Source organism: Amazonocrinis nigriterrae CENA67 (genome assembly GCF_016056305.1).
In the GTDB taxonomy this organism is placed as follows: domain Bacteria; phylum Cyanobacteriota; class Cyanobacteriia; order Cyanobacteriales; family Nostocaceae; genus Amazonocrinis; species Amazonocrinis nigriterrae.
This window is the reverse complement of record NZ_JAECZC010000055.1, coordinates 186,371-244,041: the sequence shown is the minus strand read 5'-3', so window position 1 is coordinate 244,041 and position 57,671 is coordinate 186,371. Positions and strand designations below refer to the sequence as shown.

General features: G+C 40.4%; 58 protein-coding genes, 2 tRNA genes and 1 pseudogene (1 of these 61 cut by a window edge). 25 read left to right on the top strand and 36 right to left on the bottom strand.

The genetic code is table 11. From position 1 onward, the window contains the following. The 4 genes from I8748_RS23430 to I8748_RS23410 all read left to right on the top strand — a co-directional run. Window positions 1–583, top strand: the 3' end of a protein-coding gene (locus I8748_RS23430; RefSeq protein ID WP_198126934.1) for a peptidase domain-containing ABC transporter. It extends 2,513 nt beyond the left edge of the window; the window shows 583 of its 3,096 coding nt (coding positions 2,514–3,096); the start codon falls outside the window, past its left edge; its stop codon occupies window positions 581–583. A 155-nt stretch (window positions 584–738) separates the two neighbouring features. Beyond that, a complete protein-coding gene (locus I8748_RS23425; protein ID WP_198126933.1) occupies window positions 739–2,286 on the top strand; it encodes an HlyD family efflux transporter periplasmic adaptor subunit in 1,548 nt (515 codons plus the stop codon). Between the two features lie 1,054 nt (window positions 2,287–3,340). Further along, window positions 3,341–3,598 carry a hypothetical protein gene (locus tag I8748_RS23415; RefSeq protein WP_198126931.1) on the top strand — a complete coding sequence of 86 codons (258 nt, stop codon included), beginning with the start codon at window positions 3,341–3,343 and terminating at the stop codon, window positions 3,596–3,598. Between the two features lie 521 nt (window positions 3,599–4,119). Then, entirely contained in the window at window positions 4,120–4,902 is a 783-nt protein-coding gene (locus I8748_RS23410) for a peptidylprolyl isomerase (protein ID WP_198126930.1), read from the top strand. A 369-nt stretch (window positions 4,903–5,271) separates the two neighbouring features. On the opposite strand, the gene I8748_RS23405 is transcribed toward I8748_RS23410, so the two are convergent. The 12 genes from I8748_RS23405 to I8748_RS23350 all read right to left on the bottom strand — a co-directional run bounded on the left by I8748_RS23405 (window position 5,272) and on the right by I8748_RS23350 (window position 15,786). Further along, the gene (locus tag I8748_RS23405) at window positions 5,272–6,372 is read right to left on the bottom strand and encodes a T3SS effector HopA1 family protein (protein WP_198126929.1); all 1,101 of its coding nucleotides are present in this window, start codon (window positions 6,370–6,372) and stop codon (window positions 5,272–5,274) included. Window positions 6,373–6,493: 121 nt separating this feature from the next. Further along, window positions 6,494–7,672 carry a phosphotransferase gene (locus I8748_RS23400; protein WP_198126928.1) on the bottom strand — a complete coding sequence of 393 codons (1,179 nt, stop codon included), beginning with the start codon at window positions 7,670–7,672 and terminating at the stop codon, window positions 6,494–6,496. A 124-nt stretch (window positions 7,673–7,796) separates the two neighbouring features. After that, window positions 7,797–8,057 carry a hypothetical protein gene (locus I8748_RS23395; RefSeq protein ID WP_198126927.1) on the bottom strand — a complete coding sequence of 87 codons (261 nt, stop codon included), beginning with the start codon at window positions 8,055–8,057 and terminating at the stop codon, window positions 7,797–7,799. Window positions 8,058–8,486: 429 nt separating this feature from the next. After that, the gene (locus tag I8748_RS23390) at window positions 8,487–8,717 is read right to left on the bottom strand and encodes a hypothetical protein (RefSeq protein ID WP_198126926.1); all 231 of its coding nucleotides are present in this window, start codon (window positions 8,715–8,717) and stop codon (window positions 8,487–8,489) included. Between the two features lie 134 nt (window positions 8,718–8,851). After that, a complete protein-coding gene (locus I8748_RS23385; protein WP_198126925.1) occupies window positions 8,852–9,091 on the bottom strand; it encodes a hypothetical protein in 240 nt (79 codons plus the stop codon). A 161-nt stretch (window positions 9,092–9,252) separates the two neighbouring features. Then, on the bottom strand, window positions 9,253–9,492 hold the full coding sequence (locus I8748_RS23380) for a hypothetical protein (protein WP_198126924.1): 240 nt from the start codon (window positions 9,490–9,492) through the stop codon (window positions 9,253–9,255). Between the two features lie 139 nt (window positions 9,493–9,631). Then, window positions 9,632–9,871: a hypothetical protein gene (locus I8748_RS23375; protein ID WP_198126923.1), complete on the bottom strand. Its 240-nt coding sequence runs from the start codon at window positions 9,869–9,871 to the stop codon at window positions 9,632–9,634. Window positions 9,872–10,011: 140 nt separating this feature from the next. Then, on the bottom strand, window positions 10,012–10,263 hold the full coding sequence (locus tag I8748_RS23370; RefSeq protein WP_198126922.1) for a hypothetical protein: 252 nt from the start codon (window positions 10,261–10,263) through the stop codon (window positions 10,012–10,014). 140 nt (window positions 10,264–10,403) lie between these two features. Next, window positions 10,404–10,655, bottom strand: coding sequence for a hypothetical protein (locus tag I8748_RS23365; protein WP_198126921.1), 252 nt, complete (start codon window positions 10,653–10,655; stop codon window positions 10,404–10,406). A gap of 1,063 nt (window positions 10,656–11,718) precedes the next feature. Continuing rightward, the gene (locus I8748_RS23360; protein WP_198126920.1) at window positions 11,719–11,991 is read right to left on the bottom strand and encodes a hypothetical protein; all 273 of its coding nucleotides are present in this window, start codon (window positions 11,989–11,991) and stop codon (window positions 11,719–11,721) included. A 631-nt stretch (window positions 11,992–12,622) separates the two neighbouring features. Then, window positions 12,623–14,119: a M16 family metallopeptidase gene (locus I8748_RS23355; RefSeq protein WP_198126919.1), complete on the bottom strand. Its 1,497-nt coding sequence runs from the start codon at window positions 14,117–14,119 to the stop codon at window positions 12,623–12,625. Window positions 14,120–14,154: 35 nt separating this feature from the next. Beyond that, the gene (locus I8748_RS23350) at window positions 14,155–15,786 is read right to left on the bottom strand and encodes a M16 family metallopeptidase (RefSeq protein ID WP_198126918.1); all 1,632 of its coding nucleotides are present in this window, start codon (window positions 15,784–15,786) and stop codon (window positions 14,155–14,157) included. Between the two features lie 151 nt (window positions 15,787–15,937). Between I8748_RS23350 and I8748_RS23345 the strand changes: the two genes are divergently transcribed. Beyond that, window positions 15,938–16,552 (top strand): TetR/AcrR family transcriptional regulator, encoded by a 615-nt coding sequence (locus I8748_RS23345; protein WP_198126917.1) that lies wholly within the window; start codon window positions 15,938–15,940, stop codon window positions 16,550–16,552. Between the two features lie 89 nt (window positions 16,553–16,641). Here the strand turns inward: I8748_RS23345 and I8748_RS23340 are convergent, their stop codons facing one another. The 3 genes from I8748_RS23340 to I8748_RS23330 all read right to left on the bottom strand — a co-directional run bounded on the left by I8748_RS23340 (window position 16,642) and on the right by I8748_RS23330 (window position 20,397). Beyond that, complete coding sequence (locus I8748_RS23340; RefSeq protein ID WP_198126916.1) at window positions 16,642–17,091, bottom strand: DUF4332 domain-containing protein; 450 nt, start codon at window positions 17,089–17,091, stop codon at window positions 16,642–16,644. A gap of 279 nt (window positions 17,092–17,370) precedes the next feature. Beyond that, window positions 17,371–19,176: a PmeII family type II restriction endonuclease gene (locus tag I8748_RS23335; RefSeq protein ID WP_198126915.1), complete on the bottom strand. Its 1,806-nt coding sequence runs from the start codon at window positions 19,174–19,176 to the stop codon at window positions 17,371–17,373. A gap of 423 nt (window positions 19,177–19,599) precedes the next feature. Continuing rightward, complete coding sequence (locus I8748_RS23330) at window positions 19,600–20,397, bottom strand: PhzF family phenazine biosynthesis protein (RefSeq protein ID WP_198126914.1); 798 nt, start codon at window positions 20,395–20,397, stop codon at window positions 19,600–19,602. Between the two features lie 143 nt (window positions 20,398–20,540). Between I8748_RS23330 and I8748_RS23325 the strand changes: the two genes are divergently transcribed. Both I8748_RS23325 and I8748_RS23320 read left to right on the top strand, forming a co-directional pair. Beyond that, complete coding sequence (locus tag I8748_RS23325; RefSeq protein ID WP_198126913.1) at window positions 20,541–20,792, top strand: hypothetical protein; 252 nt, start codon at window positions 20,541–20,543, stop codon at window positions 20,790–20,792. Window positions 20,793–20,961: 169 nt separating this feature from the next. Next, entirely contained in the window at window positions 20,962–22,344 is a 1,383-nt protein-coding gene (locus tag I8748_RS23320; protein WP_198126912.1) for an aminopeptidase P family protein, read from the top strand. Between the two features lie 193 nt (window positions 22,345–22,537). Here I8748_RS23320 and I8748_RS23315 read toward each other — a convergent pair whose 3' ends face one another. Further along, window positions 22,538–23,194 (bottom strand): DsbA family protein, encoded by a 657-nt coding sequence (locus I8748_RS23315; RefSeq protein ID WP_198126911.1) that lies wholly within the window; start codon window positions 23,192–23,194, stop codon window positions 22,538–22,540. A 393-nt stretch (window positions 23,195–23,587) separates the two neighbouring features. On the opposite strand from I8748_RS23315, the gene I8748_RS23310 reads away from it, so the two are divergent. Together I8748_RS23310 and I8748_RS23305 are read left to right on the top strand one after the other, a co-directional pair. Continuing rightward, the gene (locus I8748_RS23310) at window positions 23,588–24,322 is read left to right on the top strand and encodes a choice-of-anchor K domain-containing protein (RefSeq protein WP_198126910.1); all 735 of its coding nucleotides are present in this window, start codon (window positions 23,588–23,590) and stop codon (window positions 24,320–24,322) included. 459 nt (window positions 24,323–24,781) lie between these two features. Then, a complete protein-coding gene (locus tag I8748_RS23305) occupies window positions 24,782–26,263 on the top strand; it encodes an FAD-dependent oxidoreductase (protein WP_198126909.1) in 1,482 nt (493 codons plus the stop codon). A 60-nt stretch (window positions 26,264–26,323) separates the two neighbouring features. Here I8748_RS23305 and I8748_RS23300 read toward each other — a convergent pair whose 3' ends face one another. Further along, on the bottom strand, window positions 26,324–27,223 hold the full coding sequence (locus I8748_RS23300; protein ID WP_198126908.1) for a hypothetical protein: 900 nt from the start codon (window positions 27,221–27,223) through the stop codon (window positions 26,324–26,326). Window positions 27,224–27,869: 646 nt separating this feature from the next. Here I8748_RS23300 and ffh point away from each other — a divergent pair. The 10 genes from ffh to I8748_RS23250 all read left to right on the top strand — a co-directional run bounded on the left by ffh (window position 27,870) and on the right by I8748_RS23250 (window position 35,644). After that, window positions 27,870–29,333 carry a signal recognition particle protein gene (ffh, locus tag I8748_RS23295; protein ID WP_198126907.1) on the top strand — a complete coding sequence of 488 codons (1,464 nt, stop codon included), beginning with the start codon at window positions 27,870–27,872 and terminating at the stop codon, window positions 29,331–29,333. Between the two features lie 210 nt (window positions 29,334–29,543). Further along, the gene (gene rpsP / locus I8748_RS23290; protein ID WP_198126906.1) at window positions 29,544–29,804 is read left to right on the top strand and encodes a 30S ribosomal protein S16; all 261 of its coding nucleotides are present in this window, start codon (window positions 29,544–29,546) and stop codon (window positions 29,802–29,804) included. Further along, window positions 29,767–30,201 (top strand): KH domain-containing protein, encoded by a 435-nt coding sequence (locus I8748_RS23285; protein ID WP_198126905.1) that lies wholly within the window; start codon window positions 29,767–29,769, stop codon window positions 30,199–30,201. Before rpsP ends, I8748_RS23285 begins: the two co-directional genes overlap by 38 nt. 155 nt (window positions 30,202–30,356) lie before the next feature. After that, window positions 30,357–30,530, top strand: a complete 174-nt coding sequence (gene rpsU / locus I8748_RS23280) for a 30S ribosomal protein S21 (RefSeq protein ID WP_198126904.1) — start codon at window positions 30,357–30,359, stop codon at window positions 30,528–30,530. Between the two features lie 333 nt (window positions 30,531–30,863). After that, window positions 30,864–31,817, top strand: a complete 954-nt coding sequence (locus I8748_RS23275) for a PhoH family protein (RefSeq protein ID WP_198126903.1) — start codon at window positions 30,864–30,866, stop codon at window positions 31,815–31,817. A gap of 92 nt (window positions 31,818–31,909) precedes the next feature. Then, a complete protein-coding gene (locus I8748_RS23270; RefSeq protein ID WP_198126902.1) occupies window positions 31,910–32,314 on the top strand; it encodes a ChuX/HutX family heme-like substrate-binding protein in 405 nt (134 codons plus the stop codon). A 298-nt stretch (window positions 32,315–32,612) separates the two neighbouring features. Further along, window positions 32,613–33,419 carry a DUF6816 family protein gene (locus tag I8748_RS23265; RefSeq protein WP_198126901.1) on the top strand — a complete coding sequence of 269 codons (807 nt, stop codon included), beginning with the start codon at window positions 32,613–32,615 and terminating at the stop codon, window positions 33,417–33,419. An 88-nt stretch (window positions 33,420–33,507) separates the two neighbouring features. Next, window positions 33,508–35,328: an ABC transporter ATP-binding protein gene (locus I8748_RS23260; RefSeq protein ID WP_198126900.1), complete on the top strand. Its 1,821-nt coding sequence runs from the start codon at window positions 33,508–33,510 to the stop codon at window positions 35,326–35,328. 108 nt (window positions 35,329–35,436) lie between these two features. Next, window positions 35,437–35,519, top strand: a tRNA-Tyr gene (locus tag I8748_RS23255). 53 nt (window positions 35,520–35,572) lie between these two features. After that, window positions 35,573–35,644, top strand: a tRNA-Thr gene (locus tag I8748_RS23250). Window positions 35,645–35,812: 168 nt separating this feature from the next. On the opposite strand, the gene I8748_RS23245 is transcribed toward I8748_RS23250, so the two are convergent. From I8748_RS23245 to I8748_RS23235, 3 genes are read right to left on the bottom strand one after another with little or no spacing between them, the layout of a single operon-like run. Beyond that, on the bottom strand, window positions 35,813–36,046 hold the full coding sequence (locus I8748_RS23245; protein WP_198126899.1) for a hypothetical protein: 234 nt from the start codon (window positions 36,044–36,046) through the stop codon (window positions 35,813–35,815). Window positions 36,047–36,083: 37 nt separating this feature from the next. Then, complete coding sequence (locus I8748_RS23240) at window positions 36,084–36,308, bottom strand: hypothetical protein (protein WP_198126898.1); 225 nt, start codon at window positions 36,306–36,308, stop codon at window positions 36,084–36,086. A 4-nt stretch (window positions 36,309–36,312) separates the two neighbouring features. Continuing rightward, window positions 36,313–37,632, bottom strand: a complete 1,320-nt coding sequence (locus I8748_RS23235; protein WP_198126897.1) for a hypothetical protein — start codon at window positions 37,630–37,632, stop codon at window positions 36,313–36,315. A 74-nt stretch (window positions 37,633–37,706) separates the two neighbouring features. Between I8748_RS23235 and I8748_RS23230 the strand changes: the two genes are divergently transcribed. The 4 genes from I8748_RS23230 to I8748_RS23215 all read left to right on the top strand — a co-directional run bounded on the left by I8748_RS23230 (window position 37,707) and on the right by I8748_RS23215 (window position 40,154). After that, on the top strand, window positions 37,707–37,931 hold the full coding sequence (locus I8748_RS23230) for a ribbon-helix-helix domain-containing protein (RefSeq protein WP_198126896.1): 225 nt from the start codon (window positions 37,707–37,709) through the stop codon (window positions 37,929–37,931). A gap of 248 nt (window positions 37,932–38,179) precedes the next feature. Then, window positions 38,180–39,010 (top strand): hypothetical protein, encoded by an 831-nt coding sequence (locus I8748_RS23225; protein ID WP_198126895.1) that lies wholly within the window; start codon window positions 38,180–38,182, stop codon window positions 39,008–39,010. 49 nt (window positions 39,011–39,059) lie between these two features. Then, window positions 39,060–39,365, top strand: coding sequence for a hypothetical protein (locus tag I8748_RS23220; protein WP_198126894.1), 306 nt, complete (start codon window positions 39,060–39,062; stop codon window positions 39,363–39,365). A gap of 123 nt (window positions 39,366–39,488) precedes the next feature. Next, entirely contained in the window at window positions 39,489–40,154 is a 666-nt protein-coding gene (locus I8748_RS23215) for a DCL family protein (RefSeq protein WP_198126893.1), read from the top strand. A gap of 38 nt (window positions 40,155–40,192) precedes the next feature. Here the strand turns inward: I8748_RS23215 and I8748_RS23210 are convergent, their stop codons facing one another. The 5 genes from I8748_RS23210 to I8748_RS34705 form a co-directional block, all read right to left on the bottom strand. After that, window positions 40,193–40,852, bottom strand: coding sequence for a hypothetical protein (locus I8748_RS23210; protein ID WP_198126892.1), 660 nt, complete (start codon window positions 40,850–40,852; stop codon window positions 40,193–40,195). Between the two features lie 97 nt (window positions 40,853–40,949). After that, window positions 40,950–41,189 (bottom strand): hypothetical protein, encoded by a 240-nt coding sequence (locus I8748_RS23205; protein WP_198126891.1) that lies wholly within the window; start codon window positions 41,187–41,189, stop codon window positions 40,950–40,952. After that, window positions 41,179–41,400, bottom strand: coding sequence for a hypothetical protein (locus I8748_RS23200; RefSeq protein ID WP_198126890.1), 222 nt, complete (start codon window positions 41,398–41,400; stop codon window positions 41,179–41,181). The genes I8748_RS23205 and I8748_RS23200 overlap by 11 nt, the downstream gene beginning before the upstream one ends. Before the next feature lie 161 nt (window positions 41,401–41,561). After that, a complete protein-coding gene (locus tag I8748_RS36110; protein WP_198126889.1) occupies window positions 41,562–42,674 on the bottom strand; it encodes a tyrosine-type recombinase/integrase in 1,113 nt (370 codons plus the stop codon). A gap of 205 nt (window positions 42,675–42,879) precedes the next feature. Further along, window positions 42,880–43,161 carry a hypothetical protein gene (locus tag I8748_RS34705; protein WP_214662711.1) on the bottom strand — a complete coding sequence of 94 codons (282 nt, stop codon included), beginning with the start codon at window positions 43,159–43,161 and terminating at the stop codon, window positions 42,880–42,882. 201 nt (window positions 43,162–43,362) lie between these two features. On the opposite strand from I8748_RS34705, the gene I8748_RS23190 reads away from it, so the two are divergent. Continuing rightward, a complete protein-coding gene (locus I8748_RS23190; protein ID WP_318781255.1) occupies window positions 43,363–46,227 on the top strand; it encodes a tetratricopeptide repeat protein in 2,865 nt (954 codons plus the stop codon). Between the two features lie 110 nt (window positions 46,228–46,337). Here the strand turns inward: I8748_RS23190 and I8748_RS23185 are convergent, their stop codons facing one another. The 5 genes and pseudogenes from I8748_RS23185 to I8748_RS23165 form a co-directional block, all read right to left on the bottom strand. Beyond that, window positions 46,338–47,273 carry an IS982 family transposase gene (locus I8748_RS23185; RefSeq protein ID WP_198126887.1) on the bottom strand — a complete coding sequence of 312 codons (936 nt, stop codon included), beginning with the start codon at window positions 47,271–47,273 and terminating at the stop codon, window positions 46,338–46,340. 72 nt (window positions 47,274–47,345) lie between these two features. Next, the gene (locus I8748_RS23180) at window positions 47,346–47,786 is read right to left on the bottom strand and encodes a DUF29 domain-containing protein (protein WP_198126886.1); all 441 of its coding nucleotides are present in this window, start codon (window positions 47,784–47,786) and stop codon (window positions 47,346–47,348) included. Window positions 47,787–47,907: 121 nt separating this feature from the next. After that, window positions 47,908–48,996: a chorismate synthase gene (gene aroC, locus I8748_RS23175; protein WP_198126885.1), complete on the bottom strand. Its 1,089-nt coding sequence runs from the start codon at window positions 48,994–48,996 to the stop codon at window positions 47,908–47,910. Window positions 48,997–49,161: 165 nt separating this feature from the next. Beyond that, window positions 49,162–50,027: pseudogene (locus I8748_RS23170) on the bottom strand (Rpn family recombination-promoting nuclease/putative transposase). 150 nt (window positions 50,028–50,177) lie between these two features. Next, a complete protein-coding gene (locus tag I8748_RS23165) occupies window positions 50,178–51,818 on the bottom strand; it encodes a glycosyltransferase family 39 protein (RefSeq protein WP_198126884.1) in 1,641 nt (546 codons plus the stop codon). Between the two features lie 196 nt (window positions 51,819–52,014). Here I8748_RS23165 and I8748_RS23160 point away from each other — a divergent pair, with 196 nt between their 5' ends. After that, window positions 52,015–52,404 (top strand): RidA family protein, encoded by a 390-nt coding sequence (locus I8748_RS23160; RefSeq protein ID WP_198126883.1) that lies wholly within the window; start codon window positions 52,015–52,017, stop codon window positions 52,402–52,404. 42 nt (window positions 52,405–52,446) lie between these two features. On the opposite strand, the gene I8748_RS23155 is transcribed toward I8748_RS23160, so the two are convergent. The 6 genes from I8748_RS23155 to nuoH form a co-directional block, all read right to left on the bottom strand. Then, entirely contained in the window at window positions 52,447–53,250 is an 804-nt protein-coding gene (locus I8748_RS23155; RefSeq protein WP_198126882.1) for a GNAT family N-acetyltransferase, read from the bottom strand. 445 nt (window positions 53,251–53,695) lie between these two features. Next, entirely contained in the window at window positions 53,696–54,616 is a 921-nt protein-coding gene (locus tag I8748_RS23150) for an NAD(+) kinase (protein ID WP_198126881.1), read from the bottom strand. 6 nt (window positions 54,617–54,622) lie between these two features. After that, the gene (gene nuoK, locus I8748_RS23145; protein ID WP_006199065.1) at window positions 54,623–54,928 is read right to left on the bottom strand and encodes an NADH-quinone oxidoreductase subunit NuoK; all 306 of its coding nucleotides are present in this window, start codon (window positions 54,926–54,928) and stop codon (window positions 54,623–54,625) included. Between the two features lie 78 nt (window positions 54,929–55,006). Then, window positions 55,007–55,630 (bottom strand): NADH-quinone oxidoreductase subunit J, encoded by a 624-nt coding sequence (locus I8748_RS23140; protein WP_198126880.1) that lies wholly within the window; start codon window positions 55,628–55,630, stop codon window positions 55,007–55,009. Between the two features lie 103 nt (window positions 55,631–55,733). Continuing rightward, on the bottom strand, window positions 55,734–56,318 hold the full coding sequence (gene ndhI / locus I8748_RS23135; RefSeq protein ID WP_096552353.1) for an NAD(P)H-quinone oxidoreductase subunit I: 585 nt from the start codon (window positions 56,316–56,318) through the stop codon (window positions 55,734–55,736). 123 nt (window positions 56,319–56,441) lie between these two features. Beyond that, window positions 56,442–57,560, bottom strand: coding sequence for an NADH-quinone oxidoreductase subunit NuoH (gene nuoH, locus I8748_RS23130; protein WP_198126879.1), 1,119 nt, complete (start codon window positions 57,558–57,560; stop codon window positions 56,442–56,444). Between the last annotated feature and the right edge of the window lie 111 nt (window positions 57,561–57,671).

Genomic DNA, 57,671 nt, shown 5'->3' with positions numbered 1-57,671 from the left:
GGGCCTATATCCGCCGACAGATGGCAAAGTATTAATTGATGCTCAAGATGTAACTAGTATTTCCTTGCGATCGCTTCGTTCTCAAATTGGTGTTGTCGATCAAGATACCTTTTTGTTTGGCGGCACAATTCGTGAAAATATCAGCATTGCTCACCCAGAAGCCACCCTAGAAGAAATTATTGAAGCGGCGCGTCTAGCAGGAGCAAATGACTTTATTCAGCAATTACCAAGAGGTTATGAAACCGAAATTGGTGAAGGCGGCGGGATGCTATCTGGCGGACAACGCCAAAGGCTAGCGATCGCTCGTGCTTTGCTAGGAAATCCCCGCTTAATACTCTTAGATGAAGCAACTAGCCACCTCGATGCCGAATCTGAGCGGATTATTCAAAATCACCTGAAAACCATTCTCAAAGGGCGGACAAGTTTAATCATCGCTCATCGCCTGTCCACCGTGCGTCATGCTGACCTAATTCTGGTTTTAGATCGCGGGTTATTAGTCGAAAGCGGCACCCACGATGAATTAATTGACAGAAGAGGTCATTATTTTTATCTCAATCAACAACAACTAGCACCCACAGGTTGATGGGACTGGGGATTGGGGAGATGGGGGGATGAGGGGGAGTAATACCCCATGCCCAATCCCCAATTACCAATTACCAATTACCAATTACCCATTACCCATTACCCATTACCAATTACCCATTACCAATCCCCAATCCCCAATTCCCTAAATTACTTATGCCAAATCCATATCCAAATTCATCATCTATACTCGCTAGACCAAGACAGAATAGACTTCCCCAGGTTGATGACTCTAATGCTGTTGTTGATTCTCAAACACAGCTAACAACTGAGGCCAATGATTGGTTCTACGGGACTGAAGAACTACTAGATGCCTTACCAAAGGTCTGGACACGCTCAATGCTGTACTTGCTGACAAGCTTTGCAGTAATTATTTTACCTTGGGCGATGTTTTCCAAAGTCGATGAGACAGGAAGTGCTAGAGGGCGTTTAGAACCCAAAGGAGCAACGCAAACATTGGGCATTCCTGTTGCTGGTAGTGTTAAATATGTCAGTGTTCATGTAGGTCAGACTGTGAAAGCAGGACAAGTTTTGCTGCAACTAGATTCTGATGTCTTACAAACGGATTTGCAACAGACACGAGCAAAATTAGAAGGGCTAATCAGTCGGCGATCGCAATTGGATTTGCTGAAAAATCAACTTCTGTTGGCAATTAGTATCCAAGAGCAACAAAACCAAGCTCAAGCATTGGAAAAAATGGCTCAAGTCAATCAAGCACAGCAAAATCTAGATGCAAAACAGAGTGCATATAACTTCCAAAAATTGGAAAAACAAGCTTTAGTTGAGCAGGCTAGACAGAGCATCAATTCTACTGCGATCGCTCAGAAGTTAGCCAGCAGTCGTTTGCGTCGAGATGTAGCAGAAACTGCTCGCTATCGCCAACTTTTAAACCTGGGTGCAATTCCCCAAACCAAAGTTGTAGAACTAGAAAAAACAGCAGAAGAAAGTCTCATTTCCCAAGAACAAGCCAAATCAGAGGCGACTCAAGCCCAACTACGTTTACAAGAACAAATGAGTCGCTATCAGACGACAATGAATCAAGCTACGGAAGATATTCAGCAAGCAAAACTTCGCCTACAAGAACAGCAAAGCAGCTATCAAGGCGTGGTGCAAGCCGGTAAACTTGCGGTGCTGAAAAATCAAGAACAGCTCAAAGACATGCAAACGCAAATCACCAGTTTGGAATCTGACATAGCTCAGACTCAAAGCCAAATCCTTTCCTTGCAGTTGCAGTTAGAGCAACGAGTGGTGCGATCGCCTATCGATGGTACGATTTTTGAGTTACCCATTCAAAAACCAGGCCCCGCAGTCGAAGCAGGACAAGTAATTGCCCAAATTGCACCCAACAATACTCCTCTGATTCTCAAAGCTCAGATGCCAAGCGAACAAAGTGGTTTCTTGAAAGTGGGAATGCCAGTGAAAATCAAGTTTGATGCTTATCCTTTCCAAGATTATGGAATAGTGCAAGGGCATGTTAATTGGATTTCACCTAACTCAAAAGTTCAGACGAATAGCGAAAACAAAATAGAAACCTATGAGTTGGATATTGTGATGGATCAGCCTTATATCCAAGTTGCTAACAAATATATCACTTTAACGCCTGGTCAGACAGCAACTGCAGAGGTAATTGTCCGTCAGCGTAGAGTGATCGACTTTATATTAGATCCGTTTAAGAAATTACAAAAAGGTGGTTTGGAGCTTTAGTAATTAGTAAATCCCTACTCTTTTTGGGGTAAAACATGTATCTGGTTGCTGATAATTAGAGCAGTCTATAGAGACTGCTCTAATTTTGGCATTTCAGCGCCTCTTTATTTTTAATTTAATTCAATAGCTATTTATATAGCCGTAATCACATAGGTTAGGACATATGAAGAGCGTGAATGTTAGGAATAGTAATACTTTTACCTCCTGCCCTTCGCCTTGCGTCGCTACCGCTACGCTAATACCAAGACGGGGACTGCTTCAACTCCAGCATAGCTGCCTTCTGCCTCCTGCTATAAACTTGTTTTCAGCTTTACTAGTTATACAAAAAATATGCAATACTTTTTAGTTAAAAATTATACGTTAAACTAATCAAAAAAAATGTATTATTAACGTCTTTAAATATAAATTATACCTAAATCGTTAAATCTATCTTTGCTATTTAACTGTCTTTTTGTTAATTTCTTTGATTATGATATACAAAAAAATAAAAAATCCTATAAAAATATCACAACTAAAAACTAAATAGATGCTTATATTTTTTTAGTACACAATGTATAATTTTTACTTTAGTACAAAAACTTTATATTTGAAAAATAATTTCAAATAATAAATTTACAATTGATTTTTAATAAATGATGTAAGAATTGAATAGTCAAAATAATTAAGGTTTCAGAAAATATTCCAATGACCCAATTATTAATTGTATACTTCCATCCTGTTGATAGAGAGATATTTCCTGCTCTCAGAGGATGTCTTTTAAGCCAGCAATATCATCCTGAACAGAGCGATAGCGTAGTGAAGTACCTCATCAACTTACAGTAAATTGCTATTTTTATCCTACGGATCAGAATAACAAATGTATATTTTGCCCACTTTTCAGATATCCTCTAAAGCAGTCTGCTTAAGTTGTAAAACTCTGACTGTGTGGCTAATTTTCCTACCTGGCTCAATTCATACCACTGTTCTGCAACGCCTATTTAGCTGCCTAAATGTCGGCAATTAAGGCTTATTAAAGTTATACAAATGTTTCAATCCTGACCTCGAAAATAAGACAATGGCTAAAATAGTAATTTATGACTTACATCCTGTGGATGCAAAGACATTTTTGCATGACCTCAAATCAGAAGAAATTGATGCTGTATCAGGCAATGGTCTTTTGCCTTGGGATAATAATTCTTCCAATCTTCAGTTGACTACTATTCAGGATGGTGTAAATAATACATCATATAAATCTGGTAGTCTGTTCAATATTTCTGACAACAAGTTTTTGACCCTTGACTTTTCAAGGTTAACTGTCTATTTCATAATTTAATGGTTCGCTATTGGATATTTTAGTATTCCTAAGACGTGCGATGAGATATCAATGTCTGTCTGCACGTTTTTCATTCTATGCTAATTATTTACATAAATATAACTTTGAGATTAAATTCAGTATTTTAGCCTAACTATAGCAGTCTACCTAAATTTAGGAACTTACTTGTTCCTGGATAAAATCTTAAGAAAAAAAGTGAGTATAAGCTTACTGCTTTTTGAAAAAGCAACTCAAATAATTTTAATTATATTTTTAGAATTAAAACCAACAAGAACATATTAATTTATAACTATTTCCTTTAATATTGTGTGCCAAATATTCTTATTTGAAGACATTATACTAATCAATCAGTATTAAAACTTTATATTTATCGTGATAATTAAAATTTTAAATATTAAAAGTATCATCGGATAGAGACATGAAACATTATATCACGTAAATATGATAGATAAGCTACTAAATTAGCTAAAAAAGCCTGGATTAACAATCTTTAATTAGTTCTATACTGGGAGGAATGCCTGATGCAAAATATTTTAAATATTTCTACGGAAGATATTATTTACCATATCAAGTTATCATGTCAAATTCCTAGTATATTAGAAGCGATCGCTACTAGGAAAATTATTGCTGATACCACTGAAAAAGAAGGAATTGAAGCGGAAACAGAAGAACTTCAACAGGCAGCAGATAATATGCGCTTGGCTAACAAACTAGTTAAAGCAGAAGATACTTGGGCTTGGCTAGAAAAACATCATCTTTCCTTAGATGATTTTGAAGAAATAGTCAAAACAAATTTACTTTCTGCAAAATTAGCAAATCATTTATTTGCAGATAAAGTAGAACCTTTTTTTTATGCCCATCAAATTGACTATTCTGGAGCAGTCACTTATGAAGTAATTTTAGATGATGAAGACTTGGCTCTAGAAATCTTTTATGCCTTGCAAGAAGGTGAAATCAGTTTCCAAGAAATCGCTCGCCAATACATCCAAAATCCAGAAATCCGCCGCGCTGGCGGCTATCAGGGAATTCGCCATCGTACTGATTTTAGACCAGAGATTGCTGCCGCAGTCTTTGGCGCTACTCCTCCACAGATTCTTAAGCCAATAATTACACCAAAAGGAGTACACATAATAGCAGTTGAGGAAATTATTAAACCACAACTAAATGAGCAATTGCGTCTTCAAATTATAGGAGATTTCTTTACCAATTGGTTACAACAACAAATCGCTGGTTTAGAAATTGTAGCCAAGCTTCAAGAAAATACAACTGCTCAATCATCCAAAGATTTGCTCAAACCAGCTTAATTTTAGTAATAATGCCATTGACTAAAATCTAGCCTAGATTCAAACTACAACACAAAGAAAGAAAAAACCAGCATCAAATAGCTGAATACATATCTTTCTTTGTGTACTTTATGCTTGAGCTTCTATATAAAGTTTGAGATATTTTTCGGATAATATCAGAACTAAATTTCCGTTAATATTTTTTAGGTAAGCCAGAGCATTGTTGACTTGTATAAAAGTTATACTTGATATTATTTGTAGCAAAAAATATGATTAAAATACCGTTAGATAATATGGTGCATTAGGCTAAAGCCATAACGCACCCTACTATCGATCTCAACTAAAACTCTATTGTGAGTCGAGAGTTAGTATGATCAATGATATTGAATTTTATATCTGAAAAGGAGCGTAGATATCTTCAGAGTTGGCATTGAGATAAGGACGTTGTAATTCAATTTGATTCAAAGAAAAATGTTCCAAAATGGCAGATATTCTACCTTCTGGTGTATTATTTCCTTGTTGCCAAGCATCTAACAAACCATTAGCAATCACTTGACATCGGTGTGTACCAAAACTTTCGTGATCGCTAAATTTTCGGTCTGGTTCTTCAGCGATCGCTAATCCAGGTACTATCAACTTGGTAAACAAAGGTACTTCTGGTTGAAAATAAGATTGATTCTCCAAATACACCCTCTCTAATACTGGGTGAACAGCTTCATAGTTATGTTTGTCAAAGTAAAGGACTGCCGAGTCACAACGCCCATAATCGGAAGGGTTGTATAGTGCTTTAAAAGAGAAGGGAATAAGTATAGAGTTTAGTTGTGTAGTTAAACTTTCCATCACTGCAACTGCACCTTCTGGGGATAAGTTAAAGTAAACACGTACAATATTCTGATTCCCATGAGAAGCTGCATTACCAACTGCCATATAAAATGCACTTTGTACCAAATTCTTAGGCATTTTAATCGCAACTGAATTGCCGACATTAACAGCTTGCTGTTCTGGTTGTAGATGTAGATTACGCTGAATATACAGTTTCAAACCATTCTTATACACCACTAAAATATCATCTGTTTCTTCTTTAACTACAAGCCAATCATTGCTAAAGTAGCCTTCTCCTTTATTGCTTATGTGCAAGCGTTCATAAAAAGCTATGTCTACGCCCAAAAGAGTATTATTTTCTAGATTTTGGTTTAATTCCGCATTTGTTGTTTCTGCATCTGGTGCGAGGGCACGTTTCAAAGAACCGTTGTAGTAGATGCCGTAGAGAAATGAACGTAGTTGCAAACCCAGATACTGATTCTGGAAATCCAAGGGCATTTGTAGAAAGCGGGAAACTGCCAACTCCGGCAATTCCATTGCTTTATAATCTGGATGCTTAATACAATACTGAGACTGGATTTCAACTTTATGAATAATATCGTGCAATGATATCTGCAATGACTCTGGAATCTCTGGAAGTTGAGTTTGTAGCGAATCTAATAGTTGCATAAAGACTGGCCTGTGAGTAAAAGGGACAGGGGGGACAGAGGAGCAGAGGAGCAGGGGAGTAGGGGAGAAGAGGCCTAGGAGAGCAAGCAAAATATTCTCCCTCATCTCCCTCATCTCTCTTCTACACGCGAGATAAGTTAGTGGGTAACAAGTCTAATGCTTCTACACCGAAAATGGTTGGTATAGATGCTTGCGGACGACACAACAAACTCTTAGCAACTTGAAGCATACAGATACCGGCATTACCAAATCTTTTTTCATGCTGGAGTGTTGCTTGAATAGCTCTAATCAACGCTAAACCGCAAAATTGCGTGACTCTTACCAAGAAATCAGGACGAGCTTCCAATATTTCTGGAAATTCAGTTAAATAAGCAGTCACTAACGCTGCTGTAGAAGGCTGGAGAAGTTGCAGGGGAGTTGTGGCTAGGCGTAGAGACTCTTCAATCGCCATTTCTTTACCAACAACCGTACTATTCAACCATAGTTGCAAGTAACTAGCCAGCACTGTTCCTACATCATTAGCTGGATCTCCCCAAGCACAACGCTCCCAATCAATTAATCGAATGATATTCTCACCAGACAATGATTCATTCAAAACTGCTTGTTCCCAATCGAGGGAAATGAGGACATTGTTCAGCTTCAAGTCATTATGAGTCAGACAGTAGAAAGTGAAAGCACTACCTAAATCTGCGATCGCCTGTCCTAAACTGTCGTAACGTTGATAGAGAGCAAAAAATTTCAGTCCATCGGCAGGTACTTGACCAAAAATTTCTGGAGTTATTCTATCCATTCCCATATTTAGGTTTGGAGTTTGCTGGCTAGATGCATCCTGAGTATTTTGAAAGTATTCACGATAGTCTTGATGGTTAATGCTTGCACGATGGATTGATGCTAAAGTAGCTCCGACTGCCCTAGCAATCTCAGTTGGAAATAAATTATCTTTAGTGTAGAAATCTGATAAATCTCGATAGTTATCGAGATAATTGAAAACAATGATAGAATTTTCGGCATCAAAATGCAACACTTCCGAACAAGACGATTCAATATAACTAATTTCTGGAAATCTTCGGAAGAAATTGTGAATTTTCCACTCTTGTAAAAACTCACCAGCAGTTTTTCCTTCTCGATTAAGACGCTCTTGCTTAACTAGCAGTTGCCGATTCTCTGATAAGCTAATTAACAAGTTAAAGTTTTTGGCAGGTTTTAGCTCAATCTTAGCTAATGATTGGTCTTCTAAAGTACACAATCCTAGGGAAATTAAGTAGTCGATAACGTTTTGAGAACTTAATAAAAAAGGCATAGTTTCAGATGCTTATTTTGAGAGTGAAAATTTGCTACTGATTAATTAAAAAACTGTAAAACCACAGTAATGTTACCCATACATAGATTGCACACAAAGTCTTATCGCTCATCCTTGTGACAGTTCAATAATTAGAAATAAATGGAGTAAATGGAGGTAAATAAGCATTAGTATCATTAGTATTGAATGATTTTGCTAGCAAGGTAATGCTGTGAATTGCATAAATAGCTACTACAAATTTAAGTAGCTTTAAAGTAAAGCTAATAAATTGAGAAAATGCATAATTATCACCACCATATACCAACATAGAATCTATCTTATTGATCTCGGTCAGGTAGGTTTCTGAATCAACTAAGTTGAGTTCAGAAATTATGATGTTTGCCATTTAATCAATTCCCAGAATAATCATTGTTCCATTAGTTGATATAAGGTCGAATAACTGATAATTTACTGTCTCATAAACAACAGTGGAATATAGATTAACCAGAATATAGGCGACGTAACTATGGTTGATAAACTATAGCAACCATATTTTATTTTTGAAATAACTCAGTACGACTGTAATAGGCTGATTCCCTATTAATATTTACCTATTACCTACCTATGCGAGTCAGTTCAAAAACAAAGTTGACTACTATAGAAATTTGCCTTTAAAGTCAGTGGGGCGGATGGTTAATCAAGTAAATCACTGCTTAATTTGGCTTACTGGGATTGTTAATAATGCAGAAAAACCATGTTAATAACATGAATTCCTTTTTATCTTCAATCCCAGGACAGCTATCTAGCTCGATAGTTAACTATCAAACTACGCTAATTAAGCTTTACTGAATGATTTAGCTATCCAAGCAATGTGACCAATAGCATATACATCAACAAACGCCTCAGCTAACTTCACAAGTGTAGAAATATCACTGATACTATTGCTGTAGCTATCAGTACCACCATAAATATAATCTACATCGCTTAGTTCATTGAGAAAGCTTTCAGAATCTTGAAAGAATTCAGAACCAGCAATATGTAGTTCAGAAAGAGTAATATTTGCCATGATTTCCTCCTATAAGTCAGGTTCTCTTTTCAGTGAAAAGATTTGCAATTAAATTGAAAGGTCTCTGAGGCTGTTATAGCTTATACCAGAAATAGAGTCTACATTGCTCAGTTCATTAGTTAACTCTTCAGCTATTAGTAGCCTGTGCTGTTGCTGTGGCTGAATGACTTAGCTAAAAAGGCAATGTTATTAATGGCATACACATCGACAAATGACTCAGCTAGCTTGATTATTGTCGAAAAGTCGCTGACACCAGTACTGTAGTCACCACCAGAAATAGAGTCTAGATTGTTCAGTTCGTTGAGAAAACTTTCGGAATCTTGGAATAATTCAGAACCAGTTGTATGTAATTCAGTAAGAGTGATATTTGCCATGATTTTGTCCTAATCCACTTATTGTCATGAAACTGTGATTTGCTTTATTAGCTAGCTTTTTGGAGTTCTTAGTAATCTTTAAAACTCTGTTGATTAGAGAAATTAATTTTCACCTATAACCCCAAAAAAGCCATCTATATCAGTAGTTAAATATTCAGGTATTAGTATCCACTGTAACCGTTGCTGCTAAATGAATGAGCTAAATAGCCAATATGACCAATGCCATATACATTCACAAATGCTTCAGCTAGCTTGGTTAATGTTGAAAAGTCACTGACACCAGTACCGTAGCTACCGCCAGAAATAGAGTCTACATTGTTCAGTTCATTAAGAAAGCTTTCAGAATCTTGGAACAATTCGGAACCAGCAATATTTAATTCAGTAAGAGTAATATTTGCCATGATTTCCTCCGAAACAACTTGCTTTGAATTAAGTGGAATCTAGGGATAATTAGCCTGTACTTGGGTGAATCTGACTCTTTGGGATTTTTTGCTTGAATCCCAAAAGAGCCATCTAGCTGATTAGTTAACTCTTCAGCTATTAGTATCCACTGTAACCGTTGCTGCTAAATGACTTAGCTAAAAAGGCAATGTGACCAATGCCATATACATCAACAAATGCTTCAGCTAGCTTGGTTAATGTTGAAATGTCACTGACACCAGTACCGTAGCTACCGCCAGAAATAGAGTCTACATTGTTCAGTTCATTAAGAAAGCTTTCAGAATCTTGGAACAATTCGGAACCAGCAATATTTAATTCAGTAAGAGTAATATTTGCCATGATTTCCTCCGAAACAACTTGCTTTGAATTAAGTGAAATCTAGGGGTTAATTAGTCGGTATTCTAGTGAATCTGACTCTTTGGGATTTTTTGCTTGAATCCCAAAAGAGCCATTTAGCTGATTAGTTAAATCTTCAGCTATTAGTATTTACCGGTATAACCACCGTAACCGTTGCTGCTAAATGACTTAGCTAAAAAGGCAATGTGACCAATGCCATATACATCGACAAATGCTTCAGCTAGCTTGGTTAATGTTGAAAAGTCACTGACACCAGTACCGTAGCTACCGCCAGAAATAGATTCTACATTGTTCAGTTCATTAAGAAAGCTTTCAGAATCTTGGAACAATTCGGAACCAGCAATATTTAATTCAGTAAGAGTAATATTTGCCATGATTTCCTCCGAAACAACTTGCTTTGAATTAAGTGAAATCTAGGGGTTAATTAGTCGGTATTCTGGTGAATCTGACTCTTTGGGATTTTTTGCTTGAATCCCAAAAGAGCCATCTAGCTGATTAGTTAAATCTTCAGCTATTAATATTTACCGGTATAACCACCGTAACCGTTGCTGCTAAATGACTTAGCTAAAAAGGCAATGTGACCAATGCCATATACATCGACAAATGCTTCAGCTAGCTTGGTTAATGTTGAAGCATCGCTGACACCAGTACCGTAGCTACCGCCAGAAATAGATTCTACATTGTTCAGTTCATTAAGAAAACTTTCGGAATCTTGGAACAATTCTGAACCAGCAATATGTAGTTCAGAAAGAGTGATATTTGCCATGATTTTCTCCTAAAAAAATTGCTTTCAATTCAATTGGTTTAGCTAGCGATTAAGCTACGTTTTGCTTAACTGCTATTGCAATTTTTATTTAGGCAATTGTGAAAAGTCAATGGTATTTAGCTGCTGAAAAAGACATATGTAGATGAGTTCCGTCTAGTTTTAATATTATTTTGGCTTTGGTTAGTAGCTGGAATATTTAATATTTTTGACTTTTTTTGACTTGTGAATGAGCAAGTTTTACTTTCTCCGTTGCAGGATGCTCATATATGTCTTGAAAGTGCTGATACCAATTCTCTATGAAGCTGCATATTATTTTGACCAAGCCCCGTTGGGGTGGGGTGTAGGGTGTGGGGTGTGTGGTGTAGGGAAAAGACAGCCCCAACAACCTCCTGGGACAGAGCTACGTCTTTTCAAGACGCAAGAGCGTTGATCGGAGTTTGAGCTTCCGTTCAACGCTTTCTTCCCACGAGCGCAACGGGGGTGGGGCCACACCCCATTGTTGACCCCTCCCAACTTCCACTTAACAAAGGAGATGCCCCAAGCGGTAGGGTTCTTTCTGTGCATCTTCATATGGAAATGGTATGAGTTAACGTGAGTTCGATGAACCTCTCCCCAACCCCTCTCCGACGCAAAGAGGGGCTTTAACATCTTTGGTAAAAAACGAAAAATCAAGCTTTTTAAGCCTCTGACGCCACATGCTTCAAGTCGGCAAAGCCGCCCAACGCAGTGGCTCCTCCTTTCAGGGGAGAGGTTTGGAGAGGGGTCTTTTAAATCTGTCGAACTCACATTGAGTTAGGAGAGTTGAGTAAATAAAGCAGATTTTCATGCCCTTGTTGTGGGCGGACACCCTGTCAAGGTCTTGCACTGGAGTAGTTAACGATTAAAATTGCGGTTATCTATGTCTATTTTAATTAGGAATTAGTATAAAAAATTTATGATGTTAATAATTTGCATAAAAAATTGTGCGTTCTAATTTCCTTTGAAAATCGAATTACAACGCACGATAGATAATAAGGAGAAAACTTAAGCCAAGAACATCCACTCAGTGAAACATTTATTCTTACTACAACCTACCAAATATTTTATCCAATTCAAGCCTCAAGTTATCAACAAGACCATTTACTTGTCGTAGCGTGCTTGCAACTGATGTATCATTGCTGGTTTTATTGTCTGTATTGTCTGTATTGGGTATATCATTTCCGTAAAACGTATCAGGATAAGGATATTGTCTTCCTACTACACCACCTTCTACGGCTTTTATTTCTCTATGGGTTATTTCATTGAGAAGTGATTCATCTACATGAGAATGCAGATCACAAATTTTTATCCTAACCATTTACTCACCTCCATAAATACAATGATATTAAGTAACAAAACTAAGATAATTTGATTCTTCAAATTCAAATTAGTTCTCTTATATTATTTTGCTCTTTCATCTTATAAAGTCAATGTTTTTAAATTAACTTTATAGACAAAAATCAAGTATTTGTGTCTAGTAAAGTTATGATTTTATATTAATTAAGTTCTTGGCTTTGGTGTTGTCCCTACATTAGAACTGATCTCTCAAGAAACACAGGGAGTAGGGAGTAAGTAGGTCGTCGTGAATATTTATCGTCAAGATAAGGCAGGAGGCAGGAGGCAGAAGGCAGGAGGGAAGAGGCTTTTAACTTAGTTAATCTTTCGTAACATAGTTAGGTTTTTTCTCACCGACTTATCTTAGGGAGTGGGGAGTAGGGGAAGAAAGTGTTTCTTTTATATTTTGCTGGCGCGTAGTCGCGCTAGTAAGAGGCTCAAATCTTGCACCTGCCCAATTTACCGCCGAGAAATAAATTTCACAGGCTCAAAGCTGAAGTAAGCTTAAGCTGACTAAACATCAATTTCAGTCCGTTAAAACGGACTTTAGCTATAAGCTTTAAACTTAAGTTCAAGGCGTACTCAGGGTCAGGTACAAGATATGAACATACCCGCTAATTCTGAGCTTGGGGTGGCGAGGGAATTGTCACATCTATGGGCGTTACTTTTGCCGCTAGCTGTGTTAGAGGTGGTTGAATGGCAGTTTGATTGCCCACTACCAAAGTCACAATATTTTCTGGCTTGAGGTATTGCTTTGCTACTCGTTGGATATCAGCCGCTGTTGTTGCTACTACGGCTTTTTGATAGCGAAACAGAAAATCAGCCGGATAGCCGTAATATTCGTATCGCATCAGCCGTGATAAGGTTTGGCTGGGGTTTTGAAAGTTGAATACAAAAGAGTTGAGTGTAGATTCCTTAGCAAAAGCTAGTTCTTTGGCGGTGACTGTTTGATTTTGGATACGCTTAATTTCAGCTTGTAAAGCTTTGACAAACTGTACTGTAGCATCAGAGCGGGTTTGCCCACCAGCAATGAAGATGCCAGGGTAGTCGAAGCGGGGACTCCATAGACCATATACAGAGTAAGCTAAACCTTGACGCGATCGCACTTCATTAAATAACCGCCCACCAAACCCATTTAACACCCGATTCAACACATCCAACGCTGGATAATCTGGATTGTCGAAGCGTCCGCCTAAATGCCCGATGAGAACGCTACTTTGGGTCAGTTGCGGCTGATTTACCACAAATACGCCAGTTGCATTTGCTGGCGGCACCTCTGGCAACTGGGGATTAGTGATTTTGGGGTTACGCTGCCAGTCGCCTAACTTAGCTTGGATAAGCGATCGCATTTTCTTTGGGTCAAAATCACCTACAATCCCCAATATCATATTATTAGGGTGAAAATACTGCTGGTAAAACTTCACCAAATCCTCGCGCTCAATCCGCTCAAGTGTTGCATACTCAATCGTGCGAGCATACGGGCTATCTTTACCATAAATTAATTTGCGAAATTCTCGACTGGCAATATTATCTGGATCATCATTGCGCCGGGCAATACCACCTCTAGCCTGTGTCTTAGCTAAATCTAACTTTTCAGTAGCAAACACTGGTTCTCGCAGCACCTCAGTAAACAGCCCAAACACCGTTTCTAAATCTTCACTGAGTGCTTCAAAACTGGCATTACCCGCAGCTTCGCTAATACTAGTTTCCACAGCAGCAGCCCGTTGTTCCAATATCTCATTTAGCTCATCAGGCGAATGCTTCTTGGTTCCCCCAGTCCGCATTACCGTGCCTGTAAAACCAGCCAACCCTACCTTTTGGGCTGGTTCCCAACGACTACCAGTACGCACCAACGCTGTACCACTTACCAACGGCAGTTCGTGATCCTCCATCAAATACACAACTAAACCATTTTGCAACACGAACCGCTCATACTTAGGTAGCTTAATCTCCGCTAGCGGTGCAAACTGCAACTCTGTATATTCCTTAGCCTGTGCCGTCGCCGCCAGAGAAAAATTAAAACTTGAAACTACAAAAGCCAAAGCCACCATCAAACCAAAAACAAACCTCTTACCATTTAGTCTTTTACCCTTCACCTTGTACCTCTGCATATCTCTGTTCCTCTGCGTCCTCTGCGGTTCATTTCTCATCCCTGTTTCGACAACAGCTTACCAATGGTGCGATTCTCTGGCGTAAAAGTTGCCTTAGCCACTCTTTGAACATCAGCAGGCGTTACCGCGGCAATTTCATCCAATTGCTTAAACAAATTCCGCCAAGAACCAGTTTTCACCTCATATTCCAACAACTGTTGAGCCATTCCCATATTGGAATCAAGGGTGCGTAACAAACTCGCCCGTGCTTGGGTTTTTACTCGTTGTAATTCACTTGCTGCCACAGGCTGATTTTTCAAAGAATCAATTTCCTTTCGCAAAGCCACCGCCAACTCATCGACTGTGTGACCAGGAGCCGTGAGAGCATAGAATAGCATCAGGTTTGGATATTTATCCCCTGGAAATCCACTCAAACCTTGAGCATTTAGCGCCAAGCGCTGTTGTTCTACCAAAGACTTATACAATCGTGATGTGCGCCCATCACTCAATAAACTGCCAATAATTTCGTAAACTGCATTATCAGGATGAGTTACTGCTGGACGATGATAACCTTCTAAATACCACGGTTGAGAAGGTAATTCTAGAGTCACTTCCCTGGTTTGTTTTTGTGCCGGTTCCACCGGTAATTGCTCAACAGCTTTTGTTTTCGCTCGAAAGCGTCCAAAATAGATTTGTGCCAGCTTTTTCACTTCAGCCGGATTGACATCTCCGACAATAGCGATCGCTAAATTACTCGGTACATAATAACTATCAAAAAACTTTTGCACATCTTTTGGTTCAAGATTACGGATATCTTGGTCATAACCAATTACCGGACGCCTGTAAGGATGAACTTTGTAAGCAGCATCGATAAACTTTTCCAGCATCAGCCCGATGGGTGAATTTTCCACCCGCATACGTCGCTCTTCTAAAATCACATCTTTTTCTTTATAAAATTCCCGAAACACAGGGTTAAGAAATCGGTCTGATTCCAGGGACATCCAAAGTTCTACCTTGTTGGCAGGAAAGCTGTAAAAATAACGAGTGGCTTCTGAAGTAGTAGTGGCATTTAAACCTACACCTCCTGCTTGTTCAACAATTTGCCCGATTTCATTTTGCTTGACTAACTTAGCAGCTTGGGCTTCTACCTGCTTAAACTCAGTTTGTAAGCGGGCAACTTCATCTTGTTTGCCATTGGCTTTCGCTGCTTGAATTTGAGTATCTAACCTTTCCAATCGTTCTAGTAGAGGTTTTTCCGCTTTGTAGTCTTTTGTACCGATGCGTGTTGTACCTTTGAAGGCTAAATGCTCTAGAAAGTGTGCTACACCTGTTTTACCATCAGGCTCATCTACACCACCTACATCAGCATAGGTAACAAAAGAAACTACTGGTGCTTGATGCCGTTCTAAGACAATGAACTTCATGCCATTGTCGAGGCGAAACTCTGTCAACTCCTTAATCACCCGATCCAAATAGGGTTGAATCGAACTTGGTGCTGGTGGAGTTTGGCTTTTGCTCGGTTGTAGCACTCTTTGGGGAGGAGGTGCAGTTTGAGTTTGTGCTAAAGTAACCTCTGGATTTATTCCCCAGCAGAGTATGGTCAGCGCCAAGAAAGTCACAAATAGACGATGCAATGAAATGTAAACTTTACTTGAGTAATGCAAAATTAGACGGGTGGGCTGATTCATAAGCGACAATTGAAGTAAAGTTAGACTACCTGAGAAATAAACGACTTGGCAAACAGGGTCTTAATCTTGTATTAAGCTTTCGGTGCTTTTTTTACTTACCGTTAGACAATAATGCTACAAGTCGTGTTCCGCAGCTTTTACAATAACTGTTATGCGAGTTTTTAATTCTCCCCCACCCTCAGAGGCTCAAACGCGTACCCGCATTTTACAAGCAGCACAACGTTTGTTTGCCTCCCAAGGATTTGATGGCACTACCACCCGTGACTTAGCACAAGCAGCAGGTGTGGCTGAGGGCACCCTGTTTCGCCATTTTCCCAACAAAAAGGCAATTTTGGTTGAAGTAGCAACCAGCGGCTGGGTAGATATTTTGACAGATTTACTCACAGAATTGAGTGAAATGGGCAGCTATAAAGCTGTAGCCCAAGTGATGCGCCGCCGGATGTGGAATTTTCACAAAAATGTCGATTTGATGCGAGTTTGTTTTATGGAGGTACAATTTCACCCAGACTTACGCGATCGCATTCAGATGGAAGTCATTGACAAAATGACTGATGTTGCTGAAGCATTTTTTCAAACTGCGATGGATAAAGGTATCTATCGCCAAGCAGATGCTAAACTTGTGGCAAAAGTTTTCTTAGGAATGTTTGCGATCGCAGGTTTTTCTAACAACACCCTTATGGAACCCGACGCCTCCCCCGAACAAATGCAACACATGGCTGAAGGACTTGCTGATATTTTCCTCAATGGCGTCCTAGCCAAAGAGTGAGGAGTTAGGAGTTAGGAGTTGGGAGTTAGGAGTTAGGAGTTGATAATTAATAACTCAGCACTCAGCACTCAGCACTATCTTCTCAGCACTCAGCACTCAGCACTCAGCACTATTTTTGCTTCTTGACTCCACTGTTGCACTAGTTCAATCGCTGGACACAAATCTCGTCGCTGCATTGTCGCTACCTGTAAGCGCATAATTTGCTGATGTAATCTGTGAGTGGGAACCTCAGCTAACTGTGCTACAGAACCAATACCTGCATGGAGTAATAAACCGCAGTATTGTGTGCCTACCCTGGGAACACGTGCTAAATCAGCTAAAGCTAACCATTTGTTTACATATTGCAGATGAACTTGTAATTTATTAGCTAAGGCTAGTCTAGCCGCTGGGCTATTCCCTTGCTTCAATAGCATCCTTGTGGTTGAAATACCACAATTTTGGAGTTGAGATTGTTCTTCCTGACTTAATCCAGGTAATTGCTCAATCGGCCAGTCACAAGATGCGATCGCACTTCTATTCTTTGTAGGTTTAGCAGCCATTTCTAAAACTTAAACATAATAAGTTTACTTATAATATTGTGACTTATAAAAATTATTTGCTGTTTTCAGTGAAGGCAAGACAGCATCCTGACTTGCAAAGCAGGCGATCGCTAATTACTAGAATTATTTAGGACTTGTATAATTTCACAAAATTAGTCATACAAATCACTTCTCTTTCTGCCTTACCTCACCTGTTCCCCCTGCTTGCCATCTCTAAAATGCTCTCTATATTGTAGATATAACTTCACTTGATAGACTCATACTCAAGAGCATCCTCTTCTACTCCTCAAAATCTAGTGCATCTGCCAAATCCAGAGTTTCTTCTAAATCTGAATCTCTCTGTTCTAGTTCCAATGCCATCTGTTCATATACGGCTTCTAATTTGACATCACCTTTTTTAGATACATAATCAACAAGCTTAATCCAATCAATACGACCGTTCCTAGTAAAATACTGCATAAATTCAAAAGTCATTTCATTAACTTTTGCATCAAGAGTAGATTTAAAAATTTCATCCTTTTTCTTTGCTTCTTCTCCGATAGGAATAATCATCTCTTGGTAAAGGTTGGTATCTCCTGAGATAAATTCCCAGAACTCTTGACCGGCGTATTTAAAGTATGTTTTATCAGAATCTACATCCTCCTTATAAGGATTACTATCCTTGCCATACATACAACCATTCACAGCAATGATGTCAGTAGTGATGCCTTGTTCTCTCAAAAACTGTTTGGCTTTCTTAAAATTATCTTTCATCTTGCTAATTTGGTCAGAATTACCCCAATTAGTACCAGATTTAATACTGACAATATAATAAGTTTCATTCCGTTTAAACTCTAGATCAATACTGTTGAGCTTTGACTTAAAACCACCGTACAGAGTTTCAGATATATGTATTGCAAAGCCCTCTAACAAATTTCCAAAAATGGTTTCTTCTTGTGATGAAAGGAATGCAGTAATTATGCTATCAACAAAATCTTGGGCACGTTCAATATTTTTTGCCTTAAATAAATAAGGGTTTTTACGCTTCAAAACGTCTTTGAGTTTTAACTTACTCAACTTCTCAAATCTCTTATCATAGAAAGGGGTAAGGACATACTGAATCAAATAGTCATGATAAATTTCATAATCTGAATCAACCACATTTAATTCCTCATCGTATTGGTTACTATTTTTCACAAGCTGAGTATTGGAAACTGCTGTTTTAATATTCAGTTCCGCAAGTTCACAATATTCTCTTTTCATTTCAATTCCTATATAATTTCTACCTAGTTCTTTAGCAGCTACACAAGATGTTCCTGAGCCGACAAATGGATCAAGAACGACATCATCTAATTCAGTGAATAGCTTGATAAACCATGAAGGAAGAGTTTTAGGAAAAGCTGCACTATGTTTTTTATTCCCACATTCAGTTGCTAAATGTAAAACATTGGTTGGATAAGCCATTTTACGCTCCAACCAATTAGATATATTCTTGCCAAACCCGCTTTCGACTTTAGAAGTATCGCGCCTTCTATCAGTTTCACTCAGATTTTTGAGACGCGACTTTGCCCAATCTCCCATAGGAACCATGACAGATTCCTGATACATCTTAAATTTCCTTTGCTTGTTAAAGTGCAAACAACGCTCCCAGGAGTCACGGAAGCGATTAGACCACTTGCCAGGATAACTATTTTTCTTATGCCATATATATTCTTCAGTCCATAACCATCCTTGTTTTTGCATTCCTAAAATTAAATTCAATACATATAGATGTCTTTCTCCATCAACAACTTTCTCTTTAATATTAAGAATGAAAGAACCTTCTGGTTTTAGAACTCTTTTGAGTTCTAAAGCTCTTATCAGGAACCAATCTGTATATTCATCTGGAGAAATCCCTCCATAAGTTTTTTTTCGACTATCAGCATATGGAGGCGAGGTTACAATTAAATCAACACTTGCAGAAGGCAGCTTTTGTAATGCGTCTAAACAATCACCTAGAATAAGTTTATTCTTCCAAGTTTGCGGGTTATCTTGGTCTATTAACTCCAACTCCTGAATCAGAATTTCCTCAGATCCCAAAGTAATATTGAGTGCTGCTTCTACCATAGCCGAACCTTTTAGACTGAAATTTTGTTTAGCTAAAATATAATAAAGACAAGTATGCGGCGTTCTAGTTTACCTTAAAAGGTCTATAAACGCTATATAGTTCTGCAAAAATCAAGGTATTATATTTATTAGTTAATTTAAAGTTAATTGTAGTTCAAATCAACAACTGTTAGATGGACTTAAGCAGTTTTTAAAGATTAGAAATACGGTTCATGAAATAAAGAAAGAATTAGTAGATTTTTCTATTAGCTACTTTGATCAAAATCACAGCTAAATTTATCAGGCTGATAGCTGATCATCAAGAGGCTTTTAGCCAAGAAACCATATAGATCAAATCTTGACGATGACCATTACTTGAAAATGCGATCGCGTCTCCCCAAAATATTGATTTTCGAGAATTTTTACCCACCTTAAAAGGACTAATTATAAGATTAATTCTCCTCGCAGTACAGTAACGGCTTGTCCGGCGAGATAGACGCGATCGCCTCCAGAATAACGTACCTTGACTACTCCACCACGGCTAGATGCTTGATAAGCTAGGAACTCATCTTTACCTAAGCGATCGCGCCAGAAGGAAGCAAGGCAACAATGGGCAGCTCCTGTTACTGGGTCTTCATTAATACCTAATCCTGGTGCAAAGAAGCGAGAAACGAAGTCATAAGTTGAATCATCATTGGTTGTGCTAGTTACAAGCACGTTAGCTATAGGTAATTTTTTTATCTGTTGAAAATTGGGCTGCATTTGCCGTACCAAATCTTCAGACTCGACCTCTACCAAATAACCCAGGGAATTCTCGAAAACTGCTTTGTAAGGTATACCTAAAGCTTGGCTGAGTTCTGGAGGCGCGACTGTTGCTTGGGAGTGATTGACGGGAAAATCTAACTCAATCCAAGCACCTTGGCGTTTAGCAATCAGTACTCCACTTTTGGTATGAAAACGCGCAATTTCATCAGGTAAAAGATGCGCCTCTGACCATAGCACATGGGCACTAGCTAAGGTAGCATGACCACAGAGCGGTACTTCTACAGTCGGTGTAAACCAACGCAGATTAAAGCCATCGTCCTGTCTGACTAGAAAAGCTGTCTCAGATAGATTCATTTCCTGTGCCACGTTTTGCATCCAAACATCATCTTGAGGAGCAGACAAAACACACACAGCAGCAGGATTCCCTGCAAAGGGTGTATTAGTGAAAGCATCAACCTGAGTAATGATTTGTCCCATAGATCCACCCTGGAATGTAGCTTAATATCATATCAGCAGTGCGTTAGAGATTTAGATCTTTAATTGCGATCGCCGCCAGGCAAGCTAGAGGATTTACACGGTACTTTAGAGATTAGAAATATTATCTCCAAAAGCGAGAGTCAATGTTAAACACAAACAAAAACTGGAGGGTCAAAATCATCAGGAGCATCTTTGCTGCTGTCAACTTAGCCATGATTGTCTCAGGATTAGCCAGTTGCGCTGGAAACGAACCACAGCAGCGATCGCTTCCAATTGAGCAACCAAAACCCACCTTGACACCCACTCAACAGCCCAATCAGCCTAAACAGCAAAACAATGATAATGAAAAACACGATGATCGCGACAATGATAAAGACAATGAGGATAAAGATTAAATAAAAGTTGACTGATAAATGATCACTGATAACAGATGACAGTCATCGATTCATGACCTTATGTTTTGGTGGCTGAGACGCGTACCTTGCTTAAGTGAAGGCTTACACGATTATGCAGTTTAGATGTACTCAAGCTTAAAAGCTTTATTTTTTGTTCTAATTTACACTTATGGTTATCTCCAACATAGATAGTTCACTGGCTAATACCCTCAGCCATAGACGGCAACGACTAGCCAACCTGATTGATTTTCCAGCAATTCTGTGGTCAGGTGGCAGCAGTCCGCGCAATTTTCCAGCTAATCTCTTTCCATTTCGTCCTAGCAGTCATTTCCTTTATTTTGCAGGGCTACAGCTGCCAAATGTGGCAATTCGCCTAGAAGCGGGCAAGTTAGAACTATTCATGGATGATCCTAAACCTAGTAGTGCCCTTTGGCATGGGGAAATGCCCAACCGAGACGAGATCGCCCAGACAATTGGCGCAGATGCTACAAAACCAATGTCAGAATTAGAGTTTTCGGTAGAAGACGCAGCCACAATTGCTGTACAGGATGCTGCTACCTGGACGCAACAATCGCAGCTATTGAATAGATGGGTTTTACCACAAAATCCGCCCCAAGGAATTGACTTAGAATTAGCCAAGGCAATTGTTTCTCTGCGCCTTACCCATGACGAAGGGGCATTAACTGAGTTGCGAAAGGCTGCGGCTGTGACTGTTGCAGCACACAAAGCTGGTATGGCGGCGACACCTCAAGCAAAACTAGAAGCAGAAGTGCGTGCGGCTATGGAAGGAGTGATCATCGCCCATAATATGACCACTTCCTATAACAGTATTGTCACCGTTCACGGCGAAGTCTTGCATAACGAGCAGTATCATCACCGCCTGCAACCAGGAGACTTACTGCTTGCTGATGTTGGTGCTGAAACTGAGACTGGATGGGCAGGTGATGTTACTCGTACTTGGCCTGTGTCTGGTAAGTTTTCGCCCACTCAAAAAGAAATTTACAATCTTGTGCTAGCAGCTCATGATGCTTGCATTGCCAAGATACGTCCTGGTGTAGAGTATGGCGATATTCATCTACTAGCTGCTACAGTCATAGCCCAAGGTTTAGTAGATTTAGGCATTTTTCAAGGAAATGCTGAAGATTTAGTAGAAATGGACGCTCATGCACTGTTTTTCCCCCACGGTATTGGGCATTTACTCGGTTTAGATGTCCATGACATGGAAGATGTAGGGGATTTAGCAGGGTATGAAGAAGGGCGGCAAAGAAGCGATCGCTTTGGCTTAAGCTACCTGCGTTTAAATCGTCCTTTGCGTCCAGGAATGTTAGTCACAATTGAACCAGGTTTTTATCAAGTTCCAGCAATTTTAAATGATGTGAATCTGCGTGCAAAATATGAGAATATCGTGAATTGGGAACGCTTATCTCAATTTAGTGATGTGCGAGGAATCCGCATTGAAGATGATGTTTTAGTTACAACTACAGGTAGTGAAGTCCTCACAGCCGCATTACCAAATGATGCTGATACTGTAGAAACTCTTACTAATTCGTAATTCGTAATTCGTGAGGAAGTCGGAGTCTTGGCGGTTCCCGTCGAGTCCGAACTTCCGTTAGCGTAGCGGTAGCGAGCTTGCGAGCGTCACCCGAAGGGTAATTCGTAATTAACATTTCCAATTATGAATTACGAATTCAGCTAAAACACATATTCACTAATCAGGTTTTTTGACTGCTGAACGATTACAGTAATCAGTCATCACAATTTATTAGTTGTTTGACTTTCTCAGTGAGCCAATCGACACGATCCTTACCCCAAAACCTCTCACCTTCAACTACCCAAGTTGGTACTCCGGGACAACGAAATCGCTCGTATTCTTCTAGTGCTGCTACAGCTGCTTGTCTAGCTGCTTCGCCGTATGCTAACTCAAGAATTTGGTCGCCATTCAGCCCAACTTCATTAGCAACTTTTCTAATCACAGACTCATCATTGACATCGAGAAGGTCGATATAGGTCGCTCGAAAAAAAGCAGCATCAAGAAGATGTTCTTTGCCAGTGCCACGAGCCGCATAGTATGCTCTAGCAGGTAGTTCTTCTCGGCCAAACTTCATTTGCTCCCAGCGCTTTACCCACCTAGCAAATTCTTCAACTTCTTTGAGTCGAATCTCAATACCGTATTTCTTTGCCCAGCGCAGACAATCCTCTTTATGATACGAAGCCAGTACAGCACCTTCACTTCGTCCTTGTAACTCGGCTACTTTGATACCTCGCTTTTTGGGTATATGAATCGGTCGTCGTTCAATATCAACTGGCAAACCCTGCAATGATTTTTCAGCAAGAATAATGCCAATGTAAGAATTGGCCGAGTGGTATATGGAGTATGAGTATACTTTGATTCGCTGGGACATGTTAGCTTTTATGGCTGTCTCAAATTACCACACAGTTTAGTTGAGCGATCGCTTTCCATTGTCTTTTGGCTTTCTGGTAAATCAGTAGACTTTGAAAAGCACTTTGCTAAATCTACGTTTTGTAACAAAATTTATAAATTTTGTATTTAAAAATTTATACCCAACAATGTAGTTACTTAAAAATTCTCAACAACACAATAACTTCATCATATTTTTAACTAATTCTCCTTAAAACTACTTGTTTCATTATTTTATTTTTTATATTGTATGTGTTTAGTAATACTTAATTACTTCAAAGCGAGTATCTTAATTTACTCGAATTTTTAAGTTGCGTTACGAATTTTTACACAATTTTGTGCGAGTTTTATAACCCTTAAACAGTAAAGGCAAATCATGAAACAAAATTACTTTGCTTCGCTAGCAACGGCTACATTAACTACGGTGGCTTCCCTGGCCATAGCAAATAGCGTGCAAGCTGCTCCACCGTTTACTGGTACTTCTAGCGGTACTTGGGGAACTCCCACACCATCGGGTTCTCCCTACGTATATCATGGTGTTGGTACTAACACATTCGATTGGGGAGATCCAGATAGCTTCGGTACTGGCCCCAATATTCTGAGTTTTGATGGTAATTCCTTCTTTGCAGGTATTAACACACCATTTCAGGTTGGGAATTTAACCTATTTCAACGGCACCACTGTAATAGGAACAACCCCTAGTTCTGTTCCATTAGATGTGCTGCTATCTTTTACAGATCCCGGCGGATTAAATAAGAGTTTTAGTTTTGACTTTAATCTTGTTAGTACTGATAACATCGGTACTCCAGAAGAGAATGCAGATTTTGTTTTTCCACCTAGTACCTTTAGTAGTACTAGCTTTAACTTTGGTGGGCAAGACTACACTCTGCAATTGCTTGGCTTTAGTAAAGATGGTGGCACTACAATAGTTAACCAATTTAATGTTCTGGAAAATGCAAGAGATACAGCTGGTCTCTATGCCCAAATCACAACGGTTCCCAAGCCAGTACCCGAACCTTCTTCGCTTCTTGGCTTGATGTTACTGAACACTGGTGGCGGTGTCATATTCCTCCAGAAAAAGCTCAGATTTTTGGCAAAAGCAAAAGCATAGACTACAAGTTAAAATCTAGGGTTCTACAAATTGACACTCTCCCGAATTCAATTCGGGTGTTTTTTATCAGTTAAGTACCTTTCAAGTTATGAACGCGCAAAGACTTTGCGCGTTCGTTTTTTTACCAGGGGTAACAACCATCTACGAATTATAGCAAAGTGCTGAGGAGCCAGCCGCGTGGTGAGGCAGCGTTAGCGACGCAGGAGCGTCACCCGTAAGGGTCTTGGGGATCTCCACGCCACTTGCTACAACGGGGGGAACCCCCGCAACGCAGTGGCTCCCCATGAGCGACTGCCGCGCATGGGGAGCCGACTTGAGCAGACTGGCGTTGCTGAGTGAAAACCTAGTTTTTCCAAGGCTTTGAGCAATCAATATTGTCCTAACACATCTGGCTACGAATTACCTATAATTAGTTGCATAAAATAGAAAGTAATCCCAAACACCAAAACCAATAATGATATGCCTACTGAAAAAACCCTGGCATCAGAAATCAAGCATACTGAACGAAGTGTATTGATTGTTGGGGGAGGCCCAGCAGGACTTGCCGCTGCATTAATGCTAGCAAAACGTGGTTGGACAAATATCACAGTTTTGGAAAAACGTGCCGCAGCTGATTATTATGAACCTGATAAATCGTTTAATTATTTAATTGATGGTCGTGGTCAAAAATTCACTGATTTTCTCGGAATCACCGACCAATTAACAGAAATTGGTGTTCCTAATACAGAATTTTATTTAACGCGAATTAAACCAGATGGCAGCCGTAAAACAGCAAAATTGCCTACCATAAATCCTAACCGTAAAACAGCCTACTGGATGCCACGCAGAGCATTTGTGTCTATGCTCTACCAAGAGATTGTCCGACATTGGTCAGACCAGATCACTGTATTATTCAATACAAACTGTGTGCAAATTAACAAAACAGCAAAGCTAGAAATTGTTGCTGAAGATGAGAAAGGTACTGTAAGCAAATTTGTAGCTGATCTTTTAGTTGGTTGTGATGGTGTTAACTCAATTGTCCGCAACACTCTTAAAGAGTGGGACAAATCGATATCAGACAAATTTGAAATGAAATATTTTCCCTCAGCTAGTTCTGGATTGAGGTATAAAGTATTAAGTCTACCGCCAAATTTCCCTCTTGATAATACTGACAATGAACACGCTGTGTGTGATATGGCATATGCTATTCATGGGGCATTTCCAGAACGCAAGCGAGCTGTATCTCTTGGTATACTGCCGATCAAAAATCCAGACGAACCTCGCACTGCCAATATTATTACACGACCAAACAATGCCGTATGGGAATTAAAAAATAGTATTGAAGTGTATAACTTTTTTGAGAAAGCTTTCCCCCAATTACCTATCAATCAAATACTTTCGTCTGAAGAAATAGAACGATTTGCTTTAAGTGAAGGCGGTTACTTTCCGATTCCTCAATACTGTTCTGGATTGCAATTTTTGCTAACGCCAGCAAATACAAATTCTTCTGCTGGAGTAGTACTTTTAGGTGATGCAATTCATTGTTTTCCTCCAGATATCGGACAAGGAGTCAATTCTGCATTGGAGGATGTATGTGTTTTGAATCAGGCTCTTTCTAAAAGTAATGATGAGCTTGACCACGCCTTACCTTTATACGAGTCATTGCGCTTGCCTGATACTGAAGCCTTAGTGCGCCTTGCCCAAATTGGTTATCCATGGCAGTATAATCAAGCTCCGCTTCGTAGTAAACTATGGAACATTAACTTTTTGATCCGACTTTTACTTAGTAAGTTATTGCCGTTTATATTTAGTCCACCAGCTTTTTTCCTCATCCAGAATAATCAACTTTCCTACAAAGAAATGTGGGTGATGGTTCAACGTACTACTAAATCTTTGTATGTACTTGGTCTGCTTTTAATTTGTGGATTTTTAGTTTTAGCATTCCGCACATTTGTAAATTGAAGCCAGAGGAATGCATCACTTTGATTGTCCAATAAAGATCATGAAATTGAAAAAATCTAATTATATCGGTTGACCTAAATAGTAAGGATAACATTCATCAAAATACCCTGGACATCTGATCTCTAGGATTAAGCCTTCATTTTTCAGATCAATCTCATGAATTAGCTCAAAATCTTTATTAAATACCAGGATAGAACTAGAAGTAAAATCTCTGGCGTTTCTCTCAGCTAACTCTGAAAGACCTATCAAAATAAAGTCATCTAAGACACATAGTCCTCGAGGAAATTTTCCTAATTCTAAATTCAAACCCAATACAGAAACTAGTTTTCCTTCTTTAGAACTTAAAGTTATGATTTCATCTTTTCGTATCCATATATTATGAGACTGTAACCCTAGTTTAACACTTTCAATTAGTTTGAGTTGCACTGATTTTTTGAATCTATTTTGAATAGTGTGTTTCAATTTTCCTAACATAGATTGAAATGGATTTATAAATGAATAAATTTCACTGCCTCTATCCCAATTATGCCCAAGTATATATATTTTATCTTGATGGATATGTATTGAATTAAAATGATTAAAATCATCTACTATCTCTGGTTTAGGATACCACTTATACCATTGATTATCCTTGTAGATGGCTATCATATTTTCATAGCTACAAGTTGCAAATAAAATTTCTTTATAGTAAATTATTTGATGTAAGTCTCTTAAACCAAATTCCTCTGGTAAAAATGAATTAATTAAATTACCGGAAAAATCAAAAACTAAAATTTCACCTTTTTCTTTGGCTCTTTCTTCATGGCTACAAACGCCCTGATTTCGAGCAGCAATAAATATGTTTTTTTGAGAGTAAGCTATTCCATAATAAAGTCCTTTTCCTTGGTGGAAGCAAGAATATTTTTTCGTGAGGATGTTTACTTTTAAAACTGATTTACTTGTTGTTACCAGGACATTCATATATCTTGAAAATTTCCAGTTAATTGGACAGTGTAAGAGGAATTGAGTATCGGGTAGAATTACGAAAAATTTCCTAAGTAACTTGTACCCAAAATGTATTTTTGCATATTTAGCCACACTGTACGGGTGTATTGCAATATGTCGGTACAAGTCGTGTTTAGGCAGCAGCGTTCCTCTGCCAGCAACAAGTAGATATGCAACAGCAAGGCTGCGAATTTTTGAAGATGGTAGAAAAAAGTTCTAATACCGTTTCACTTTAAATTTGATACATTTAGGCAAGCAGAGGAGCAGAGGAGCAGGGGGGCAGAGGAGAAATTATTTGTATCATTTATTTATTGAAATGGTATAAGACTCGAAATGAGAAGAAAAAACAAGCTTGAGCCTCAGTAGGGAAAAGTAGACAAGTTGCCAGCAACAACCTATGCAGGCACAGTTTTTCATGAGCGATCGCACCAAGCAAGTCGAAAATATATCAAAAATTAAAATTTACATACACTAGGACGGCTTACCGCCCTAGCTAAGGCAGGTATTCGGTTGCTAAAGTCGGAGTAAAAACTACTAAGCTTGTAAATAGCACGTTAAAATTCTGAATCGCTTTCAGCGGCGGTTCGGGCTTCCCCATTGGCGAACTACCTGTTATTACATTATGTTTGACGCTTTATCTAACCGTTTAGAAGCTGCCTGGAAGAAACTGCAGGGGCAGGACAAAATTTCTCAGTCCAATATTCAAGATGCTTTGCGGGAAGTGCGCCGCGCCCTGTTAGAAGCAGATGTCAATCTCCAAGTCGTCAAAGATTTTATCAGCGAGGTTGAAGTTAAGGCCCAAGGCGCTGAAGTCCTGGCTGGCGTGCGACCTGACCAACAGTTCATCAAAATTGTTCACGATGAACTGGTACAGGTGATGGGAACAGAAAATGTTCCCTTGGCAGAAGCCCAAGAACAACCCACCATTGTGTTGATGGCTGGTTTGCAAGGTACTGGTAAAACCACTGCTACTGCCAAATTAGCTTTACATCTACGTAAATTAGACCGCAGTTGTTTGTTGGTAGCCACAGACGTGTATCGCCCAGCAGCTATCGATCAGCTGATCAGTTTAGGTAAACAAATTGATGTGCCAGTCTTTGAACTGGGAAGCGACGCTGATCCAGTGGAAATTGCCCGTCAAGGTGTTGAGCGTGGTCGAGCAGAAGGTGTGAACACGGTCATTATTGATACCGCTGGGCGACTACAAATTGACCAGGACATGATGGCGGAATTAGCCCGCATCAAAGAAACAGTGCAACCCCACGAAACTCTGTTAGTGGTGGATGCCATGACTGGTCAAGAAGCAGCCAACCTTACCCGTACTTTCCACGAGCAAATAGGAATTACTGGGGCAATTCTTACCAAGATGGATGGTGATAGCCGTGGTGGTGCAGCCCTATCAGTGCGGCAAATTTCGGGAGCGCCCATTAAATTTGTGGGTGTGGGCGAAAAAGTCGAGGCATTACAACCATTTTATCCCGATCGCATGGCATCCCGAATCTTGGGAATGGGCGATGTCTTGACTTTGGTAGAAAAAGCCCAAGAAGAGTTTGATTTAGCAGATGCCGAGAAAATGCAAGAGAAAATCTTATCGGCGAAGTTCGACTTCACCGACTTTCTCAAGCAATTGCGCCTGCTGAAAAATATGGGATCACTGGGAGGCATCATCAAGATGATTCCAGGGATGAACAAACTCTCAGATGACCAGCTAAAGCAAGGAGAAACCCAACTCAAGCGCTGTGAGGCCATGATTAGCTCCATGACCCGCCAAGAACGCCATGATCCCGATTTATTGGCGAGTTCTCCTAGTCGGCGGCGGCGCATAGCTGCTGGTTCCGGCTATAAAGAATCCGATGTCAGCAAACTAGTAGCTGATTTCCAAAAAATGCGATCGCTCATGCAACAAATGGGTCAAGGTGGCTTACCTGGTATGCCAGGAATGTTTGGCGGCGGCGCTATGGGTAATGCCTTCGCAGGCGGTGGTAATCGTCCAGCCCCAGGATGGCGAGGTTACACTGGCGGTGCTGGTGGCGCGAAAAAGAAAAAGAACAAAGATAAAAAGAAAAAAGGTTTTGGCAATCTTTAGTCATTAGTCAGTGGTCAGTGGTCAGTGGTCAGTGGTGAGAAAGGCCTTTTGATAAGGTTTTCCGACCCAGACGACTGATAAGGCGAAGGGCTAGTAACAACTAACAACTAACAACTGACAACTAACAACTGACTCATAGCAGCAAACCCTAGTCAAGTGCTAAAATTAGCATTTCAGAATCACTACAAATCGGAGAATGATTCCTCAACCATGATCAAACTGCGCTTGAAACGATACGGTAAAAAGCGGGAAGCAAGCTACCGCATTATCGCCATTAACAGCCTCGCTCGTCGCGATGGTCGTCCCCTAGAAGAACTTGGATTCTACAACCCCAGAACTGATGAAGTGCGACTAGACGTTCCCGGTATCGTCAAGCGACTACAACAAGGCGCCCAACCCACTGACACCGTACGTCGCATTTTAGTAAAAGCTAATGTTTTTGAACAGGTCAGTGCCCAAGCCTCATCCTAATGCCGATACAAAATCCGTTACAGCTAGTCCCAACTATGTTGAGCTGGTACGTTTTTTGATACAGCCGTTTTTAGAATCTCCCAAGACTTTAAGTGTCGATTGTGAAATTTCACACACCCTCAAACGGGCTTGGATTCGCATCGCCTTTGACAGCACAGATAAAGGTAAAGTGTTTGGTCGAGGAGGACGCAATATTCAGGCTATTCGGACAGTAATTGCCGCAGCAGCCGAAGCTGCTGGAGAATCAGTATACCTGGATATCTATGGCAGTACTACTCCAGGGCGGGAAGGCACCTCTTTTGATGAAGATTCAGAAGAGCGATCGCCAACCCCAAAAACCAGAGAACGACGTGGAAATGGGCCTGGTAGACCTATTGCTAAACCCCGTTTGCGCTAGTTTAAAAGCACAGAGTAAATGTAATACAACAATGAAGTATGAAAAGAAAGGATAAGATCCCCCACTTCATACTTCGCTGTACGACGGGCGCAAAACCTTGCGCCCCTCCATACTTCACACTTCAAATAATCTCTGTAAGGAGGTGAAACCAAGGAGTGGCTGAAGTCCGTTTGGATCAAAACGAGTCGATTGACTCGGCATTGAGACGTTTTAAAAAGAAAATTCAAAAAGCCGGGATTTTATCTGAAGTTAAACGCCGGGAAAGATACGAAAAACCCAGTTTGCGCCGTAAGCGCAAAGCTGAAGCCTCACGCAGAGGTTTCTGCTAATAAATTTCAGGGTAATATCTTTGGTTAAGGGAGCTAACGTATATTAATTCTGTAAGTTATGCTTTGAAAGCATTGTTAGCTCAAATTTACACAAAGTAGAGACATGATTGTTCGTGTCTCTACATTTCTCCATCAGTCTGATACCATTTTGGATTTTAAATTTAGGATTGTAAATGAGATTTGGGATTGTGAGAAAGTTAATTGATAAGCTTTTAGACACTCCATCTGTTGCAATCATTTTTTCAAATTGGTCTGAGTTCAGAAGGAGAGTAAAAATTACTGCAAATTTTCAGCTTTGTTAAAAACAGCATCCTCACAATTTAAGAAATACTTATGGCAGATGCCTTAAAAATTCAGCTGCCTAATATTACTGGTGCGATCGCCCTAGCTGGTGATGGAGAGGAAAATCTCAAAATTCTATCACGGCAAACAGGTGCTACTTTGGTACTACGTGGGCAAGAATTATACATTTCTGGTACAGAAAAGCAAATAGAATTAGCTTCTCGATTAGTGCGATCGCTTGAAGACCTCTGGATAAAAGGCAATACTATCTCCAGTGCCGACATTTTAACAGCTCGTCAAGCTTTAGATAGTCATAGAGAAGACGAATTACAAGAACTACGGCGAGATGTCCTAGCCAAAACTCGTCGGGGTGAGGAGATTCGCGCTAAAACCTTTCGCCAGCGACAATACATTGAGGCGATACGTAAGCGTGACTTGACATTTTGCATCGGCCCTGCTGGTACAGGGAAAACCTACCTTGCTGTCGTCGTTGCTGTGCAAGCACTTCTCGCCAACCAAGTTGAAAAACTGATTCTAACTCGTCCGGCTGTGGAAGCTGGTGAAAAACTCGGCTTTTTACCTGGAGATTTACAGCAAAAAATCAATCCTTATCTCCGTCCACTTTACGATGCTATTTATGAATTTATCGACCCCGAAAAAGTCCCCAATTTAATGGAACGCGGTGTCATTGAAGTTGCACCTCTAGCCTATATGCGGGGACGCACTTTAAATAATGCTTTTGTGATTGTGGATGAAGCCCAAAATACTACACCTGCCCAGATGAAAATGGTTTTGACTCGTTTAGGCTTCCGTTCTCGGATGGTAATTACAGGTGACATTACACAAACCGACTTACCACTCAATCAGCAATCAGGTTTAACAGTGGCTTTACAAATTTTAAAAAATGTTGAAGGCATTACCTTTTGCGAATTCTCCCAGCGAGATGTTGTGCGCCATCCTTTAGTTCAGCGCATTGTCGCTGCTTACGAACAATACGAAAAATAGTTATTGGGAATTGGGAATTGGGAATTGGGAATTGGGAATTGGTATTGACAACTGACAACTGACAACTAACAACTGACAACTAACAACTAATCATGAGTACTAATTTAAAAGACTTTTTAACAGCTTGCGAGAATTTAGGAACTTTGCGTTTAATTGTTACTAGTAGTGCTGCTGTCTTAGAAGCACGTGGCAAATTAGAAAAACTATTTTATGCAGAATTACCTAAAGGTAAGTATGCCAATATGCATTCTGAAGGCTTTGAATTTCACTTGAATATGGACAAAATTACTCAAGTAAAATTTGAAACTGGTGAAGCAAAAAGAGGTAACTTTACAACTTATGCCATCCGGTTTTTAGATGAAAAACAAGAGCCTGCTTTAAGTCTATTTTTACAGTGGGGTAAACCGGGAGAATATGAACCAGGTCAGGTAGAAAATTGGCAGGCTTTACGAGATAAATATGGTGAAGTTTGGGAACCTTTGCCAGCAGAGATTTAATATTAACGTGAGTTTGACAAGGACTGTTTTGACCTCTCCCCCAACCCCTCTCCTACGAGGAGAGGGGAGTAAAACCGTGATTTTTCGTTTCTCCTCCCTCTCCTTACCCAGACGCAACGCGATCGCTTGCTTCTTTGAAGGAGTACCCTTTTAGGAGAGGGAGGCCGGGAGGGAGAAGTTCATTGAACTCACGTTAATATAATTTTTCATTCGTAATTCTGAAAAGCCTACATTCCCGATTTTGTTCAAAAGTCGGGAATCTTATTGTTCAGGATTTTTATATCACACATTATCAATTATGCTGTTATTTACAATAAAGGCAGTTTTAAGTTTTTGCTTAATAGTTTTATTCCTACTGGCGAGTGTGGACGCTAAAGCAGGGGAGTTATCTGAACGTTTAGCGCACTTTCCGCAGTGGGAAAAATTAACTTCTGTGCAACCAGCTACGGGGGATTTGGTTTACCCTGAATGGATGGCTGGTAATTGGCAAGTTACCAGTACTTTGGTCGATTTAGCTGCGCCTTTAGCGCCGGATATCGTCACACCTGGGTTTGAAGGGAATCGCCAACAACTAAATAAACCTGTGAGTTTTTTAGTAAGATTTGTGAAAGAGCGATCGCCTGTTACTAAATTAAAATTTCTACCTTGGTCAAACAATAAAGGAGAAACTTTGGTAGCAGATAGAGCATTTAATAGTTTAAATTTAGCCAGGGCTTATTTAGGAGATGAAGCTGTATTAGCAGTGAAAGTTGATCCAGATTCGCCCAATCGTCAGATTACCTTTTTGCGTGGCGATCGCCAACTAGTTTCTATTGTCACTGCACGCGCCACGGAAAATACATCTGATGGTAAATTTATTACCACAGAAGTGTTTCAACAATTATTTAAAGGTAGCTCACGCCCCTATTTGAATTCTGTGGAATCGACTACTGCCTACCAACAACTTTCTACATCTAATCCCGCTATTGAGGCAGATCAAGTTACCGCTGTCTATCTGTCACCACAAGATCCAAATTATTTTACCGCAGGTTCTCGACCAGTGGCTCTTTATCGCTATCGCCTAGAATTTTTTCCTTCTCAAGTTATTACTACTAATAAAGAATAAATTACTTCTTTAGGTATTGACTTTTTTGTAGTATAAATGTAGCATAAAATTCTGGAGCTAACGTTTGCGCTCTGGAACAGTGTGCATCATGGCAAAATTTCGAGACATTCTCACTTACTATCATGCCCATTGGAAGCTGAGTATTATTACTATTGCAGCATCCAGTATTTACGAAATTTTTGATTTGGTTGTGCCTTATGCGATTGGGCAGATTTTAAATGTCTTGTCTAATCAGCCATTAGATAAACCATTACAACAAGCGATCGCTATCTTTTCAGATATCACCAACTACCCAGTAAATAAACCTCTATCTTTAGGTGTATTACTGGGTTTAATTTTTGTTGTCACCGTAGTCAGGGCACCAACACAACCGTGGTTAACTGGTTGGTTTCACTGGGATATAGCCTTCAGGGTGCGCCGCAGTAAAAGCCAAACAGCAATCGAAAAAGTTCTCACTCTGCCACTAGAATTCTATGATGAAAATAATCCAGGACGTATTGCTGGACGAGTAGCTAGAGGTATTACTAACCACACTTGGTCGTATCCTGAAATTGCTGGACAAATGATTCCCAAACTAATGAGAGTATTGGGAATTTTTGTATTTATCTTAGTGATTGAGTGGCGAATCGCTATTTTATATCTGATATCCTTTGTAATTATCCTCGGCTTCAGCTTGAAGGATTTACAGCAACTTATTAGGTATGAAAGTCGTCTTGATAAATATGGAGAAGGCACAGAAAGCCGGACTTCGGAAATAATTACCAATATCAAAACGGTAAAGGCATTTGCAACCGAAGCTAGAGAACTGAAGCGGCAAACTCAACGTTTGGATCGTGAATTCAAAGTAATTGATTATCGCATCCACAAAGGTTATACAAAACTGGGTACTTGGCAAAGAACTGTGATTCAGTTTTGCGTGTTTGCTATCCTTGGTTTAACTTTAGCAGCAACAGTAAACGGTAAAATTTCTCTTGGTCATTTTGTCATGACCTTGACTCTTTCCAGCATGGCTTATGCTGAATTAGAACCTATTAGTACCTTGGCAGAAATTTTCGCACGTCGCTATTCTTCGATGCTGCGGTTTCACGAATTTCTCCAAGAGCCAACTGGCGCTGATGCAGCTGGTATTTTAGAAGAGGAAAAAGAGGGAGAACCACCTTATAAATTTACTGGAAAAGTTGAGATTTCCCACCTGAGTTTTGGGTACGATACTAACCGTCAAGTTTTGCAAGATATTAACTTGTTGATCGAACCATACCAAACAGTAGCTTTGGTTGGGCGTTCTGGTTCTGGTAAATCTACTTTAGTGAAGTTACTGTTGCGGTATTTTGAACCTCAAGAAGGGCAAATTCTCATTGATGGTCAAGATATTCGCACCTTGCATGTAGGTAAGTATAGACGCAGGTTGGCGATCGTTCACCAAGAGGTAGACGTTTTTAACGGTACTGTGTTGGATAACCTCACCTATGGTAGACCCAATGCTAGTTTTGAGCAGGTTCAACAAGCCTGTAGGATTGCTAGAGTTGATGAAGTAGTCCAACACCTACCCCAAGGTTATTACACGATTGTCGGGGAACGTGGTGTCAGGTTATCTGGAGGACAAAGACAGCGCTTAGGAATCGCCAGGGCGTTGTTAGTTGAGCCAGACGTGCTGATTTTTGACGAAGCTACCTCTAGTTTAGATTACGAGTCTGAGCGTTCCATTCAACTAGCCATGCGATCGATTCAGGGAACTTGCACAACAATCGTCATTGCCCATCGTCTGAGTACGGTGCGAGAAGCCGATAAGATTGTCGTTCTAGATCAGGGCAAGATTGTAGAGGTGGGTAGCCACGATGAACTTTTGCGTCACGAGGGCATTTACCGCTGCTTGCACTCCCTACAAGAAACCGGAGAACTCCTGAATTAGGCGCTAGGAACCGGGTTGATTCAGCCCGGTTTCTCTGTGAAAAAATTTCTGTGACCCACTTGAAATTTCTCAAATCCGGTGCTAATATAATAAATCGTAGGACAAAGCGGGTCGGTGTCCGAGTGGTTAATGGAGACGGACTGTAAATCCGTTGGTTTGCGCCTACGCTGGTTCAAATCCAGCCCGGCCCATTTGAGATTTTGGATTTTATAAGAATTCAAAATCTCAAACTTACAAAAAGTTTGCCCGTGTGGCTCAGTGGTAGAGCACACCCTTGGTAAGGGTGAGGTCACGAGTTCAATCCTCGTCACGGGCTTTTACTAGATAACTTATGTAGCCCTAGAACATCCTAGACTGTCCTAAATCTGTCCTAAGCTTAGGACATCCTAAAGGTCTTTGTCTAGCCTTGACTGCGATCGCTTGCCTACAAACTAAAAGACCCAAGATTCATCTCAGGTCTTGAAATAGTTGTTATTACGGTTAGCTAGGTAGACTGAATAACTTCTAATAAATACTCTAAGGAACTGCTATCTAGCTCCTCACGACTAGCTACTACTTCCCATGTGCTATGTTTGTCAAAACCAATATCTGTTAGGAATATCCTGTACCACTCAGCATTAACAAAGTCTGATACTACATTATCGTCTTCATCCTCAGCCTGAGCATAATCGATATCATCAGGCGTTAGTGTAATATCGTCTACAGTGATAGCGAACATATTTAGGTTAGCCTAAAGTTTATGGCTAGTATAATCATTAATCAGGGTCGATGGCTTGCCATAAGAAAGTACGAGTAGACCCTGGTGATTCTACATAATCTACCTCGTAGGTTTCACCGGAGGCTGTTGTAATCTCAAACACCTCAGCTTCCATATAATCATCATCATCTAATGCCCGGACTTCTACTACATCATCTTCTAATATTTGAATAGCCGAGCCATTAGTAAGTATTAAATCTAACTTATAATCTGTAGTGGGCATACTTTTAACCGTCCTGGTTATTACTATATTTTAACCTATATTGATTAGCCTTGTCTACCTTAGCTAACCCTTGCATGAAAAGACTTTGAGCCTCTTGAGGTGTCACCTCACCTTTACTTATTCGCCTGTTGAGTTCCCCTAGTAGTACATAGGTTTCTCTACGGTATATTTCTAACCATGACCCTGGTCTAAATACGCTAGAGTGCCAATCTCTACCTGAGTTACCATACTGAGGTAATCTATATGATCTTAGTTTGAAGTCTGGGGCATCTACATCAATCCCTTTAGGGTGATTGGCATAGTACATAGGCTTATTGGAGATATCATGTAAACCCCCAGGTAGTACCACAAATGCCCGTTGATCTTTATCGGCTGGTGTTAATACCCAATCTTCTACGAACTTGCCGGATTTAGTCTTTTTAGACTCCCTGCTTAGGATAGCCTTAGTCTGCGCCTTAGCTTCATCTAAGCTTATCTTGCCAGACTCATAATCTTTAACAATGTTCTCTAAGGGTATCCTAGCCCACTGGTGGATATGGTGCTGTTGCATCTTGCCATAGCCATTTTTTAATAGGCTTTTGTCTACCTTGCCGTGAAACGTAGGCAACCAGTCAGGCACAGTGGTATCTTTAGCCTCTACCCTGGTCATGTACTTGGCTAACCCATCGGCTAACTGTGTAGGGGTCATACTAGCCAATCTAGGGTTAAGTGAGGGCATCCCATAAATGCGATCGCCTAAATACTCGTACATCTTAGTTTGGCGGTTGAGTACAACACGTTGCCCGTTAACCTCTACCGCGTACTCAAAGTTTTTAACTGTCCTAGTCTTAAAGCCCCCTTGAGCCTTACCAAGTTCTGGCTTACCTTCCCAGATAACCAACTTATTACCCTTAATGGTTAAGTGATCTGGGTCAGCAGACAGGCGATCGCTAGAGGTAGAGCGTTTAGCTTTCTTTGGCTTATCTGGCTTACCCTGTAGAGCCTGAGTAGTTACGGGGGATTGTTCCTGGTTAACCTCTAAAGCCTTCTGCTGCTTCTTAGCAATAAGCTCTTGTAGCCTTTTCCTCTGTTCGGGGTTGAGTGAGGTTATAAGTTGTAACCTTTGGCGTTGCTCTGGGGACATAGCCTTATAAATAGCTAGTCTCGCCTGTTGCTTACTGGTTAACCCTCTAATATCTGATTTGGCTACCCCTCTGGTTTTACTAGAACGCCTACCAGTTACACTAGGCTCGTCCGGCTTATCTGCAAAACGCCCTCTAGCATCCCTACGGTGTTTACTAGGGTCAAACTTGATTATTTTCCCGTTCTTAATAATCCGAGCCATTAATAATCCCTGTTTTATAGGGATTAAGTCAACTCAAAGTTGACTTAGTGAGGTTAAAGTAGAGGCATTTAGGGATGGCTAAACTTAAACAAGCGGGTATTCGGTTTGACTTGGACACCTACCAGTGGTTAGAGGCTGAGGCGGAGAAGACCCGGACACCGATTAGTGCGTTAGTTAGGGAAGCGGTAGCGCTGTTAAAGACCGAAAGGGCATTAATAGAGAAGATGCGATTGCAGATAGTAGCCCAAGGTGTGACCTATCCGTCATTAAAGAAACCCGTAGCAGCTATTAATAAATAACACACACACACTTTGGTATACCTCCTTGTATATCAATGGTTTTATTTGTATACTAATATTATAGGTATACTAAAAAGTTAACTATGATACCCATCAACTTTGTAGTTAGACATTTTCCCCAAGGCTCTTTTCTGTTCTGGACTGACGACGCGGGAGAAAGGAAGTTTATAAAACTCACTCACACACAAAAGGTATACCTGTAGGTATCGTAAAGATTTAACAGTATATCAATAGTAAAAAGTACACATATGGCACACAAGGTTTTATCAGTTAAGGTTGACCCGGATGATTGGGAATGGTTTAAGGTATTAGCTAAGGATTTTGATACCCAGGCTGAAGCGTTCAAGGCACTTAGGCAAGTATACCAAGGGGTAAACCCAACTAATACCTTACTATCTGGTAAGGTATACCAAAGTGTGTGTGTTGGAGAGATATTACCTCACCAATGGGAACTGAAGCCAGCCTTAGAGGAGACTATTAAGCGTAGGCGGTGGTATGTATTCTCAGATGATCAAGTAGTTGCCGTCAAACAAAAGACAGCTAACGGGTCTAAAAGTTGGCTAGAGGTAGCAGTAGTCTACCCGGATAAGGTTTGGGATGAGGCTAAGACCGATAGTAGATTTCAGTATAAGCCTGTTACTACTCTGCTAGAGTACCAAGAGAAAATGGAGCATCCAGCGATCGCTGAGGCAGTGGCTAAAGGATGGCAGCCTGAATGGTGGGGAGAGATGTTAAAAAACTTAGTTAGGGAAGCCGAGGATTATCTACAAGTGGTAAACCAATCAGAAGCTTTACAGATAAAGGAGGTATACCAAGGTGTGTGTACTACTGAAGATAAGCCCTTAGTGTTAACTTTAACTATGGATACTTTAGCGGATAGGTTAGCCCCCAGACATTTATCGCTGTCTACGGTTAAGACTGATAAAGGTAGAGCCAATATTTTAAGAGACTTACCAGCCACCTTAGCTAAAATCAGAGTTGGTAATATAGCTGAGTGGACTACTGAAAGAGATCCAGACGGGTTAACATGGCAACCTACAGATGAGACTAGAGAAACTTGGGTAGTAGTTCAACCTTAGTCAGTAGTGTAGGCTGGTCATAGGTACACTAAGACCCATAACGGGTACTATGGCTAACAAAAGCAAACAGATCATGATCCGGCTAGACATGGACATCTATAATCAACTTTCGGCTGCGGCTGAAAGTCGGGGAGTCCAGATAGCACCTATGACTCGTGAAGTCCTTAAGGACTGGTTAGCGAGTAGAGTCAATGAGGTAGCCGAGCTAAGACAGCTAATAGAACAGCTATCCACCAAAGTTGACCAGCTACAAAAACAAGTAGATGCTCATTCGGGTGCTTTAGATTATCAGGCTCAGGCTATTTTCTATTGCACTCAGAGCATTGCTATCAAGAAAACTACTGATATAGTTTAAAGTATTATTTGGCACTTTATTATATTATCTAATATCTCTACGGGCTACCCTTGGTTAACCCTACTTGTGAACCCGTTATGTCTAGCTGGGTAATCTAAAGGTTATAGAGTTAACCTGATGATTATGGTAGCAAAACCCTCAGAACTTGGCGGTATTTATTTTAAAACCCTAACAGAGCGTGATGATTATATTAGGTCGATTCTTAACAAAGGTCTAAGAGTTTTAGACGGTCAAGAGTTAGCCGTAGCATTTGATTTATTACTATTACACCCCGATGCTGATAATAAGATAGGTGCAGGGGTAAAGCAGATTGAAGTTAGACCGTCACGACAGCGTACAGGCTATAACTGTTTCTGGGTTGTTAGAGAAGACAACCCCACAGATGATGATTTTAGTTACGAAAAATGCAAATCCGATATGGCTAGATTAATAGGAAAAAGAAGGGAATCTGCATACAGGGAAGCGATTCAAAACCAAATCACTGATTATCGATTTGTGTATAGGGAGTCTAGTCAGAGTTGCGATCATCCAGGTTGCACTTCTAATAAAGATATAGAGGTTGATCACCAGCACCCAACATTTAAAGAACTTGTGAGTGCTTTTGAGAAAGAACAAGATAACATACCTACAGAGTTTGAGGAAGCTGTAGGAACAATATACAGTAAAAGATTTCGAGAATCTGATAGGGCGTATGGGGAAGCTTGGCAACAATACCATCAACAACACGCAGTATTAAGATTATTGTGTAAGGAGCATAATCTAACTAGGAAGCGTAAAGAGAAATCCTAATGGGTGTTGGGAGAGGTTTAGCCCCTCCCACAAAGTATCTAGCGTCCTACAGTGTAACTCGGCTTGTTAATGTGTCTATCCCAAGCTTCGATAGCTTCTTGCTTTAGCTGTTCGTTTCTTGCTTGTCTTCTGGTTGTTTCTTGCCGACAATATTCTTCGTGTTCCTCTGGTGACATTGCCTCTAATGTAGCGTCTAGCTTGGCTTTGGTTGACGCATACAAATCTGGGTTAGCTCTGTGTTGTTCTATCGCTACTTGGTAAGCGATCGCATCTTGTATGCGTTCAAAGTTTAACCTTGTGCGCTCTTCGTGTGCAGCTTCCGCTACCTCGACCCCGAAAGCAGTACAAGCTCGACGGTGAAGCATTTCAATGAAGCCAGCACCTAATAAGGCGATCGCTTCCTTATCTCCTCTTTGAGCCTTCCAGGTAATGTAGGCATTAGCCTCTAAGTCAGTTATTGCAGAAACTCTAGTCCTCTCAACTTTGTACGTGTCACTTGTACGTGTATAATCCTCACCTATCAAAGCTTTGGCGGCTTTAGAGTCAAAAAAGTAGAAAGCGTCTGTTTTGCCTTTACCGATCAAAGATGCAACTGATGTAATACTGTACCGAAACTCACCATTAGGTATTTGAAATACTTCTACCTCTTTACCAGCTACTTCAATAATCTGCCTCGTAGCCTTGTATGCGTCAGCCATATTAGCCTCTGGTGATTTTATAAAGCGTGAGTTTGAACCCGTCAAAGGGTTACTATATAAGGGTTTGGGTCTTGTATGCGTCGATTTCTTGAACCCGTCAAACTCCTAATACCTCGTTAATGGTATTAATAACCTCCTCTAGTTTTACCTTAAGCTCTGGTAGGTCATGCCTCAGCACTACTACGGGATTCATTTGACCAGTAACGGTTAACCTACCCTCTGCTATATTCCTCATGAGTAGGCTGACGTTTGGGCTTCCAAGTAAGTCCTGAGCGATCGCCTCAAGTGCTTTTTTATGCTCAGGACTTAGGGCTACGGTAGTACGGTTAGTAGACATATTGGATGTAAACTACATTCTTAGTTCTATTATTTGGGGTTAGTCGTCTCCACTCACGATGACAATCTTTGAGACAGAAAATATCGATTTGATTTACAGTACCGTCCCAAGCGATACCCGCCAACTTCATGGCTTTTACGATTTTCTTCAGATAGGACTGTTGAACAGGGATGTAAGTTTTGAAGGATGTAGCGATTGTGTTAGCTTGCATAACTTACCTCGAATATTGGCTCTCTTGTTGGCTCTCGTGTAAGGCTTCACTTGCCTTATGTATACATAATAGTGCATAAACTTTATGCACACAAGTGTATAATCATAGAAAAATCCCCTAGAAATGTTAGGGGGATTAAGCCAATATTCGATGGTTGTATTTTAGCCTATGGGTATGGCGGGTAGGTCAGGACGGTTAACCATGTGACCGTATGTTTGCATAACCATTCTGGTGTCTTTGTGTCCTAATAAGTAAGCTACACCAGTTATAGGGGTATGCTGTTCTATTGCATGACTAGCAGTTGTGTGGCGCGTAGTGTAAGGATTGCGATAAGTTACCCCCACAGTATTTAGTACCTTAAGCCAGTAACGCTCTCGGAAGTTACCATCATCTATTGGTTTTCCTGTGACGGTAGTAAACACTAAGGAATCTTGATCAGGTTTATAGGGTCTGATTGATTCTAATAATGATCTAAGCGCCTCAGTCATTTTTAGTTGGCGATCGCTACCTGTCTTAGTTTCCTTTCTTACCCTGCGATAGCCGTTACCCGCCCAGTCTCTAGATAGACTCTCTTGAATAGTGATAACACCTCGGTCAAAATCCACATGACCCCAACGTAACCCGATCGCCTCTGAAGTCCTAACCCCAGTAGCTAGTAAAAACTTAACAAAAGGGGCATAATGGGGAGCTAACTGTTCAAATCCGTTGATAATGGCTGTAATCTCTTTGTTGGTAAATGGCTTGACCGACTTAGGGCTAGTTTTACGTGTCTTTAAGTCATCATATGGGTTATTGTCTGCCAAACCTTTCATTATAGCCCATTTAAAACAGGCTTTTAGGTATCCTAGACGTTGGTTGAAAGTTGATGCGGCTAGGTTGGCTTGGGTTAACCATGTAGTATTCACTAGGTCAGGATTAGCTTTAATGATCTGCTGTCTAATCGCTTTGTAGTGGTGTTCCCTGGTAGCAATCGGAAGATTAAGAGAAGCTACCCAACAGTCCCAAACTTCTATCAAAGTTTTAGGCTTTGAATCTGGGTTACTGGCTTGTAGAGATTGAGGCTTAGGAGTTAACCTATAACGGTCTAATGTCGGGTCAAAGTTCTTGGCTAGGATGTCATTTTGTATTTGTGTGGCGATCGCTCTAGCTGTTGCTATGTCCCTTTTGTCGTTGTAGTCTCCCTTGGGTATCGGGTTGAAACTATATCGCCTACCCGCGTAACTAAACTTTAGCTGTATGCTCCCGTTATTATTTACTGGCTCTATTTTCCGCACTGTCCTAAACCTGTCCTAAAAGTTGGGTTAGGACTTGCTAGGGTGCTTTTAGGCTGGGTTTCTAGCCGTTAGGCTACACCCTTGGTAAGGGTGAGGTCACGAGTTCAATCCTCGTCACGGGCTTTTTAAGTAAAGAGTAAAGTATATCATCCTAAGTAGTGTTTTTGATTAGGCGATCGCAGCTATTTATTTAAGTGTGATTGCACTATTCTATACCCATGAGCCTGAATTTACACGCAGGAATAGCCAGTATCATACAAATGTTCTCAAGGCTTTTCTCAACTAAAATTTGGAAGCAAGCCGAAGTGCTGATGGTAGGGGCAATTTTAGCGACGCGAAAGCGTACAAGGGTGAGTAATTGTTCGAGATAGTCTTTGGCAAATTGATCGTGAATGAATCTGGTCATGGGTTGGATGTTTGGCGATGCAGTCAATTCTCTGGGTGTCCTGTGCAGTTCGTTTGTAACAGCTAGCGTCAAACTGTCCATCGCGCACAGAAGAGTAAGAAGAGAAGTATTTTTGTCAGAGATCTAGTTTTTATGATACGAAATGTTAACTAAATGCGTATTTCTCTAGTGAAAATTACATAAGGTCGAAAGGCTCAAATATAGATATAGGTGAATACCTAATACGTATCTATTCACTGTATGAAACGCGACAAACTTTGCTGCATTGTCATATTTACGCTTTTGGCTACTCTGTCAACCTCTTTTGTGCTGAATTTGCCTATAGTATTTACAGCGTCACAGGTGTTGGCACAAACGACAGATGAACGGAAAGCAGAAGCACAACGATTGTCACAGCAAGGAATACAGCAACTTAATACTGGTCAATTTCAGGCTGCATTACAGTCTTTCCAACAAGCACTGATTATCTACCAAGAAATTAAAGACCGCAAAGGAGAAGGGCAATCTTTAGGCAATTTAGGACTAATTTATTTTTTCTTGGGGGAATATACTAAAGCAATTGATTACCATCAGCAAGATTTGGTCATTGCACGAGAATTTAACGATCGCCTTGGTGAGGGACAAGCTTTAGGTAATTTGGGACTAGCTTATTATGTCTTAGGAAATTACGGCAAAGCAATTGAGTATGAACAACAGCATTTGACAATTGCACGCCAAATCAATCACCGCCAAGGTGAGAGTAATGCTTTGGGAAATTTAGGAAGTATTTATTTAGCACAGGGAGATTATGCCAAAGCAGTTGAGTACTTACAGCAGGTTTTATTAATAGCTAGAGAACTTCAAGACTCTTTGAGTGAGGGTAAAGCATTAGCAAATCTAGGATTAGCTTATATTTACCAAAGTGATTTCACTCAAGGATTAGATTTCCTAGAAAAGAGTTTAATACTGGCACGCAAAATTCAAGACCGCCAAACTGAAGGGATGGTAATTCGCCAACTTGGTAACATTTATATTAACCAAGGCGACTACTCCAAAGGAATTGATTACCTACAAAAGAGTTTAAAGATTGCACAGGAAATTCAAGAACCTAATGGTGAGGCGAGTGCTTTCACAGACTTGGGAGGAGTTTTTCTGCGTACAGGAGATTATGATCGAGCAATTGATTATTTTCAGCAGAGTTTAACTATCGCACGCCAAATAAAAAATCCTCACACTGAGGTTAATTCTTTAATGTCTTTAGGATTAGGGTATTTTACACTAGGAGATTATGCTAGAGCAAATGACTATTTACAAAGCGGTTTACAAATTGCACATAATATCCCATCGCTTCCCGGAGAGGCAGGAATTTTAAACAATCTGGGACTAATTTCTGACGAAATCGGACAACCAACTCAAGCAATTGAGTATCATCAACAGAGTTTGATAATCGCCCGAAAAATCAAAGACCTTAATACTGAAGGCAAAGCATTAGGTAATTTGGGACTTGCTTACTTTGAATTAGGGGACTATGGAAAGGCGATTGATTATCAACAGCAATGGTTGGCGATCGCACGTCGAGTCAGAGATCGCGAAAGCGAAGGTAAAACGCTGGGTAATCTGGGAAATATTTACGCGGCTCAACAAAATTATACCAAAGGTATTGAGTATCAACAGCAATGGTTGGCAATTGCAAGGGAGATTAAAGACACAACAAGTGAATCAGCAGCTTTGAACAATTTAGGAAATTTTTTTTACAAATCTGGAAATTTTGTTGTAGCTGAGAAAAGCCTACTTGAAAGTATTGGCTTGAAAGAATCTTTTCGAGGTGGATTAGACGATAGTGCAAAAGTTTCTATTTTTGACATACAAAGTCATACATACCAAACTTTACAACAAGTCCTCATTGCCCAAAATAAAACTGATGCAGCTTTGGAAATTGCTGAACGCGGTCGCGCTAGGGCGTTCGTTGAGTTAATCTCATCTCGCTTGAATAATAATAACGGTGAGACAAAGCCTAAATCACCAACTATTGACCAAATAAAAGAAATTGCCAAATTACAAAACTCTACTTTGGTGCAATATTCAATTATTGGCGATGATTTTCAAGTTGCAGGTAAAAAACAATTCAAAGAATCAGAACTATATATCTGGGTTGTCAAACCTACAGGCGAAGTCACATTTCGCAAAGCTAACCTCAAACCTCTTTGGCAAAAAGATAAAACAAATTTAGATGAGCTTGTGATCACTAGTCGTGAATCCATTGGTACTAGAGGTCGTGGTATTTTTGATATATCTTACAACCCCAATGCACCGAAGGCAGAAAATAATTTAAAGCGGTTGCATGAATTATTAATAAAACCGATCGCTGATGTTTTACCCACAAAAGCAAGCGACAAAGTTATTTTCATCCCGCAAGGTTCTTTATTCCTAGTTCCCTTCCCAGCGTTGCAAGATGAAAACGGTCAATATTTAATTGAAAAACATACAATTCTCACATCGCCGTCAATTCAGGTTTTACAACTAACACGTCAGCAACGAAATTTAGTGTCTGGAAAAGATGCGTTGGTTGTTGGGAACCCAACTATGCCAAAATTTCCGCCGAAAATTGGGGAACCACCACGACAATTACCCGCCTTACCTGGTGCAGAAAAAGAAGCAAAAGCCATCGCGCCTCTTTTAAAAACTCAACCCCTCATCGGTAAGCAAGCCACAAAATCAGCAGTTTTACAGCTTTTACCCAAAGCGCGAATTATTCATCTTGCTACCCACGGATTATTAGATGATATCCAAGGATTGAATAGTGCGATCGCTCTAACTCCCTCTGGTAAAGATAACGGTTTACTCACAGCTAACGAAATCTTCGATTTGAAACTCAACGCCGAATTAGTGGTTTTAAGCGCTTGTGACACCGGACGGGGACGCATCACAGGCGATGGCGTTATTGGCTTATCACGTTCTTTAATTTCCGCCGGTGTCCCTAGTGTCATGGTTTCTTTATGGTCAGTTCCCGATGCACCCACAGCATCATTAATGACTGAGTTTTATCAAAATTTGCAAAAAAACCCTGATAAAGCCCAAGCTTTGCGTCAAGCAATGCTGATAACGATGAAACAACATCCCAACCCTAGAGACTGGGCAGCATTTACCTTGATTGGTGAGGCGGAGTAAGCCATAACTAAATTTTAGCCTTGCCACGCCAGTAGCCTAACGCACCATCCTAGATTTTCGATGCGTTAGAACTAACGTCCATAACACACCCTACTCAACCTGAGTTCGGGTTAAGCGCTGTGAGATAAAAGCCATTCCATTTGAAGGCTGGGTTTCTTCGGTTGATGGCAATAAGCAATTAATCCACACAGAACGTTAACGCAAAAATTAACGGGACTTCGGTGTCTTGAATGTTCAATTCTTAAAATATTTTTGAGTTGGTCGTTTATGGTTTCGATGATGGAGCGTTTACGGGATAAAAGCTTGTCATGCAGAAGCATAAGCTTATTTTTCATATTGCGACGGGGTTTGGCAAAAAATTGAATGCCGAAGTCTTCTAAAAGTTGATCGGCTAGTTTTTGAGAAACATAGCCGCGATCGGCAAAAATTTTCCCAAACAGCTCACTCAGTAAATCGGGAACTGGTTGACGGTCATCAATATTACCAGGGGTAAGAGTCACATTTAAGAGTTGACCCAGTTCGTTGACAACAATATGAAGCTTGAAGCCATAAAACCAATCCACAGAAGTTTTGCCCTTCGGGTTCAGTAGTTTCCCATCGCCGGAAACCGCCAAGATGGGAACTACTTCACCACGAGCAGCTAATCCTTCAAATACTTTATGTCGAGAAATCCGACGATTATGGCAGACTTTTAGACTAGTTGAATCGATAAAACCGATACCCGTACAGGTTCCAAAACAATGCTTCAGATAAACGCACAACGGTATTAAGGTTGATGGCAGCCATTCGATAAATCGTTGATAACTCGGTAGGCCAGGAAACGCACAACTCCATTGCTGTTGAACATGATTCAAGTAAAAATGTTTAAAATTTCGGTAGTGATTTTGATGAAAAGCAACAAGAATCGTGATTATTTCACTTAAACACAGACTTCTACCCCGAATCCGTCTTTTTCCTCCATGTATCAACAGCTTTTTGTGCCATTGACTTTCAAATGCTTTACAGAAATCATCCACATGGCAAAATAAAGCATCTAAACTAAACATAGGACAGGTGCTGAATTTGACGTTATTTTCAGCTTACTACCTGTCCCTTTCCTTATCCCGAACTCAGGTTACTCAGGCTAAGAAATTTGGGTCAAGAATCTGTTCAATAGTAAAAGGACATTCAGCGGGAAAAATTTCTACAGATTTTTGAGTTTCTTTAGCCGCATCTCGACAAGCACGTCGATAGTATTTTTGTATCCACACTGAATCTTGAAGAAAACGCTGCAAGCTGGGAGTATCTTCCAAACAATCTTGAATTTTATCTCGGCAGTTTGAAAGTGTATTATCCCAACTTTTAGTTCTTTTTTCAGGTTGATATTGGCATTTCAGCAAATGCATGATCAATACTTGCAAATAACTACCAAGTTCTTTCTGTTCACTGCGGCCCAAAGCCTCTAGTTCCTCTACCAAGTGTTCAACGTCCAACTCAGCCCAACGTCCTTTCTTCAAGTATTCGGCTTGTTGTTGTGTCCACAACAGAAAATCTTGGTCGTAGTTCGTTGCCTTACTCATCAGCGATCGCTCTTCTCTGCTTGCAACGCCGTACTAGACATCTTACACCGTTCAGCAATCGTAAAAAACAAGATTCCCGACTTTTCATAAAAGTCGGGAATCTGAATCTTGCAATATCAACTTACAACACCTTACACTGTCCATGATGCCGTAGTAAATGATCACACAGCACCAAAGCTACCATCGCTTCTACCATCGGAACTGCACGCGGTAATACACAAGGATCATGTCTTCCTTTGGCAGCTAATACTGTTTCTTCACCTTCACGAGTGACTGTTTTTTGTTCTTTTCTAATTGTTGCTGTCGGCTTAAATGCAACTCGTAAAATAATATTTTCCCCGTTAGAAATTCCGCCTTGAATGCCACCAGAACGGTTAGTTACAGTGCGAATTTCTCCATTTTCATCAATATAAAATTCGTCGTTATGTTCAATGCCAGTGAGTAATGTTCCCCCAAAACCGGAACCAATTTCAAAGCCTTTACTAGCAGGAAGAGACATCACACCCTTAGCAATATCTGCTTCCAATTTATCAAATACTGGTTCACCTAAACCTTTGGGAACATTTCGCGCCACACATTCCACAACGCCACCGATAGAATCACCTTGTCTACCTGTTTGTTCAATTAATTCAATCATGCGTTCAGCACATTCCACATCAGGACAGCGGACAATGTTGCTTTCCACTTGTTCTAAGGTGACAGTATTCGGATCAACAATGCCTTCTAAATCCTTGATGCGCTTAACGTAACCGATGATTTCTACATTAGCGACTTGACGGAGAATTTTTTTAGCGATCGCACCAGCTGCTACTCTTCCGATTGTCTCACGGGCTGACGACCTACCGCCACCTTGCCAGTTACGAATGCCATACTTAGCATCATAAGTTGCATCTGCATGAGAAGGACGATATGTATTAATCATCTCGTCGTAATCTTGCGATCGCGTGTCTTTGTTCCGTACTAAAATTGCGATCGGTGTACCCAAGGTTTTGCCTTCAAACACCCCAGACAAAATTTCACAGGAATCAGCTTCTTTGCGAGGTGTGGTAATTTTACTTTGTCCTGGCTTTCTTCTGTCTAACTCTAGTTGAATTTCTTCGGCAGAAATTTCTAGTTGTGGAGGACAACCATCAATTACAACCCCCACACCGCCGCCGTGGGACTCGCCAAAAGTGCTGATCTGAAATAAATTGCCAAAAGTGCTACCCATAATATTTAGAAAATAAAGAAGAGGCTTATGTATTGTACCTAGAGATACCGCAAAAGTCTTGTTTACACTGTGCGTGAGGTTTCATAACACTATTCAGCAACAATCAGAATCTTTATGCAAAATCGGCGACAATGATTTTCTCTTGTTGACTTGATCAGGATTCACTTATGTAGACAAAATTTTGATAAATTCCTCTAAAGAACTAACAGCGATCGCGCTATCCATTAAAATTTCTAATTGCTCTACACTTTCATTCTCAAGCCTTGCCTCTACCGCTTGAGGAATTTCACCAAAGCGCCGCTGTAATACTCGCATTAGCTGTCGTAGCGCACCCTGTTGAAGTCCCTGTTGAAGTCCCATCTGAACACCACTTTGAATAATTTCTTGATACCAAGGCGATTCTCGCAATACTGCCATATCCCACCTCATGATTTGTTGGACTAAAGGTGTGTCTAACACAAAACTAGCAAAAAAGGCCAGCAAAGATTCTAATTGATTTAATTGTGGATCTGCTCGTAGTTCCTGTAGTGCGCGTTGTACAACCGATGCTTCACCCCCTCCTCGCAAAATTGGTACAAATGGTAATAACGGTGGTAATGGTTGTCGAAAGACTATCTCAGCATCGACTTCCCACAAATTAATTACGCGATAATCTTGGTCATCGCACGTAATCCTAAAAATTCCTCCTCGTAACTACTGACAACACTTAAGGTAGACGCAGGTGGTAAGATGTTGATTAGCACTGGATATGTTGGTAGTTGATATCGCTCTTGTGCTAAGGCTGCATAGGCTCTCATGCGTAGCGGCATATTTGCTGTATAACGCAACTGTAGCTCGTTGACTACCAGAAAATGACCAACAGTTGTGCTGTATGCTTTGAGCAACACATCTGTTTGGCGGCTAACCCACTGAAACTCAGAACCTAAAATCTCTTTTGCCACAACCTCAGTACGCTGTGTCACCCATTGTACCCATGTATCGGGGGCGAGACTAATTAATCGCTTGCTGCCAATATCTGCTGCTTTTGCCACAAAATGAAGGTTTGAGTATATTCTATGAAGTAATGTAATTAATTTAACAAACAAAGTGGCGATCGCTTTCTCAGGCAAACTAAAGACTGAAATATGAAATTAATTTACCATTAAACGCTGGTGAATTCTTTTACTGTCAACTTGATTATTCTATGTAGTCACACGTTGACGTTGAGTGCGAAGCTTGACTAATTTCCAGAGTGAATAATAGTTATTATTATCAATAATTTCGGTTTTATACTGATACTTTGTGGCTATTTTTCTACGCCATTCCTCAGTAGTATTTAATAAATAAATATCACTAAAGCCATTAGGAATATTAGGAATCTTTTGGTCTTGCAATAACAGAAAGCGCACTTTTGGCAACACACGATAGCTTAAAGAAAACACATTACCATAATTAATACCCACAGAATTACTAATCAAAAGTGGGCTTTCAGCCTGATTGATAATTTTGGCAACTTGTGCATTACTATAGCTAACTCTTTTACTCCACCAAGTTTCTGCTTGGTAATTCACCCTACAAGAAACCATTCCACAAATAATTACTAGCAGCAAAATTATTAGCCAGGTTAGGCGGTGTGATAAACTCCCATTATATATTTGCGTAGCTAGTAGATAAGCAACAGTTATTTGAATTCCTAAATAAAATGGCATTAAATATGGCTCATAATCTGAACGTATACCCCCACTCATTAAATCAGGTAGAATTATAGGTACTGCTGGTACTATAATCAAAGCCATAATAAATAACCAAACTTTGTAGTTGGTTGTTCGACAAAGAAAATAAATTGCATATCCTATTAGAGTTAAAAAAATTATCGATATCAAATATCTGATCGGATTTTTTAGACTCAAGTCTAAATCAAAAAAAATCCGGCTGATCTGCATAAACCAAAATGGAATTAAAGGTATCTGGGATACCTGCCTTGTTGTTTCATCTGCTGAAATTAGAAATTGAAAAAAGTCAGCTATCAAAATTGCCAACCAAGGTATGAAAGCTAAATACCCTAGAACAGATGCTAATAGATAACCTCTGACGATTTTAGTCAAGCGAAATTGTGCAATTATAATTACATAAATCCCATGAGCAGCTGCTACAAATACACTCCACAAACATGTATACAGACTCAGTGCCAAAGTTACTGTATAAATTACCCAGGTAGTAAAATTGTCTGGAATCTGTTGTATTTTTTCTGATTCGCTCTTGTCTTTTGATTCCAAACGTATTGCTCGCAGTAGTGCAGCACTAGATAAAATAATCGTGACTAACCAAAGAATATATTCTCGTGCTTCTTGGGCATATATTAATTGAATAGGCGAGATGGCCATGAGCGCGATCACAACACCAGGCATAGATAACGGCACATTAAATAATTCTCGGCATAGCCAATAAATACAAGGAAAAATCAACAAGCTAATTAAAGCGGATAAACTTCTAATAGCTGTCACAGAATTACCAAAAATTTCTAACCAAAATCTAGCAATTACATAATATAGTGGTGGATACTGAGGAACTTCTTTCACCAAAGACATAATTGTATCGTTAACATCTTTGTCCAAATTGGGACTTTGGAATTTAGTAAAACTTTCTTGATTAATTACACCACCATTAAATATTTGCTGCTTAGCCTCATCTACTGTATAACCTGAAATCCGTAACGATGTATAGGTCTCATCATGCGAGTAAATTTTGCCATCAAGGTTACAAAACCGAAACAATATACCCATTACTAACAAAAGAATAAGTAAAATCCGTAACCAACTTGGAATAAGTGTAATATGCCGCATAATAATTCGTCATTAAAATAGATAAAACTCCTATTTAATTTTGGAAATACACCTAGGTGGGCAAAGCCCATCTAACATCACTTCAGATTTTTCACAGATCATTTAAAATTCCTATAGTAAAAAAGCTCATTTCACTGAAATTAAGTAACGCTATTATAGGTAAAATTTTATAAGTAGACATTGAATTTGATTGATTATGCAAGTGACACGAACCTTTTCTGGTGCTTCTTGGGAGTCAAAGGTAGGTTACTGTAGAAGCATTAGAGTTGGCAATCACATTTACATTTCTGGTACAGCACCAGTTGATACAGCAGGTGGTGTGTTTGCTGCTGGAAACGCCTACGCGCAAGCAAAACGTTGTTTTGAAATTATCCTAACAGCCTTGCAAGACTTAGGTGCAGATCAAAGTCATGTAGTGCGAACTCGGATGTTTGTGACAGACATTAGCCGATGGGCTGAATTTGGACAGGCGCATCAAGAATTCTTTGGCGCAAATCCACCAGCTTCAACTATGGTAGAAGTGAAATCTTTAGTTGATTCTGAAATGCTGATTGAAGTCGAAGTTGATGCTATTTGTCCAGAATAAAATACTCACTGGCAAAGCACTGGTGAACAAAAGCGAAATTATCTACTTTTTTCGCCAAATTGGAGAATGCCATCTAGTAAAGTCTTCAATATTAGATATAATTAAGAAGTCAATAGTTTTGAACTGGCGATCAATTGCTGGAAGGCTACAAATTTTTACTCCAATATTTAAATAAGCTTGTAAAATATTAGGAATTTCCACATCACATATATCCGTAGGATTTTGAGTAAATTCTACGCAGTAATCTGAATTGGGATATACCAAAATGCTAGAATGCATCAAATTATGCTGCTGAAAATATTGATAAGCACAAGCAGCTTGTATAGAACATTGGGTGAGTAATGAAGCACAACCAAAAAAGTATTTATTATTACTCCAAATGAGATAATTAGCTAGCCCTTGCCAGAGTAATAAAAGCGCTTGAATATTGCGATATTCTTTAGCTATACATGCACGTCCAACTTCCACAGATGCTTGCAATACAGAATTGGGAATTTTATCTAGATTAAATATATCAGCAGCATCAAAGCCCAGCCCTTGAGAAGCCATCGTGTAGGTTTGCATTCGATAAGTACCAATCGTTTTACCCGTATGCTTAGAAATCAGCATTAAATGATGACAAACTGCATCAAACTGATCCCAATCTCTTTGGGTAAGGTTAGAACTAGAAAATCCCAAGCCTAGTTCCAGATTAAAAACTTCAAAACGTAAGCGAAAAATGGATTCTAATTCTTCTACCGTCGAGGCCAGCCGTAGGATATATTTATCGGTTTGAAGTACGGGAAAATCTGTAGGAATGGAAGGAAGACTAAGTGGGTAATTGATGTTGCGATAAGAAATTTCCATCTGTCTCCAACTTGAAATGTGCAAAGATATCCTACTAGGATTTACACGCTGTACAAAAAGTGAAGATTACGCATTAACGTATTAAAGCGTTATTTGTGTACTTGCAGATAACAGATTCACACAAAGGTATAAGTTATCGTGCTTTTATTATCGGCTTAAATTCTAGAAAAATCTGGCAATAAGATACAGAATTTGCTTAATGCATACATAAATTTTTCTGTCAATTGTAGTCAAAGAATAAATGCACGATACGGGTAGAAAGCCCCCGAATAAATCCGGGGGCTGGCATAATTTTAGTTTTAAAGGAAAGCTGCGGTAAAAGCAATTGGCAGACACTTAAACAGGGGACTGGGGACTAGGGAGTGGGGATTAGGGGATTCAAACCCCGCCCAAATCTTTTTTGAACATCTTCCCAGTACCCAGTCGCCAGTACCCAGTCTCCTGTTCAATTCCGGTGATTATTAGCGTAGCGAACCCTAGTACCTGCCCAAAGCAACTTCTCTCGCAGTGTCTGATAATATGAATTGTTTTCCCGCAAAATAATAAACTTAGCCCGACAATCAGCCATTCGTACATCAACACGATGTCCGGGCCAAATTGAAGTAGCTAAAACGCCATCTGTCCACAGCTTGGTACTCAAATCATAATCTCCCAATGGCCAGACGCTGACGACGGAACCAGGAGGTAAAACCAAGGGGCGACTAGAAAGACTCATAGGACAAATAGGAGTGATGGTAATCGCCTCCATACCATCGTGCATAATTGGGCCATTAGCAGACACAGTGTAGCCTGTAGAACCTGTGGGAGTGGCAATAATTAACCCGTCCCCAACATATTGATCGACTACCTCACCGTCAATTTCCATCTCTAGAATTGAGGTGATCATGCGGTCAGCAGAAGCGGGTTTGACACAAAATTCATTCAAAGAGAGGTAGCGTTCGGTCACTGGTTCCAAATTCGTGCGATGTCCTTCATACACCGCAGCTTGCAACATCATCCGCCGCTGGACAGCATAACGATCCTCCAATAGCCGATCCCAAACTTTCTCTGTATCCTGAAATTCGTCTACTGACTCGGTTAAGAAGCCCAGATGGCCGCCTACATTCACTCCGAGAATGGGGATACCAGCTGGGGCTAAATGTCTGGCACCAGTTAAAACAGTACCATCACCACCGAGTACCAAAGCTAAATCAATTGGTTGACCCGCCGAAGCTAAAAACACCGGATAAGGGTTATCTTTGGGCCCGCTAGGCCCCATTAAAACCTGGCAGTCACGATTTTCCAGTTGCTTAGCACAAATTTCTGCCCAGCGTTTACTCTGGGAATCTCGCGCCTTATAGGCAATGATTACCTGCTTGAGTTGCACGCGCAATTACCACTTCAGGAGATTAAACTGCTCCATATCGACGGTATCACGGTTGCGATAAATGGCAAGCACGATCGCTAACCCCACCGCCGCCTCAGCAGCCGCCACGGTAATCACAAACACTGTAAATACCTGACCCTTAATTAATGTTGAATCAAGGAAGTTGGAAAATGCCATTAAATTCAGATTAACGGCATTCAGCAGTAATTCAATTGACATTAGCACCCGCACAGCGTTACGGCTGGTAATTAAGCCGTAAATGCCGATACAGAATAAAGCGGCTGCAAGTAATAAAAAGTACTGGAGTTGCATGGATTTTTTGTCAGTGGTCAGTGGTCAGTGGTCAGTTGTCAGTTGTTAGCAGTTCTGCGACGAGAATCACTGCGATCGCTATTCCAAATCACTTGATTCAGTTGTAGTGCTTGCTGATACTAGTTCTCTGGGGCGTTCTGGCAAAGTTAAAACTGTTTGTGGCAGTTCTGAAGGTGTAACTTGGTCGGGCAAATATTCACGACGTGCCAAAATAATTGCTCCCACCATTGCCATTAGCAACAAAATAGAAGCTAATTCAAAAGGTAGTAAAAAGTCACTGAAGAAATGTTCTCCAATCAACACTATGGAACTTTCACCAGCCACAGCAGAAGTGGAATATGCCCAAGGAGTTGCCAACACCATCGTACTTAAAAGGGCAAACAATCCCAGACTGACTACCGCTGTGAGTATCTTACGCACGCCAGTGCTGGGAAATGGTGCAAAATCCTGCCGCTTGTTCACCAACATAATGGCAAACAAAATCAGCACGTTAACAGCACCAACATAAATAAGTACTTGTGCTGCTGCTACAAAGTCACCATTCAGCAACAGGTACATTCCGGCGATGCTGATGAACACACCGCCCAGCAGAAAGGCAGAATAGACAATGTTGGAGAATACCACTACACCTATGGCTGACCCAATCATCATCAAAGCCAGTATGCCAAACGAAACAATCTGTACTCCTTCGGCTAGATTCACTGTTTTTTTTCCTCAGTCAATGGTCATTGGTCATTGGTCATTAGTCATTAGTCAATGGTCATTAGCTATTAGCAAAGGACAAAGGACAAATGACTAATGACAATTATTTTTCTGTTTGTTCTACGAGGTCTTCTGGACGCGCACCAGCGCGGGGTGCATCGGCGGGTAAGTCGTGGGGGTCGAGGACACCTTTGGGTAAGTACACTAGTTCGCGTAGTGGCGTAACCATCGGATCGTTTGTGACTTTGTAAGGCAGACGACCAAGGGCTACGTTGTCATAGTTTAATTCGTGGCGATCGTAAGTGGAAAGCTCGTATTCTTCTGTCATGGACAAACAGTTAGTCGGGCAAAATTCCACACAATTACCGCAAAAGATACAAACTCCAAAGTCAATGCTGTAGTGCTTGAGCTTTTTCTTTTTGTTGGCTTTTTCAAATTCCCAATCTACTACAGGCAGATTGATTGGACAAACTCGGACACAGACTTCGCAGGCGATGCATTTATCAAACTCAAAGTGAATTCTGCCACGAAACCGTTCGCCAGGAATCAGTTTTTCGTAAGGATATTGCACTGTAACCGGACGCCGCCGCATATGGTCGAAAGTCACAGATAGCCCTTCGCCAATGTAACGACCAGCTTGCACTGCTTCTTTGGCGTAATCACCAACTTGCTTCAGGAACTTTAGCATTTTCGTGTTTTACTCTCTGTTCGGGTCATAAAAGTTAGAAGTGAGGAGTTAGGAGTTAGGAGTTAGGAGTTAATAAAAAATCTATAACTCTTAACTCATAACTGTTAACTCTTAACTCTCCTATTAGCCACCAAAGGCGACAGGAAAGGCTAGTTTTAGAGCTGCGGTTAATAACAGATTAACCAAACCAACTGGTAACAAAAACTTCCATCCTAAATCTAGCAATTGGTCAATACGCACTCTGGGTACTGTCCAGCGTAATAGGATGGCAATAAACACCAGAAAGTAAGCTTTGAGCAAGGTCATGGTGATACCCAAAGAAGCGTCAATTACCTGCAACACAGGATTTGCTTCGCTGACGCCTAGCCAGTTGGCTAGAGTATCGAGGGGAACGGGGAAATCCCAACCGCCCAGGTAGAGAACTGCTACTAGTAAGGCAGAAAGTACTAGGTTGACATAAGAACTGAGGTAGAACAGAGCGAATTTCATGCCTGAGTACTCAGTCTGATAGCCTGCTACTAGTTCTTCTTCAGCTTCGGGGAGGTCAAAAGGCAGTCGTTCACACTCGGCAAGGGCAGCTATCCAAAAGATTAGGAAACCGACTGGTTGCCGCCAAATGTTCCAGCCAAGGATACCGTATCCAGATTGCTGATTTACAATATCAATGGTGCTGAGGCTATTAGACATCATTGCGATCGCCAGCACACTCAGCGCTAGAGGAATTTCATAACTAATTGACTGCGCTGCTGCCCGCAACCCCCCTAAGAGGGAATATTTATTATTAGATGCATAGCCAGCCATTAATAAGCCAATGGGCTGAATGCTAGACAAGGCAATCCACAAAAAGATACCTGTGCCTATGTTTGTGATCACGATGTTCTGTCCAAAAGGCACAATCAAATAGGACAGAAATACTGGCAGCACAACGATGATGGGGCCGAGGGTAAACAGCCAAGGGTCAGACTGAGCTGGTACAATATCCTCTTTAAATACCAGCTTGAGACCATCAGCTACCGGAGCCAGCAAACCCAAAGGCCCAATATATTCAGGGCCAATACGCTGCTGTGCTGCTGCCGAAATTTTCCGTTCTAGCCAAACACAAACCAGCACTCCTACCGTTGCCCCAATGAGCATTAGTATCATCGGTAGAGGCATCCAAATGGCTTTGGCTGTTCCTGCTGGCAGTCCTAAATCCGTCAGGGATTTAATAAAAGTTCCTTGGAGGTCAATTCCTGAATTCATGTTTCCGCTCTTTAAGTCAACTTAAGTATGAAGTGTGAAGTATGAAGTATCTAATTTCACCCTTCAGCCTTCATGCTTATATCCTTTATCCTTTGATGATCACGCCTGATT

Excerpts from the sequence above, each read along its gene's own strand:
- I8748_RS23410 (WP_198126930.1), top strand. The coding sequence starts at position 4,120 with ATGCAAAATATTTTAAATATTTCTACGGAAGATATTATTTACCATATC.
- I8748_RS23385 (WP_198126925.1), bottom strand. The coding sequence starts at position 9,091 with ATGGCAAATATCACTCTTACTGAATTACATACAACTGGTTCTGAATTA.
- I8748_RS23405 (WP_198126929.1), bottom strand. The coding sequence starts at position 6,372 with ATGCAACTATTAGATTCGCTACAAACTCAACTTCCAGAGATTCCAGAG.
- I8748_RS23270 (WP_198126902.1), top strand. The coding sequence starts at position 31,910 with ATGAGTACTAATTTAAAAGACTTTTTAACAGCTTGCGAGAATTTAGGA.
- I8748_RS23425 (WP_198126933.1), top strand. The coding sequence starts at position 739 with ATGCCAAATCCATATCCAAATTCATCATCTATACTCGCTAGACCAAGA.
- I8748_RS23260 (WP_198126900.1), top strand. The coding sequence starts at position 33,508 with ATGGCAAAATTTCGAGACATTCTCACTTACTATCATGCCCATTGGAAG.
- I8748_RS23400 (WP_198126928.1), bottom strand. The coding sequence starts at position 7,672 with ATGCCTTTTTTATTAAGTTCTCAAAACGTTATCGACTACTTAATTTCC.
- I8748_RS23335 (WP_198126915.1), bottom strand. The coding sequence starts at position 19,176 with ATGGTAGAAGCAGCACTCAATATTACTTTGGGATCTGAGGAAATTCTG.
- I8748_RS23180 (WP_198126886.1), bottom strand. The coding sequence starts at position 47,786 with ATGAGTAAGGCAACGAACTACGACCAAGATTTTCTGTTGTGGACACAA.
- I8748_RS23265 (WP_198126901.1), top strand. The coding sequence starts at position 32,613 with ATGCTGTTATTTACAATAAAGGCAGTTTTAAGTTTTTGCTTAATAGTT.
- I8748_RS23415 (WP_198126931.1), top strand. The coding sequence starts at position 3,341 with ATGGCTAAAATAGTAATTTATGACTTACATCCTGTGGATGCAAAGACA.
- nuoH (WP_198126879.1), bottom strand. The coding sequence starts at position 57,560 with ATGAATTCAGGAATTGACCTCCAAGGAACTTTTATTAAATCCCTGACG.
- I8748_RS23245 (WP_198126899.1), bottom strand. The coding sequence starts at position 36,046 with ATGTTCGCTATCACTGTAGACGATATTACACTAACGCCTGATGATATC.
- I8748_RS23210 (WP_198126892.1), bottom strand. The coding sequence starts at position 40,852 with ATGGCTGACGCATACAAGGCTACGAGGCAGATTATTGAAGTAGCTGGT.
- I8748_RS23370 (WP_198126922.1), bottom strand. The coding sequence starts at position 10,263 with ATGGCAAATATTACTCTTACTGAATTAAATATTGCTGGTTCCGAATTG.
- I8748_RS23205 (WP_198126891.1), bottom strand. The coding sequence starts at position 41,189 with ATGTCTACTAACCGTACTACCGTAGCCCTAAGTCCTGAGCATAAAAAA.
- I8748_RS23235 (WP_198126897.1), bottom strand. The coding sequence starts at position 37,632 with ATGGCTCGGATTATTAAGAACGGGAAAATAATCAAGTTTGACCCTAGT.
- I8748_RS23360 (WP_198126920.1), bottom strand. The coding sequence starts at position 11,991 with ATGGTTAGGATAAAAATTTGTGATCTGCATTCTCATGTAGATGAATCA.
- nuoK (WP_006199065.1), bottom strand. The coding sequence starts at position 54,928 with ATGCAACTCCAGTACTTTTTATTACTTGCAGCCGCTTTATTCTGTATC.
- I8748_RS23155 (WP_198126882.1), bottom strand. The coding sequence starts at position 53,250 with ATGGAAATTTCTTATCGCAACATCAATTACCCACTTAGTCTTCCTTCC.
- I8748_RS23160 (WP_198126883.1), top strand. The coding sequence starts at position 52,015 with ATGCAAGTGACACGAACCTTTTCTGGTGCTTCTTGGGAGTCAAAGGTA.
- I8748_RS23285 (WP_198126905.1), top strand. The coding sequence starts at position 29,767 with ATGTTTTTGAACAGGTCAGTGCCCAAGCCTCATCCTAATGCCGATACA.
- I8748_RS23380 (WP_198126924.1), bottom strand. The coding sequence starts at position 9,492 with ATGGCAAATATTACTCTTACTGAATTAAATATTGCTGGTTCCGAATTG.
- I8748_RS23165 (WP_198126884.1), bottom strand. The coding sequence starts at position 51,818 with ATGCGGCATATTACACTTATTCCAAGTTGGTTACGGATTTTACTTATT.
- I8748_RS23215 (WP_198126893.1), top strand. The coding sequence starts at position 39,489 with ATGGTAGCAAAACCCTCAGAACTTGGCGGTATTTATTTTAAAACCCTA.
- I8748_RS23230 (WP_198126896.1), top strand. The coding sequence starts at position 37,707 with ATGGCTAAACTTAAACAAGCGGGTATTCGGTTTGACTTGGACACCTAC.
- I8748_RS23305 (WP_198126909.1), top strand. The coding sequence starts at position 24,782 with ATGCCTACTGAAAAAACCCTGGCATCAGAAATCAAGCATACTGAACGA.
- I8748_RS23320 (WP_198126912.1), top strand. The coding sequence starts at position 20,962 with ATGGTTATCTCCAACATAGATAGTTCACTGGCTAATACCCTCAGCCAT.
- I8748_RS23325 (WP_198126913.1), top strand. The coding sequence starts at position 20,541 with ATGTTAAACACAAACAAAAACTGGAGGGTCAAAATCATCAGGAGCATC.
- I8748_RS23390 (WP_198126926.1), bottom strand. The coding sequence starts at position 8,717 with ATGGCAAATATTACTCTTTCTGAACTACATATTGCTGGTTCTGAATTC.
- I8748_RS23395 (WP_198126927.1), bottom strand. The coding sequence starts at position 8,057 with ATGGCAAACATCATAATTTCTGAACTCAACTTAGTTGATTCAGAAACC.
- ndhI (WP_096552353.1), bottom strand. The coding sequence starts at position 56,318 with ATGCTAAAGTTCCTGAAGCAAGTTGGTGATTACGCCAAAGAAGCAGTG.
- I8748_RS23345 (WP_198126917.1), top strand. The coding sequence starts at position 15,938 with ATGCGAGTTTTTAATTCTCCCCCACCCTCAGAGGCTCAAACGCGTACC.
- I8748_RS23310 (WP_198126910.1), top strand. The coding sequence starts at position 23,588 with ATGAAACAAAATTACTTTGCTTCGCTAGCAACGGCTACATTAACTACG.
- I8748_RS23200 (WP_198126890.1), bottom strand. The coding sequence starts at position 41,400 with ATGCAAGCTAACACAATCGCTACATCCTTCAAAACTTACATCCCTGTT.
- I8748_RS23330 (WP_198126914.1), bottom strand. The coding sequence starts at position 20,397 with ATGGGACAAATCATTACTCAGGTTGATGCTTTCACTAATACACCCTTT.
- rpsP (WP_198126906.1), top strand. The coding sequence starts at position 29,544 with ATGATCAAACTGCGCTTGAAACGATACGGTAAAAAGCGGGAAGCAAGC.
- ffh (WP_198126907.1), top strand. The coding sequence starts at position 27,870 with ATGTTTGACGCTTTATCTAACCGTTTAGAAGCTGCCTGGAAGAAACTG.
- I8748_RS23350 (WP_198126918.1), bottom strand. The coding sequence starts at position 15,786 with ATGAATCAGCCCACCCGTCTAATTTTGCATTACTCAAGTAAAGTTTAC.
- I8748_RS34705 (WP_214662711.1), bottom strand. The coding sequence starts at position 43,161 with ATGGACAGTTTGACGCTAGCTGTTACAAACGAACTGCACAGGACACCC.
- I8748_RS23220 (WP_198126894.1), top strand. The coding sequence starts at position 39,060 with ATGGCTAACAAAAGCAAACAGATCATGATCCGGCTAGACATGGACATC.
- I8748_RS23240 (WP_198126898.1), bottom strand. The coding sequence starts at position 36,308 with ATGCCCACTACAGATTATAAGTTAGATTTAATACTTACTAATGGCTCG.
- I8748_RS23300 (WP_198126908.1), bottom strand. The coding sequence starts at position 27,223 with ATGAATGTCCTGGTAACAACAAGTAAATCAGTTTTAAAAGTAAACATC.
- I8748_RS23275 (WP_198126903.1), top strand. The coding sequence starts at position 30,864 with ATGGCAGATGCCTTAAAAATTCAGCTGCCTAATATTACTGGTGCGATC.
- I8748_RS23340 (WP_198126916.1), bottom strand. The coding sequence starts at position 17,091 with ATGGCTGCTAAACCTACAAAGAATAGAAGTGCGATCGCATCTTGTGAC.
- I8748_RS23355 (WP_198126919.1), bottom strand. The coding sequence starts at position 14,119 with ATGCAGAGGTACAAGGTGAAGGGTAAAAGACTAAATGGTAAGAGGTTT.
- I8748_RS23365 (WP_198126921.1), bottom strand. The coding sequence starts at position 10,655 with ATGGCAAATATCACTCTTTCTGAACTACATATTGCTGGTTCAGAATTG.
- I8748_RS23375 (WP_198126923.1), bottom strand. The coding sequence starts at position 9,871 with ATGGCAAATATTACTCTTACTGAATTAAATATTGCTGGTTCCGAATTG.
- I8748_RS23225 (WP_198126895.1), top strand. The coding sequence starts at position 38,180 with ATGGCACACAAGGTTTTATCAGTTAAGGTTGACCCGGATGATTGGGAA.
- I8748_RS23315 (WP_198126911.1), bottom strand. The coding sequence starts at position 23,194 with ATGTCCCAGCGAATCAAAGTATACTCATACTCCATATACCACTCGGCC.
- aroC (WP_198126885.1), bottom strand. The coding sequence starts at position 48,996 with ATGGGTAGCACTTTTGGCAATTTATTTCAGATCAGCACTTTTGGCGAG.
- I8748_RS23185 (WP_198126887.1), bottom strand. The coding sequence starts at position 47,273 with ATGTTTAGTTTAGATGCTTTATTTTGCCATGTGGATGATTTCTGTAAA.